At 68.5% G+C, this 56,106-nt stretch carries 51 protein-coding genes and 1 tRNA gene (2 of these 52 only partly in view); 26 read left to right on the forward strand and 26 right to left on the reverse strand.

The genetic code is table 11. The features are described from left to right. Positions 1–191 carry the 3' end of a DUF427 domain-containing protein gene (locus BLQ49_RS00510; protein ID WP_091712424.1) on the forward strand. 319 nt of this gene lie to the left of the window's left edge, so the window shows 191 of its 510 coding nt (coding positions 320–510); its start codon lies off the left edge, out of view; its stop codon occupies positions 189–191. A gap of 64 nt (positions 192–255) precedes the next feature. Beyond that, on the forward strand, positions 256–1,479 hold the full coding sequence (locus tag BLQ49_RS00515) for a serine hydrolase domain-containing protein (RefSeq protein WP_091712426.1): 1,224 nt from the start codon (positions 256–258) through the stop codon (positions 1,477–1,479). A gap of 7 nt (positions 1,480–1,486) precedes the next feature. Here BLQ49_RS00515 and BLQ49_RS00520 read toward each other — a convergent pair whose 3' ends face one another. From BLQ49_RS00520 to BLQ49_RS00540, 5 genes are all read right to left on the reverse strand, one after another. After that, the gene (locus BLQ49_RS00520; protein ID WP_091712428.1) at positions 1,487–2,104 is read right to left on the reverse strand and encodes a DUF2147 domain-containing protein; all 618 of its coding nucleotides are present in this window, start codon (positions 2,102–2,104) and stop codon (positions 1,487–1,489) included. A 198-nt stretch (positions 2,105–2,302) separates the two neighbouring features. Next, positions 2,303–2,833, reverse strand: a complete 531-nt coding sequence (locus tag BLQ49_RS00525) for a GNAT family N-acetyltransferase (RefSeq protein ID WP_091712429.1) — start codon at positions 2,831–2,833, stop codon at positions 2,303–2,305. A 229-nt stretch (positions 2,834–3,062) separates the two neighbouring features. Next, positions 3,063–3,263, reverse strand: coding sequence for a hypothetical protein (locus BLQ49_RS00530; protein WP_091712431.1), 201 nt, complete (start codon positions 3,261–3,263; stop codon positions 3,063–3,065). A 99-nt stretch (positions 3,264–3,362) separates the two neighbouring features. Beyond that, positions 3,363–4,466, reverse strand: a complete 1,104-nt coding sequence (locus tag BLQ49_RS00535) for a helix-turn-helix transcriptional regulator (protein WP_091712433.1) — start codon at positions 4,464–4,466, stop codon at positions 3,363–3,365. Between the two features lie 400 nt (positions 4,467–4,866). Beyond that, positions 4,867–6,180: an MFS transporter gene (locus BLQ49_RS00540; RefSeq protein ID WP_091712435.1), complete on the reverse strand. Its 1,314-nt coding sequence runs from the start codon at positions 6,178–6,180 to the stop codon at positions 4,867–4,869. 179 nt (positions 6,181–6,359) lie between these two features. On the opposite strand from BLQ49_RS00540, the gene BLQ49_RS00545 reads away from it, so the two are divergent. Continuing rightward, the gene (locus BLQ49_RS00545; protein ID WP_091712437.1) at positions 6,360–7,511 is read left to right on the forward strand and encodes a dimethylmenaquinone methyltransferase; all 1,152 of its coding nucleotides are present in this window, start codon (positions 6,360–6,362) and stop codon (positions 7,509–7,511) included. A gap of 230 nt (positions 7,512–7,741) precedes the next feature. Continuing rightward, complete coding sequence (locus BLQ49_RS00550; protein ID WP_091712439.1) at positions 7,742–8,950, forward strand: MFS transporter; 1,209 nt, start codon at positions 7,742–7,744, stop codon at positions 8,948–8,950. Here BLQ49_RS00550 and lptB read toward each other — a convergent pair. The 10 genes from lptB to BLQ49_RS00600 all read right to left on the reverse strand — a co-directional run bounded on the left by lptB (position 8,940) and on the right by BLQ49_RS00600 (position 20,837). Next, the gene (lptB, locus tag BLQ49_RS00555; RefSeq protein WP_244507375.1) at positions 8,940–9,791 is read right to left on the reverse strand and encodes an LPS export ABC transporter ATP-binding protein; all 852 of its coding nucleotides are present in this window, start codon (positions 9,789–9,791) and stop codon (positions 8,940–8,942) included. The two genes, BLQ49_RS00550 and lptB, sit on opposite strands and share 11 nt — an antisense overlap. 8 nt (positions 9,792–9,799) lie before the next feature. Continuing rightward, the gene (locus tag BLQ49_RS00560; protein WP_091712443.1) at positions 9,800–10,465 is read right to left on the reverse strand and encodes an LptA/OstA family protein; all 666 of its coding nucleotides are present in this window, start codon (positions 10,463–10,465) and stop codon (positions 9,800–9,802) included. Then, entirely contained in the window at positions 10,462–11,205 is a 744-nt protein-coding gene (gene lptC / locus BLQ49_RS00565) for an LPS export ABC transporter periplasmic protein LptC (RefSeq protein WP_091712445.1), read from the reverse strand. Before lptC ends, BLQ49_RS00560 begins: the two co-directional genes overlap by 4 nt. A gap of 209 nt (positions 11,206–11,414) precedes the next feature. Further along, on the reverse strand, positions 11,415–13,247 hold the full coding sequence (htpG, locus tag BLQ49_RS00570; protein WP_091712447.1) for a molecular chaperone HtpG: 1,833 nt from the start codon (positions 13,245–13,247) through the stop codon (positions 11,415–11,417). 111 nt (positions 13,248–13,358) lie between these two features. Further along, entirely contained in the window at positions 13,359–15,347 is a 1,989-nt protein-coding gene (locus tag BLQ49_RS00575; RefSeq protein WP_091712449.1) for a potassium transporter Kup, read from the reverse strand. 161 nt (positions 15,348–15,508) lie between these two features. After that, the gene (gene nadC / locus BLQ49_RS00580; RefSeq protein ID WP_091712451.1) at positions 15,509–16,381 is read right to left on the reverse strand and encodes a carboxylating nicotinate-nucleotide diphosphorylase; all 873 of its coding nucleotides are present in this window, start codon (positions 16,379–16,381) and stop codon (positions 15,509–15,511) included. Next, complete coding sequence (locus BLQ49_RS00585; protein ID WP_091712452.1) at positions 16,378–17,901, reverse strand: L-aspartate oxidase; 1,524 nt, start codon at positions 17,899–17,901, stop codon at positions 16,378–16,380. The genes nadC and BLQ49_RS00585 overlap by 4 nt, the downstream gene beginning before the upstream one ends. Next, the gene (gene nadA / locus BLQ49_RS00590) at positions 17,898–18,914 is read right to left on the reverse strand and encodes a quinolinate synthase NadA (protein WP_091713065.1); all 1,017 of its coding nucleotides are present in this window, start codon (positions 18,912–18,914) and stop codon (positions 17,898–17,900) included. Before nadA ends, BLQ49_RS00585 begins: the two co-directional genes overlap by 4 nt. Before the next feature lie 138 nt (positions 18,915–19,052). Continuing rightward, complete coding sequence (locus BLQ49_RS00595) at positions 19,053–19,877, reverse strand: aldo/keto reductase (RefSeq protein ID WP_091712455.1); 825 nt, start codon at positions 19,875–19,877, stop codon at positions 19,053–19,055. Positions 19,878–20,006: 129 nt separating this feature from the next. Further along, on the reverse strand, positions 20,007–20,837 hold the full coding sequence (locus BLQ49_RS00600) for a TolB family protein (protein ID WP_091712457.1): 831 nt from the start codon (positions 20,835–20,837) through the stop codon (positions 20,007–20,009). A 371-nt stretch (positions 20,838–21,208) separates the two neighbouring features. Between BLQ49_RS00600 and paoA the strand changes: the two genes are divergently transcribed. From paoA to BLQ49_RS00620, 4 genes are all read left to right on the forward strand, one after another. After that, complete coding sequence (gene paoA / locus BLQ49_RS00605; RefSeq protein ID WP_091712458.1) at positions 21,209–21,859, forward strand: aldehyde dehydrogenase iron-sulfur subunit PaoA; 651 nt, start codon at positions 21,209–21,211, stop codon at positions 21,857–21,859. Positions 21,860–21,869: 10 nt separating this feature from the next. Further along, positions 21,870–22,844, forward strand: coding sequence for an FAD binding domain-containing protein (locus tag BLQ49_RS00610; protein ID WP_091712460.1), 975 nt, complete (start codon positions 21,870–21,872; stop codon positions 22,842–22,844). Positions 22,845–22,865: 21 nt separating this feature from the next. Continuing rightward, positions 22,866–25,088 (forward strand): xanthine dehydrogenase family protein molybdopterin-binding subunit, encoded by a 2,223-nt coding sequence (locus BLQ49_RS00615; protein ID WP_091712462.1) that lies wholly within the window; start codon positions 22,866–22,868, stop codon positions 25,086–25,088. A gap of 107 nt (positions 25,089–25,195) precedes the next feature. After that, positions 25,196–26,743, forward strand: a complete 1,548-nt coding sequence (locus tag BLQ49_RS00620; protein WP_091712463.1) for a class I adenylate-forming enzyme family protein — start codon at positions 25,196–25,198, stop codon at positions 26,741–26,743. Between the two features lie 15 nt (positions 26,744–26,758). Here BLQ49_RS00620 and BLQ49_RS00625 read toward each other — a convergent pair whose 3' ends face one another. Both BLQ49_RS00625 and mgtE read right to left on the reverse strand, forming a co-directional pair. Further along, entirely contained in the window at positions 26,759–27,979 is a 1,221-nt protein-coding gene (locus BLQ49_RS00625; protein ID WP_167627593.1) for an aspartyl protease family protein, read from the reverse strand. 211 nt (positions 27,980–28,190) lie between these two features. Continuing rightward, positions 28,191–29,603, reverse strand: coding sequence for a magnesium transporter (gene mgtE, locus BLQ49_RS00630; RefSeq protein ID WP_425283957.1), 1,413 nt, complete (start codon positions 29,601–29,603; stop codon positions 28,191–28,193). A 378-nt stretch (positions 29,604–29,981) separates the two neighbouring features. Between mgtE and pqqA (BLQ49_RS00635) the strand changes: the two genes are divergently transcribed. Further along, positions 29,982–30,071, forward strand: a complete 90-nt coding sequence (pqqA, locus tag BLQ49_RS00635; protein WP_091712468.1) for a pyrroloquinoline quinone precursor peptide PqqA — start codon at positions 29,982–29,984, stop codon at positions 30,069–30,071. Between the two features lie 80 nt (positions 30,072–30,151). Further along, positions 30,152–30,241, forward strand: coding sequence for a pyrroloquinoline quinone precursor peptide PqqA (pqqA, locus tag BLQ49_RS00640; RefSeq protein ID WP_091712468.1), 90 nt, complete (start codon positions 30,152–30,154; stop codon positions 30,239–30,241). 206 nt (positions 30,242–30,447) lie between these two features. On the opposite strand, the gene BLQ49_RS00645 is transcribed toward pqqA (BLQ49_RS00640), so the two are convergent. After that, complete coding sequence (locus BLQ49_RS00645) at positions 30,448–31,695, reverse strand: NupC/NupG family nucleoside CNT transporter (protein ID WP_091712470.1); 1,248 nt, start codon at positions 31,693–31,695, stop codon at positions 30,448–30,450. A 57-nt stretch (positions 31,696–31,752) separates the two neighbouring features. Next, complete coding sequence (locus BLQ49_RS00650) at positions 31,753–32,343, reverse strand: TetR/AcrR family transcriptional regulator (RefSeq protein WP_244507376.1); 591 nt, start codon at positions 32,341–32,343, stop codon at positions 31,753–31,755. Positions 32,344–32,531: 188 nt separating this feature from the next. Between BLQ49_RS00650 and BLQ49_RS00655 the strand changes: the two genes are divergently transcribed. Genes BLQ49_RS00655 through BLQ49_RS00665 form a run of 3 tightly spaced genes read left to right on the forward strand, consistent with a single transcriptional unit; the run spans position 32,532 to position 35,783 of the window. Then, entirely contained in the window at positions 32,532–33,398 is an 867-nt protein-coding gene (locus BLQ49_RS00655; protein WP_091712473.1) for an SDR family NAD(P)-dependent oxidoreductase, read from the forward strand. A 1-nt stretch (position 33,399) separates the two neighbouring features. After that, positions 33,400–34,308, forward strand: a complete 909-nt coding sequence (locus BLQ49_RS00660) for an alpha/beta hydrolase (protein ID WP_091712475.1) — start codon at positions 33,400–33,402, stop codon at positions 34,306–34,308. Further along, the gene (locus tag BLQ49_RS00665; protein ID WP_091712476.1) at positions 34,305–35,783 is read left to right on the forward strand and encodes a flavin-containing monooxygenase; all 1,479 of its coding nucleotides are present in this window, start codon (positions 34,305–34,307) and stop codon (positions 35,781–35,783) included. Before BLQ49_RS00660 ends, BLQ49_RS00665 begins: the two co-directional genes overlap by 4 nt. Before the next feature lie 15 nt (positions 35,784–35,798). Here the strand turns inward: BLQ49_RS00665 and BLQ49_RS00670 are convergent, their stop codons facing one another. Further along, positions 35,799–36,452, reverse strand: a complete 654-nt coding sequence (locus tag BLQ49_RS00670; RefSeq protein ID WP_091712478.1) for a protein-L-isoaspartate O-methyltransferase family protein — start codon at positions 36,450–36,452, stop codon at positions 35,799–35,801. Positions 36,453–36,786: 334 nt separating this feature from the next. Between BLQ49_RS00670 and BLQ49_RS00675 the strand changes: the two genes are divergently transcribed. The 5 genes from BLQ49_RS00675 (at position 36,787) to BLQ49_RS00695 (ending at position 41,134) form a co-directional block, all read left to right on the forward strand. Further along, positions 36,787–38,061, forward strand: coding sequence for a PQQ-dependent sugar dehydrogenase (locus tag BLQ49_RS00675; RefSeq protein ID WP_208858988.1), 1,275 nt, complete (start codon positions 36,787–36,789; stop codon positions 38,059–38,061). Further along, the gene (locus tag BLQ49_RS00680) at positions 38,061–38,654 is read left to right on the forward strand and encodes a c-type cytochrome (RefSeq protein ID WP_091712479.1); all 594 of its coding nucleotides are present in this window, start codon (positions 38,061–38,063) and stop codon (positions 38,652–38,654) included. Before BLQ49_RS00675 ends, BLQ49_RS00680 begins: the two co-directional genes overlap by 1 nt. 294 nt (positions 38,655–38,948) lie before the next feature. After that, positions 38,949–39,656 (forward strand): glutathione S-transferase N-terminal domain-containing protein, encoded by a 708-nt coding sequence (locus BLQ49_RS00685; protein WP_091712481.1) that lies wholly within the window; start codon positions 38,949–38,951, stop codon positions 39,654–39,656. Between the two features lie 9 nt (positions 39,657–39,665). Further along, positions 39,666–40,241 (forward strand): NUDIX domain-containing protein, encoded by a 576-nt coding sequence (locus BLQ49_RS00690; protein ID WP_091712483.1) that lies wholly within the window; start codon positions 39,666–39,668, stop codon positions 40,239–40,241. After that, the gene (locus tag BLQ49_RS00695; RefSeq protein WP_091712484.1) at positions 40,238–41,134 is read left to right on the forward strand and encodes an inositol monophosphatase family protein; all 897 of its coding nucleotides are present in this window, start codon (positions 40,238–40,240) and stop codon (positions 41,132–41,134) included. The genes BLQ49_RS00690 and BLQ49_RS00695 overlap by 4 nt, the downstream gene beginning before the upstream one ends. Before the next feature lie 27 nt (positions 41,135–41,161). Here BLQ49_RS00695 and BLQ49_RS00700 read toward each other — a convergent pair whose 3' ends face one another. Beyond that, complete coding sequence (locus BLQ49_RS00700; RefSeq protein WP_091712486.1) at positions 41,162–41,479, reverse strand: ArsR/SmtB family transcription factor; 318 nt, start codon at positions 41,477–41,479, stop codon at positions 41,162–41,164. A 50-nt stretch (positions 41,480–41,529) separates the two neighbouring features. Here BLQ49_RS00700 and BLQ49_RS00705 point away from each other — a divergent pair, with 50 nt between their 5' ends. Both BLQ49_RS00705 and BLQ49_RS00710 read left to right on the forward strand, forming a co-directional pair. Beyond that, complete coding sequence (locus BLQ49_RS00705; RefSeq protein ID WP_091712488.1) at positions 41,530–42,678, forward strand: MFS transporter; 1,149 nt, start codon at positions 41,530–41,532, stop codon at positions 42,676–42,678. Positions 42,679–42,828: 150 nt separating this feature from the next. Beyond that, positions 42,829–43,557, forward strand: coding sequence for an SDR family oxidoreductase (locus BLQ49_RS00710; protein WP_091712490.1), 729 nt, complete (start codon positions 42,829–42,831; stop codon positions 43,555–43,557). 108 nt (positions 43,558–43,665) lie between these two features. Here BLQ49_RS00710 and clpB read toward each other — a convergent pair whose 3' ends face one another. After that, positions 43,666–46,290: an ATP-dependent chaperone ClpB gene (gene clpB / locus BLQ49_RS00715; RefSeq protein ID WP_091712491.1), complete on the reverse strand. Its 2,625-nt coding sequence runs from the start codon at positions 46,288–46,290 to the stop codon at positions 43,666–43,668. Positions 46,291–46,488: 198 nt separating this feature from the next. Between clpB and BLQ49_RS00720 the strand changes: the two genes are divergently transcribed. Together BLQ49_RS00720 and BLQ49_RS00725 are read left to right on the forward strand one after the other, a co-directional pair. Beyond that, positions 46,489–47,259, forward strand: a complete 771-nt coding sequence (locus tag BLQ49_RS00720) for an MOSC domain-containing protein (protein ID WP_091712492.1) — start codon at positions 46,489–46,491, stop codon at positions 47,257–47,259. An 84-nt stretch (positions 47,260–47,343) separates the two neighbouring features. Then, positions 47,344–48,354 (forward strand): NAD-dependent epimerase, encoded by a 1,011-nt coding sequence (locus BLQ49_RS00725; protein WP_091712494.1) that lies wholly within the window; start codon positions 47,344–47,346, stop codon positions 48,352–48,354. A 45-nt stretch (positions 48,355–48,399) separates the two neighbouring features. On the opposite strand, the gene BLQ49_RS00730 is transcribed toward BLQ49_RS00725, so the two are convergent. Beyond that, positions 48,400–49,167 carry a collagen-like protein gene (locus BLQ49_RS00730; RefSeq protein ID WP_244507377.1) on the reverse strand — a complete coding sequence of 256 codons (768 nt, stop codon included), beginning with the start codon at positions 49,165–49,167 and terminating at the stop codon, positions 48,400–48,402. 282 nt (positions 49,168–49,449) lie between these two features. Further along, positions 49,450–51,363 carry a putative bifunctional diguanylate cyclase/phosphodiesterase gene (locus BLQ49_RS00735; protein WP_091713070.1) on the reverse strand — a complete coding sequence of 638 codons (1,914 nt, stop codon included), beginning with the start codon at positions 51,361–51,363 and terminating at the stop codon, positions 49,450–49,452. 304 nt (positions 51,364–51,667) lie between these two features. Here BLQ49_RS00735 and BLQ49_RS00740 point away from each other — a divergent pair, with 304 nt between their 5' ends. Beyond that, the gene (locus tag BLQ49_RS00740; protein WP_091712496.1) at positions 51,668–52,735 is read left to right on the forward strand and encodes a spore photoproduct lyase family protein; all 1,068 of its coding nucleotides are present in this window, start codon (positions 51,668–51,670) and stop codon (positions 52,733–52,735) included. Positions 52,736–52,781: 46 nt separating this feature from the next. Beyond that, positions 52,782–53,240 (forward strand): nucleoside deaminase, encoded by a 459-nt coding sequence (locus BLQ49_RS00745; protein WP_091712497.1) that lies wholly within the window; start codon positions 52,782–52,784, stop codon positions 53,238–53,240. A 4-nt stretch (positions 53,241–53,244) separates the two neighbouring features. Here the strand turns inward: BLQ49_RS00745 and BLQ49_RS00750 are convergent, their stop codons facing one another. Together BLQ49_RS00750 and BLQ49_RS00755 are read right to left on the reverse strand one after the other, a co-directional pair. Further along, entirely contained in the window at positions 53,245–53,556 is a 312-nt protein-coding gene (locus BLQ49_RS00750; RefSeq protein ID WP_167627595.1) for an ETC complex I subunit, read from the reverse strand. A gap of 25 nt (positions 53,557–53,581) precedes the next feature. Next, positions 53,582–53,658 (reverse strand) — tRNA-Pro (locus BLQ49_RS00755). A 482-nt stretch (positions 53,659–54,140) separates the two neighbouring features. Here BLQ49_RS00755 and BLQ49_RS00760 point away from each other — a divergent pair. Together BLQ49_RS00760 and BLQ49_RS00765 are read left to right on the forward strand one after the other, a co-directional pair. Then, on the forward strand, positions 54,141–55,034 hold the full coding sequence (locus BLQ49_RS00760; protein WP_244507378.1) for a glycosyltransferase family 2 protein: 894 nt from the start codon (positions 54,141–54,143) through the stop codon (positions 55,032–55,034). 841 nt (positions 55,035–55,875) lie between these two features. Further along, on the forward strand, positions 55,876–56,106 hold the 5' portion of the coding sequence (locus BLQ49_RS00765; RefSeq protein ID WP_091712503.1) for an FkbM family methyltransferase. The gene runs 489 nt beyond the window's last position; 231 of the gene's 720 nt are visible here — the first part of the coding sequence; it begins with the start codon at positions 55,876–55,878; its stop codon lies off the right edge, out of view.

The raw sequence follows: 56,106 nt of genomic DNA on the forward strand, positions 1-56,106 counted from the left end.
GGGCCTATCCCGATCCGACGCCGGATTTCCGGGCGATCGCGGATTACGTCGCTGTCTACGCGGGGCCGATGGAGGCCTGCTTCGTCGGACCGGATCGGGTCACACCGCAGCCGGGCACCTTCTACGGCGGCTGGATCACGCCGGGCATCGTCGGCCCCTTCAAAGGCGGTCCGGGCACGATGGGCTGGTGATTTTCTCCGCCCCTCCCCTTACGGTTCCGGACCAACGGGTCTTGGGGCGACTTCTGGAGACGGCATGGGCGCGCTGACCGACACCGATCCGAAGGCTGCGGGATTCGATCCGGCGCAGCTCGCCCGGATCGAACCGTGGATGGACCGCCTCGTGGCGGATGGGAAACTCGCCGGCCTTTCGGTCACGGTGGCGCGCCGGGGCCATATCGCCTTCGCGCGCGCCTGCGGTCAGGCCGACCTCGCCAAGGGGACGCCGTTTACCCTCGACACGGTGACGCGCATCTACTCGATGACCAAGCCGCTCACCTCGACGGCGGTCCTCCAGCTCTACGAGCAGGGCCTGTTCCAGCTCGACGACCCGATCGCGCGGGTGCTGCCGGACTTCTCCGAGATGCGCGTCGCGGTGGGCGGCAACCGAGCGAAGATCGAGACCGAACCGGCGCGCCGGCCGATCACCGTGCGCGACCTCCTCACCCATACCGCCGGCCTAACCTACGGGTTCATGGAGGCGACGCTGGTCGACGCGCAGTACCGCGAGCACGGGATCGATTTCCTGGCGCGGGAGGGCACGCTCGCCGGGATGACCGCCCGGGTGGCGAAGCTGCCGCTCCTGGCCCAGCCCGGCAGCGCCTGGAACTACAGCGTCGCGACCGACGTGCTCGGCCAGTACGTGGCGGCCGTCAGCGGCCGGCCCTTCGCGGATTATCTGCGGGACTGCGTGATCGGGCCGCTGGGCATGGTCGATACCGACTTCCACGTCCGGCCCGCGCTGATGCCGCGCTTCTGCGCCACCTACGCGTATGACCGCGAGCGCCGGCTGCGCCTGTTCGACGATTCCGTCGAAACGGCCTTCGCGCAGCCGCCCGCCATCGCCTCGGGGGGGGGCGGCTTGGTCTCGACGGCCGCCGACTACCAGCGCTTCTGTCGCATGATCCTCAACCGCGGAACCCTCGACGGCACGCGGCTGCTCGGCCGAAAGACGGTCGAGCTGATGCTGGCCAATCACCTGCCGGGCGATCTCGCCGCCATGGGCACGCCGCGCTTCGCCGAGACCTCCTATACGGGGATCGGCTTCGGCCTGGGCTTCTCGGTGATGCTCGACCCGGCCCGGGCCCAGATCCTCGGCAGCCCCGGCGAGGTCGCCTGGGGCGGCCTCGCCTCCACGGCGTTCTGGATCGACCCCGCTGAGGATCTGTCCGTGGTGCTGATGACGCAGCTCGTGCCGTCCTCGGCGCTGCCGATCCGGCGGGAGCTGCGCGTGCTGACCTACGCGGCCCTGGCAGCGTAGGCGCCGCTCACTCCTGAGCGGGCGCTGCGGTCGCAGGCTTCGCGGCCGGCTTCGGCGCCGCTTTCGCGGTCGGCCTCGGGCCGGTGGCGGAACCAGCGAATTCCGGATCGCTGCGCGGGCCGTTCGGAGCATTGGTCGGCCCGGCGAGCTGACCCGGGGCGAGATCGGTCACCTTGTTCCAGGTCTGCGACTTGCACAGGAACGCGATCAGGCAGCCGCGGACGGTCAATTCGCCCGGCGCATCCGTCCAGATGGTGACGTCGTACGATTTGCCATCCTCGGAATTGTAGATCTTGCCCTCGTAATGGGCGTCGGCATTCGGCTTCAGGCCCATGATCAGCTGATGGCCCAGGGAGGGGCGCGCCTGCTTCTTCGGATCAGGGTTCTTGAAGTCGATCCGCGGCTCGCCCTTGTCGTTGAGCGGGACCTTCAGCCAGACCACATAGCCGCACAGGCGGTCGCCCGCCGTGCCGCACTTCTCCAAACGCACGCGGGCCCGGCCGTCCTCAGTGAGATACGTGCCGCTCGGATCAGCCGGCGTCGCCGCCTGCGCCGAGCTGGCCAGCGCCGAGAGTGCCAGGATCGCGAGCGGCGCCATCCGGCGACCGAACGATGAAAACCGCATACCCGAACTCCTAATACGCGCGGGCCGTGGTGGGGCCGGACCGCTCGCGCGAGAGAGACCCCTCCCCGCCCGTCATCGCGCTCGCACCGGGCCGAGCCCTCAGTGGCACGCGCTTCCTACCCGCCCTCTCCCGCGCGAAGTTGTCCGCATCATGACAGGGCTACCGAGAGCTGATGGCGCATGCCGGTCCGGCACGCCTCACGTGCGCGTGGGCGGCGTGGCGCTGGCGGGCCCGAGCGGGCGTTGCATCAGGGTGACGTCGAGCCAGCGCCCGTGCTTGTACCCGACTGCCGCCAGGGTGCCGACGGGGCGGAAGCCGAGCCGGGCATGCAGCGCGGCGGAAGCGGGCGAGCCGCTCTCGGCGATGATCGCGACCATCGTCCGGCAATCGATCCGCTCGCTTTCGGCGATGAGGCCCTCGAGAAGGCGACGGCCGATGCCGCCGCCCCGGGCCGCCTGCGCCACGTAGATCGAGTCCTCGAGTGTCGAGCGATAGGCTGCGCGCTGGTGGTAGGGGCCGGCATAGGCGTAGCCGATCACCGTCCCGTCGCGAACGGCCACGAGATACGGGAAGCCGTCGCCGCGCAGGCGAGCGAAGCGCCGGGTCATTTCGTCCAGTCCGGGCGGGTCCGTCTCGAAGCTGACCGTGCTGGTGCTGACGGCGTCGCCGTAGATCGCGGTGATAGCCGGGAGGTCGACCTCCGTGGCCGCCCGTATCGTGTCCATCATGCGGTATCCGATCGAGACATGCGCCGACGCCGCCGTTGATCGCCGAGGCGCTTTCCGCCGAAGGGGACACCGGTTCGGCGGAAAGCGCGGCTCAAGCCCAAGCGTCACCAGCACGGCGCCAGATGCAAGGAAGCCGGATCCCTGTCGAGGACCCGGCTTCGAACAGGTGCAAAACGCATTCCGGGCTCGCCCGAGGGCGACCGCGCCGGAGAGCTGCGTCGAAGCCGTGTCAGCCCTGCTTGGCCTTCTTGTTGGCGTTGTGGTGGCCGACGGCGCAGCCCGCGGCGGCCCCCATCTTGCCGTGGCCGGCCATGTGCCCGGCGACACCGCCGACCACAGCCCCCTTGAGACAACCCTTCGCCTCGGCCGGCGCGCCGGCAAGGATGGCGCCGATGGCGAGGGCAGAAATCAGTGCGATCCGCTTGGTCATCGATATTTCTCCTATCGTCCCCGTCCAAACGGCTAAGCGAGCCGGGCCGTTCCGTCCGCGAATGCGGGGCGGATACGCAGGCCCCCGCGGCCGCGGCCTTCAGCGCACCAGCCCAGCCACGAGTCGGACCAGGTCCGACTGGCGGGTCGCGCCGGTCTTGGCGAAGATTGCCTTCAACTGTGACCGCGCCGTCGCGGCGGTGATGGCGAACCGGGCGGCTGCCTCGGCGAGCGACGCGCCGCCCGACAGGGCCTGGGCGAGGCGCGTCTCCGCGGGCGTCAGCCTGTAGGCGGCCTGGAGAAGCGCCGCAGCCGGCACGGGCGTCGTCCCCACTACGCGGCACAGGAGCAGCGTGCATCCGCCTGCGAAGAGGCCGCGGCTCGGTCCGACCAGGGGGACGACATGGATCGCGAGGGGGGCTGCGTCCCGCCGTGCCACCACCACGGCCGAGAGCGGGGCCCGGCCGGATGGGCGTGCCAAGGCCTCAAGCTGTCGCGCCGCCTCCGGATCCTCGGCGACGAGACGACCGCCCACGAGCTTCAAGTCCGGACTCAGCAGGGCCGCGAAGGCCGGGTTCCAGCAGATCGCCCGACCCTCGGAATCGAGGATCAAGGCCGCGCGCTCGATCACGTCGAACGCCTGGGTCAGCCCGGCCATCCGCGCCTTCTCGACCAGGGTGGTGAGCAAGGCCGCCCGCCGGAGAAGCGGTGACAAGGTCGCCAGACGCTCCTGTTCGTGCGCCTCATAGGGTCCCTGCGCCACCGTCCGCTGCAGCGAGAGACACCAGAGCCGGCCCTTCACCTCGAAGCCGACGCCCGCAAACCACCGCAGGTTACGGGAGGCGAGCAGATCCTGATAATAGGGCAGCCGCGCGATCTCATCCGGCGAGGTGAAATCGAGATCCACCGTGACGCCGCGTGCGCGCAGCGCCGGCAGGCCGCGCAGGCGGTGGTCCTCCTTGTGCCAACCCTCATCGAAGTATCGCCGCGCCGCGTCGGCCAGCGATGGCGTACACAGCGCATCGAGGCCCGTCCGATCCGTCCGCAGGAGGAGTGCCCCCTCACTGCCGGAATAGCGGCTCGCCCGCTCGATCAGGTCCGGCCAACGGCTCGTATCGATGACCGCGTCCTCGAGATCCTCACGGAAGCTGGACTCCAAGTCATCCCGCAAACGAGTCACGTGATCGTTGTACAGGCCGGGCATCGGACCCGCCTCCAGTCAGAACTCATCACCGAGCCATGCACCCCGTCTTGCGATTACCACAACATGCCCGAAGCTCTAGCACGCCACGGGCGTGTTTATTGATTTCGCCCTCAAAATCACGGCGAAAAGGCCAAATATAAATTTTAGGTAGCGTTTATAATCTCAAGGTCTCCAGGCCGACGCCCTTCGTTTTGATGCGGCGCGAGCGGATATCCCGAAGGATAACAGCCCTGCGCCAGCCGCGCGGATCACCCTGCCTCCGTGCCCGGCAGGGAAACCGTGCCACGGACCGCGCGGCAGATGCAGGGAGCGGGACGCGCGTGGAAGCCGACCGCGATCACGGCCAGCCCCTGCGCCGCCGCAGCCGGGCGCAGGGGCGCTTGAGGCTTGTGGGCGCGGCCTATTCCGCGGGGTGCAGGCCGGCCACGAAGCCACCCACCGGCGCCTCGTCGGCAATCGGCTCCTGGATCAGCGTCCAGTATCCGAGGGCGGCCACCAGGGCGATCACCGCGCCGGTGATGAAGGCCAACGAGAAATGGCCGGTCCCGCCGACGATGAAGCCGGTTACGGTCGGAGCCAGGGCGCCGCCGATATAGCCGCCGAAATTCTGCATCGCGCCGAGGGAGGCGGTGCAGCTGGCCGGTGCCGCAACCGAGGCCATCGCCCAGGCGGCTGACGAGCTCATGTAGACCAGGAACAGCGAGGCCGAGATGCAGGCGATGGCAAGCGTGTCGCTCGGGGTCAGGGCCGCCACAACGGTGAAGAACGCCGTCGCCACCAGGGAGGCGGCCATCGGGATCTTGCGGCTGCGGATCGGGTCCACGCCGCGGCGGACCAGCATGTCGACGACCCGGCCGCCCAGGATGCCGCCCGCCACACCGAACGCGAAGGGGATCGAGCCGACCAGGCCGGTCTTCTGCAGGGTGAAGTGCCGCTCGATCTCAAGGTAGCTCGGCAGCCACGCGGTGTAGAGCCACGTCATGTAGATGCAGCCGAAATAGCCGACGATCATGCCCCAGCTGGTCCGGAAGCCGAATAGCCGCCGCCACGCGCTCCAGGTGACGGCACGGCTCGCGTTCGGCGCATCGCCTTCCTCTAGGAACGCGCGCTCCGCCGGCGTCAGGGGGGTCTCGCGGGGGTTGCGGAACACGAGGTAGACAAGTGCGGCGAGCCCCAGCCCAGTCACCCCCATGATCACGAACATGGCTCGCCAGCCGAAGCTCACCATCAGGAAGGTGAGCAGCGGTAGCGCCAGGAAGGTGCCGAGCGAGGAGGCGCAGTTCCAGATCCCCGTAGCGGTGCCGCGCTGGCGGATGTTGAACCAGTCGCGCGAGACCCGGGCGCAGGTCGGGAAATGCGGGGCCTCGCCGATCCCGAGTACGATCCGCGCGCTGACGAACTGCCAGAACGAGGTCACGGCGCCGCCCAGCATCTGGCCGAGTGACCAGCAGGTCAGGCCCAGCGTCAATGTCAGGCGCGGCCCCAGCCGGTCCGCCAGGGCGCCGGCCGGAAGCTGCGCAAAGGCGTAGGCCCACAGGAAAGCCGAGAGCAGCAGCCCCATATCGGGGATCGAAAGCCCAAGATCCTCCCGGATCAGGGGGTTGGCCACAGCCAACGTCGCGCGATCGACGTAGTTGACGACGCCCGCCGTCACCAGCAGCGCGAGCGAAATCGTCTGGATGCGCTTCACGCGCGGTGATGCGGCCAGGGCCATGGCGTTCCTCCGGATGACGGCCCCATTCGGGGTCTCGGGGCCGGCCGGTCTTTGCGACTCATGACGGTCCGTTCGTATTCTGCATCAAACGCCCCCGGACGGAAGACCTGCTGCCCCCTCGCGTCCCGGCGCACGGCGTCGTAGACCGGCCGCTCCGTCACCCTGTGAGACAATTCCGCGTGCGCCTGACCCAGATCACCCACCACGACCTCGACGGCTACGGCGCCTCCACGGTGGCGGCCACCTGCGCGACGGTCGAGCGCGTGGTCCACGTGCCGCGCTACAGCGATGTCGGCCCGGTCCTCGAAGACGAGATCAAGCGCCTCGGCCGCGCGGCCGACAGCGAGATCCTGCTGATGACCGACCTCGGCCTGGAAGAGCAGACGATCGCGGGGCTCAAGAAGTTCGCCGCGATGAACAAGCGTCGTGAGGACGGCCGGAAGCACCGCCTCGTCGTCCTCGACCACCACGCCTCATCGCTCGACCAGCTGCAGCGCCTCGGGCTTGAACCGGCCGCCGACGCGAGCCGTCCGGGCCTCAATCGGGTCGATATGGGCGATCCAGAGATTGCGATCCTTATCGAGGAGGACATCTGCGCCACGCGGATGACCTTCGAGCACCGGGCCCTGTTCGCGACGCACGAGCCCGGGACCGACCTGTCCAACCTGCTCAGTGCGATCGATGCCCTCGACCTCTGGCGCAAGGAGAGCCCGGCCTTCCGGGGCGGCCTGGCGCTGGACGAGATGTTCTGGGAGGCGGTGTCGAGCTTCGTGCCGGTCGGGCATCCCTGGCACGACCGGTTCGTGTCCGACATCCTGCTCGCAGCGGCCGAGATCCTGCGGACCGGGGCGAGCCCGGCCGAGCTGGAGCAGCGCGCCACCGCGATCCGCACCGGGGTGGTCGATGCGCTGCTGCGCGAGGCGCCGGACGACGATGCCGCGCTCACGACGCGCATGCGCCTGGCCCGGGCGCTGGCCCGCTCGGACGCCCTGTTCCGCCCGCTCAAGGACGGCACGCTCCTGTCCTTCGCCCTCGATTCCGGGACGTTTCAGCGGGTCTCCGACCTGATCATGGATGCGGGCCGGGCGACGCGCGTGGTCAACGTCCAGCGGATGGGCACGCTGTCGTTCCGCTCGAATAACGGCACGGCACTCGACGGCGCCCGCCTGTTCCGCGGCGGCGGCCACCGCGACGCCGCCGGTGGCCGGCTTCAGAGCGGCTCGGCCTTCTCCATGACGGACGCGATCGCGCAGGTGGAGCCGGTGCTGAACCCGGAGAAGCCCGCGGGCTCGGACAGTCCGTTCGCGGCGCTGAAGAACTGGAAGGGGTGAGGCTCAGGCATCGGGGGTTCGGACCCGCGTCGTTGCAAGCACAACGAAGCAACACAGTGGCGCCACGCTTCGTCGCCTCGCGCTGCCCTGGGTCGCTTCGCTACGCTCGCGATGACCGGTGAGGCGCGCTGATACGACGATCCGATTTGGAGCCGGGCGATGGTGGTCCGACGTCGGACTGTCACCAGCCGGAACGAAAGTCTTCGGTCAGCAGCCCATCGACGCATCAAATGTCGCTCTCGCCCCCGCGCTCAACCCGCGCGAGCCTCCGCGTCCTCATCGTCCTCGCGGTTGCACAGATCATCGGCTGGGGCAGCGTCGGCCTCACCGCGGTCGTCGCTCCCCTGGTCGCGACGGATCTCGGGATGGACCTAGCCGCGGTGTTCGCCGGCAATTCGATCCTGTACGCGACCATGGGCCTGTCGGCGCCGATCCTCGGGCGCGCCTTCGTCCTGTACGGCGCGCGGACCGTAATGATCGCCGGCAGCGCGCTGGCCGGACCGGGTTTCGTCGGGCTGGCCCTGGCAGCCGGATCGGTGTCGTATTGTGCGGCCTGGATCGTCCTCGGCGTGGCCGGCAGCGCGACGCTGACCAATGCGGCCAACATCCTGCTGAACGAGATCGCCGGGCGCGGCGCCCGGCGGGCCATTGCGGCCTTGATGCTGGTCACCGGCCTGTCGAGCAGCCTGTTCTGGCCGACTACGGCCTTCCTGACCGGTCTCGGCGGCTGGCGGGCGACTTGTCTCGTCTATGCCGGGGCGATGTGGGTGCTCTGCCTGCCCCTGTACCGCTGGGGAATACCGCCACGCGCGCGATACGCCGACGGGTCGGAGCCGGCACCGGAGCCGCCTCAGTCGCCGCCACGTTCAAGCACGTTCTGGTTGATCGCCTGCGGGCTCACCCTCAACGCCTTCGTCACATTCGGCCTCAACGCCACCCTGATCGCGTTGCTGGTCGCCGAGGGATTGAGCCGGCCGGACGCGGTCGGCTACGGAGCGATGCTCGGCATCGTCCAGGTCGGCGCGCGGGGGATCGACTTCCTGGGCGGCGGCCGGTGGGACGGGCTGACCAGCGGCCTGTTCGCCGGGATCCTCGTGGTGACGGCTCTGCTCCTGCTCGCCGCGGGCGGCGAGACACCGGGCGCGGTGATGATCTTCATCCTGATCTACGGTCTCGGAAGCGGCGTCCTGGCGGTCGTGCGCGCGACCCTGCCACTGGCCTTCTACGACCGCGCCGCCTATGCGTGCGCCGCCTCGCGCATAGCGCTCCCACTCAACCTCGTGACGGCGGCCGCACCGCCGGTCCTGGCGATCGTCCTGACGACGTTCGGCCGGGAGGCCGTCCTCCTGCTGACGGCCGGATGCGTCTCGGTGGCGACGGCGTTGTTCCTGGCCCTGACGCGACGCCGACCCGCGGCGCCGCAGCCCCTCACAGCCTGAAATCCTCGCCGAGATACAGCCGCCGCGCCTCGGGGTTGGCCACGATCTCCTCGGGCGTGCCTTCGGTGAGAATGCGGCCGGAATGGGCGATGTAGGCGCGGTCGATCAGGCCCAGCGTCTCGCGCACATTGTGATCGGTGATCAGCACGCCGATCCCGCGCTGCTTCAGGTGCTTCACCAGATCCTGGATGTCGCCCACCGCGATCGGATCGATGCCGGCAAAAGGCTCGTCGAGCAGCATGAAGGTCGGCGAGGAGGCGAGCGCCCGCGCGATCTCGCAGCGCCGCCGCTCGCCGCCCGAAAGCGCGATCGAGGGCGACTTGCGCAAGCGGGCGATGTCGAACTCCTCCAGCAGGGAATCGAGCTTGCGCGCGCGCTCCTTGCGGTTAGGCTCGGCCACCTCCAGCACGGCGCGGATGTTGTCCTCCACGCTCAGGCCGCGGAAGATCGAGGCCTCCTGCGGCAGGTAGCCGATGCCGAGCCGCGCCCGCTGATACATGGGCAGATGGGTGATCGGCAGGCCGTCGAGGGTGATGTCGCCGCGATCGGCCGCCACCAGCCCGGTGATCATGTAGAAGATCGTGGTCTTGCCAGCGCCGTTCGGGCCGAGCAGTCCCACGGCCTCGCCGGTGCGGACCGTTAAGCCGGCCTCATGCACCACGGTGCGGGCGCCGTAGCTCTTGCGCAGGCCGCGCACGCTGAGGATGCCGGGGCCGCCCATGTCGGATGCGGGCTCGTCCTCGGGCGCGGCCCCCTCCGGCTGGCGCGCGCGTCGGCCGAGCAGGCGCCCAAGCCAGCCGGCACGGGTCGCCGGCCCGTGCGGACCGGCCTGAAACGCCACGGCGCCGCTCAATCGACCTGCGCCTTGGGCTTGGGCGGCGGCTGCGTGCAGCCCTTCGCCTTGCCGTCCTTGGCGTCGGCCTTCTCGCCCGGCACGAACAGGGCCGAGACCCGGCCGCCCGCCACCGGGTCCATGTTGGCCCGGCCGGTATTCATGTCGTAGACCAGCCGCTGGCCGCGGGTGACGTTCTGGCACTGGCTCAGCACGACGTTGCCGGTGAGCACGATGCGCTTGGCATCCTGATCGAACACCGCGTGATCGCCGGTGGCGACCTGATCCTTCTGCACCACCGTCACCGGGCCGGCGCAATCGACCTTCTGGATGCCGTTCTCGGCCGGGTTGCGCGGGGCTGCAGCCTCGGTGCCCTCGTCCTTGACCGCGCCCTTGGCATCCTTCCCAGGCGAGTCCTTTCCGCGCTTGTAATAGACCGTCATCGTCGAGCACCGAATGGTGCTGTCGCCCTGAACCGCCACCACGTTGCCGGCGAAGATCGCCTTGTTCTCCCGGTCGAACACGTCGAGCCGGTCAGCGTCGATCTTGATCGGATCTTTGCCGCTGCCGCCGATATTGCCGAAGGGCGAATCCTTCCGGGCCGCCGGCTTCTCGGCGCGGGCGGGGGCTGCGAGCAGCAGGCAGGCCGCCAGGGCAGTGGCTGCAATGCGGGCAGCACTCATCGCGAACCGTCCGAAGGCTGCGCGTCCGAGGTCTGGATGCGCAGGGCCGATGTTTCGGCGGGACCGTCGTGCGGCCTGTCGCCATGATCCTCGTTGACGATGACCACGTGGACGTTGCCGACGAAGGAGATGCGCTTGCCGCTTTCGACCACGTCGAGGGTATCGGCGTTCACGGTCGCGCGGGGGCTCGTGACCGCTACGGGCTCCTGCGACGTGATCGCGCCGGTCTTGAAGGTCACGGCCGCCGAGCGCAGCCGCGCCTCCTCGCCCTTGTCGGTCCAGATCCGGATGTCCGTCTTGAGGTCGAGGGCCTCTCGGGCGGTGTCGAACAGGCCCGACGCCGCCGACAAGCGGGCGATGCCGCCCTGATCATCGGTAGCGATGTGACCGCGCATCTGCTGCAGCTCGATCAGGCTCGGCTTACGCACGTCCTGCAAGGCGGCATCGGCCGTCACCTCGTAGCCGCGGGTGCCCTGGCGGAAGCCGGCAAGCCGCGGGTTCTCCATGCGGACCTTGGACCCCGCCAGCGTCACTTGGCCGACCGAGACACCCGGGAGCTTGGCCGCGAAGGGATTGAACAGGTAGGCGAGCAGAAGTGCGACCGAGCCACCGGCCGCCACCGGAATCAGCCGGCGCATCGTGCGTACGCGGCCACTGTGGCGGTAGGCCCGGGCATGCGCCCGGGTCCGCGCTGCCGCGACCGCCTGTCTGGTGCCCGCTTCCGCCTCGACCGGGTTCATGCAGCGTCCGTGAGGCGCGGCAGGCCGCGCGCGAAAGGGATCGGATCAGACGCCTGCGGCCCCCACCGCGCCCGCGCCAGCGACCGGGCAATGCTCCCGGCCAGTGGCGAAGTTATGGCTTCAGCTTTTCCAAATGATCAACCGGACTGGTAATCGTACCACCGGGATGTGTGTGAAGACACACCTCCCGGTGGTACGTCTTGGGTAGCCTACCCGCTGTGCGCGGCCGCAAGGGCTGCCGCCACTGTCCGGGCGAAGGCTGCCGGGTCCCGCGGGCTGTCGCCGTCCTGGATGCGGGCGAGGTCGAGCAGGGTGCCGGCCGCCTGCGGCACCTCCGATTCGGGCGCCGCGGCGAGCGCGCGAATCAGCGGGTGGCGCGGGTTGATCTCCAGAACCGGCTGCCCGGCGCCGGCCCGTCCGGCCCGGCGCATCAGCCGCTGCATCTGCAGATCGGGTCCGCCGGTGCCGGCCGAGAGCACCACCGCCGAATCGACCAGCCGGTCGGTTGTGCGCACATCCGAAACCTCAGACCCGAGCGCCGTCTTCACGGCGGCGACGAAAGCGTCGATGCCCTCCGGCGCCTCGGGCTGCTCACCTTCCAGCGCGAACTTCGAGAGGTCGAGCCCACCCTTGGTGATCGAGCGGAGCGGCTTCTCCTCGAAGGTGCCGAGCTGATCGGGCCAGAAGGCATCGACGTGATCGGAGAGGAGCAGCACCTCCAGGCCCCGGACCTTGAAGCCTTCGAGCTGCGGCGAGGATTTCAGCGCCTCGGCGTCGTCGGCGACGAGGTAGTAGATCGCCTCCTGGCCGTCCTTCATGCGCGACACGTAATCGGGCAGCGAAGTCCAGCCCTCGACCGCGGAGGAGCGGAAGCGCAGCAGCGGTGCGATCTCACCCCGGCGCTCAAAATCCTCGTAGATGCCTTCCTTCAGGACGGGGCCGAAATTCTCCCAGAACGACTGGTAGGCCTCGGCATCCTTGGCGCGCGTGGCAAGCTCGGAAACGACGCGGCCCGTGACAGCCCGGCGGATCCGCGCCAGCGCCGGGGTCGATTGCAGCATCTCGCGGGAGACGTTGAGCGGCAGGTCCTCGGTATCGACCACACCCTGGACGAAGCGCAGCCACGGCGGCAGCAACTCGGCCTCGTCCGTGATGAACATCCGGCGGACATGCAGGCGGACCTTGCTCTGCCGCTCGTTGTCGAGGGCCTGGAACGGCTTCGAGCCCGGGATGAACAGCAGCGCGGAGAATTCGAGCTGCCCCTCGGCGCGCCAGTGCAGCGTCGCCCAGGGCTTGTCGAAGTTCATGCCGATCGAGCGGTAGAATTCCTCATACTGCTCCTCGGTGACCTCGGACTTCGCCTTGCGCCAAAGCGCGGTGCCCTGGTTGGCCGATTCATCCTTGCCGTCGCGCACGACCGCAATCGGCACGGTGATGAAATCGGCCCATTTCCGCACGAGGTGATCGAGGCGATAGGGCTCCAGATACTCGTCGGCATCCTCCTTGAGGTGGAGCACGATGTCGGTGCCGGGCTCGGACCGCGTCGCGGGCTCCAGCGTGTAGCTGCCCTGCCCCTCCGAGGCCCAGGTCCAGGCCTCGTCGCTGCCGGCGCGGCGCGAGGTGACGGTGACCCGGTCGGCCACCATGAAGGCCGAGTAGAAGCCGACGCCGAATTGGCCGATCAGGCTCGGGCGATCCTCGGCCTTGGCGGATTCGAGCGTCTGCGAGAAGGCCCGCGTGCCGGAGCGCGCGATGGTGCCGAGGTTGGTGGCGAGATCCTCCTTGGTCATGCCGATGCCGGCATCCGATACGGTGAGGGTCCGCGCCTCCTTGTCGGGGGCAATGCGGACCTTGGCGTCCGGCGGCAGAGCGCTCGCCGCCGAGGTCAGGGCCTCGAACCGTCGCCGGTCCATGGCGTCGGCGGCGTTGGCGACGAGTTCGCGCAGGAAGATCTCGCGGTCGGAGTAGAGCGCGTGCACGACGAGGTCGAGGAGGCGTCCCACCTCCGCCCCGAATTCGTGCCGCTCGATCGTCTCGCTCACGGGTGATGCCTCCGCTGTGGGGGAAAATTCGCGGTCGCGATATGCTGGCGAACGCGGCGGTTTTCAATGCGGAGGGCGGGTGGTTTCGGCGCCTGCTGTGCCGCCGTTGCTTCAGATCTCGATCTCGGTGCCCACCTCCACGATCTGCCGGGTCGGCAGGCCGAAATGGGCGCCCGTGCGCTCAGCGTTGCGCTTCATGAAGGCGAACAGGCCCTCCCGCCACGGCGCCATGCCGGGATGGGTCGGCGACGGGATCACCACCTCGTGGCCGACGAAGTAGGTCATGTCCTCCAGGTATTCCGGCGGCAGCAGGCCGCTCGCCACCGCGCATTGCAGCCCCTCGGGGATCGAGGCGGTCTGCATGAAGCCGTAGCGCAGGACGACGCGCTCCATGCCGGGTGTGTATTTCGAGATGGCCTTGCGGATCCCCTGTGCCACCAGGGTCACCTGCGCCCGCTCGCTCGCCGGGATGATGGGCTCCTCCTCGTAGAGCACGGTGATCAGCAGGATCCGCTCGTGCAGGCAGCGGCTGCGCTCCAGCAGGCGGCCGAGCGCCATCGGGATGCCCTCGGTGGCGGCGGTCAGGAAGGCTGCGGTGCCAGGCAGCGTCACGGGCGGGTGGGTGGCGAGCTGGCTGAGGAAGGTTGCCTCGGACATCCGCATGGTCTGCCGGACGGATTCGAGGACGTGGTTGCCCTTCATCCAGGTCAGCATCAGGAACGCGACTGCGCCGGCGAGCAGCAGCGGAAACCAGCCGCCTTCGAGCAGCTTCACGCTGTTGGCGGCGAAGAAGACGGCGTCAATGCCGAGGAAGAAGCCGTTCACCGCGAAGACCAGGATCGGGTTATAGCCCCAGCGGAGCGCGATGAGCGCGGCGAGCAGGGTGGTGATGCCCATCAGTGCCGAGACCGCGATACCGTAGGCCCCGGCGAGCGCATCGGAGGAGCCGAACACCACGACCGCGGTGAGCGTCGCGCCGGCGAGCAGCCAGTTCACCGCCGGCACGTAGATCTGGCCGCGCTCATCCTGATCGGTGTGCACCACCCGCATCATCGGCATGAAGCCGAGCTGGATCGATTGCTGGGTCAGCGAATAGACCCCCGAAATGACCGCTTGCGAGGCGATGACGGTGGCCATCGTGGCCAAAGCCACCAGCGGATAATGCGCCCAGTCCGGCGCCAGGAGATAGAACGGGTTCTCGATCGCGGCCGGATTCGCGATGATCAGCGCGCCCTGTCCGCAATAGTGGATGAGGAGTGCCGGCAGCACGAGGGCGAACCACGCGATCCGGATCGCCGGGGCGCCGAAATGGCCGAGATCGGCATACATCGCCTCGCCGCCCGTCACCGCCAGGAACGCCGCCCCGAGCATCAGGAAGCTGACGTGCCAGCCGGCATGGAGCAGGAAATCCACCGCCCGCCAGGGATTGACCGCCGCCAGGATCTCGGGCGTGCGCAGGATGCTGGGGATCGCGAGCAGCACCAGAACCCCGAACCAGACCAGCATCACAGGTCCGAACACGCGGCCGATGGCGGCGACGCCCTTGTGCTGGACGAGGAACAGCCCGACCAGGATCACGATCGTGATCGGCACAACGTACGGCCCGAGCGCGGGCGCATCGACCTTCAGGCCCTCGATCGCCGAGAGCACCGAGATCGCTGGCGTGATCGCCCCGTCGCCGTAGAGCAAGGCTGCGCCCACCAACCCGACCACCAGTAACAGCGCCTTCCACGAGCCGGGCCGTGCCTGCCGTGCGCCGAGCAGCGCCAGCATGGCCACGATGCCGCCCTCGCCGCGGTTGTCGGCCCGCAGGATCAGCACCGCGTATTTGAGCGACACGATTAGGATCAGCGACCACAGGATCAGCGAGACCGCGCCGGTCGCGGCCGCCGGCACCGAGGCGCCACCGCTGGTGGCGGCCTTCACGGCTTCCTTGAACGCGTAGAGCGGGCTCGTGCCGATGTCGCCGTACACCACCCCCAGCGCGCCGAGCATCAGCGCCGCGCCGGGGCCGTGCCGGACCGCCCCGGGCTTGCGCGGCACGCGCGCCACCGGAAGACCGACCGCCGGGGCAGCCGCGGAATGCAGGGCTTGGCTCACGGGCTGGTCCAGTCGATGGCGTCGCGTTTCACGAAACCATAGCGCGTCGGTTGCGCCGCGATAGACGCCGATCAACTCCGCGGCGACCACGCCAAAGACTTGTCACCCGAACGTGATGACACTGGCGTGTCCGCCCCGATCGACCTCCCGAAGGCGGCCGATCAGGCGGCGTCGAGGCCCAAATCGATGATCGCCGCCGAGTGGGTAATCCAGCCGCAGGAGATCAGGTCGACGCCCGAGGCCGCCACCGCCCCCACGGTCTCGCGAGTGATCCGGCCCGAGGCCTCGGAGAGGGCGCGACCGTCGATCATGGCCACCGCGCGGGCGAGCTGGTCGGGGCTCATATTGTCGAGGAGCACGGCATCGACTCCGATCGACAGGGCCTCCTCAAGCTGCTCCAGGCTGTCGACCTCGCACTCGATCTTGACGAGGTGTCCGGCTCGGGCGCGGGCCCGCTCGATTGCCGGCACGATGCCGCCGGCCACCGCCACGTGGTTGTCCTTGATCAGCACGGCGTCGTCGAGGCCAAAGCGGTGGTTCGAGCCGCCGCCGGCGCGGACCGCGTGCTTCTCCAGGGCGCGCAGGCCAGGCGTGGTCTTGCGGGTGCAGACGATCGAGGCCTTGCCGTGCGGACGCGCCGCCTCGACCAGGCCGTGGGTGGCGGTGGCCACGCCCGACATCCGGCAGAGCAGGTTCAGCGCCACACGCTCGGCGGTGAGGATCGCTCGGGCCGGCCCTTCGAGGCGCAGCACCACGTCGCCCGGTGCCACGCGCGCCCCGTCCCCGCGCTCGACCGTGACGGTCACGGTGGGATCGACCAGCGCGAACGCGATGGCCGCGGCATCGGTGCCGGAAATGACGCCGTCCTGGCGCGAGGCGATCACGCCGCGCATCCGCTCGCCCGGGGGCACGATGGCGTCGGTGGTGATGTCGCCCGCCCGGCCGAGATCCTCCAGCAGGGCGGCGCGGACCACCGGCTCCACCAGGAGGTGCGGCAGGGGAAGGATCTCTTCGGAGAGGACCGATCGGGTCATGGCGTCAGCGCTTTCTCGGCGGACGGGATTGCCTGAGGTGAGGCGGTCAGTTCGGCCAGCGTGGTCTCGGTGTGCCTGGACGAGGCAAGGTGGGGGAAGTCGCTGCGCCAGTGGGCGCCGCGGCTCTCGTGGCGGGCGAGCGCGCCGCGGGCGATGAGCAGGGCCACCAGGGCGGCGTCGCAGGTTTCCGCCTTCGGCTCCAGTTCGGCCACGGCCTCGGCGAGCCCGGCGGCGTCGCGCACGACGCCGACCTTGCTCTCCATCAGCGCCCGCAGCGCCGGCAGGTCGCTGCCGGGGCGCAGGGTCACGGCCTCGGGCACGATGGCGGCGGGCGGCGGCGCGTCGAGCCCGTCGGCGATGAAGCGGGCATAGGCCAAGCCCTCCAGCAGGGAGTTGCTGGCCAGCCGGTTCGCGCCATGCAGCCCCGTCGAGGAAACCTCGCCGCACGCGTAAAGGCCCGGCACCGAGGTGGCGCCGTGCCGGTCCACCTTGACGCCGCCCATGTGGTAGTGCGCCGCCGGGCGGACCGGGATCGGCTGCACCGCCGGGTCGATGCCGGCGGCGGCGCAGAGTCCCGCCACCGTCGGGAAGCGCGTCGGCATCGCGGCGCCCAGCGCCCCCCGTACGTCGAGGTAGACTGTGCGGCCGCGCTGAAGCGCCTGGAAGATGCCCCGGGCGACCACGTCGCGCGGCGCGAGATCGCCGCCCGCGATGCCGGCCATCACGGCGGCGCCGGTCTCGTCGATCAGGCGGGCACCCTCCCCGCGCAGGGCCTCGGTGGCGAGCGGCATCGGATCGGCGCCGGCCGCGATGGCGGTCGGGTGGAACTGCACGAACTCCATGTCGCGCATCACCGCGCCGGCCCGGGCGGCGAGGGCCAGCCCGCGGCCGACGGCGCCCGGCGGGTTGGTGGTTGCCGCATAGAGCGCCCCGACGCCGCCGGTGGCGAGCACCGCCGCACGGGCAGGGATGCGGAACAGGGCGCCGTCGCGTTCGGCGACGATGCCGGCCACGGCCCCGTTCGTATCACGCAGCAGATCGCACGCACGTGCCGTGACGATCTCGACGGAGGGCGCCCCCAGCACCGCCCGAACCAGCCCTTCGAGAACGCGGGCGCCGGTCGCGTCACCGCCGGAGCGGACGATGCGGCGGCGGCCATGCGCGGCCTCGAGCCCGAGGGCCAGCGCGCCGTCGTCGGTCCGATCGAACGGCACGCCGATCCGCACCAGCCAGTCGATGAGCGCCGGACCTTCCTGGGCGACGCGGAGCGCGACGTCGGGCTCGGTCAGCCCGGCGCCGGCGGCTTCCGTATCGGCGGCGTGAAATTCCGCCGCGTCGTCGGCGCCCATTGCGGCGGCGATGCCGCCCTGGGCCCAGCCGGTGGCGGTCCCGAGGCCGAGCGCGGAGGCGGTGACCAGCGTCACCGGACGGGGAGCGAGGCGCAGCGCGACGCTCAGGCCCGCGACGCCGCCGCCGACCACGACAACGCGGTCGGCATTGTTGGGGGAGATGGCGTTCATCGCGTGCGCACCTGAAGCATGCGTTCCACCGCCGCCCGGGCGCGGTCGGCGAGCGCCGGATCGACGGTGACCTCGTGGGTCATCGTCTCGAGCGAGCGGCGGATGTTGCGAAGGCTCATCCGCTTCATGTGCGGGCACATGTTGCAGGGCTTGATGAACTCGATATCCGGGTTCTGCGCCGCGATGTTGTCGGCCATCGAGCATTCGGTGACGAGCACCACCTGCTTCGGCCGCTTCTCGACGACGAAGTCCATCATCATGGCAGTGGAGCCGGAGAAATCCGACTCGGCGACCACGTCCGGCGGGCATTCGGGGTGCGCGATGACGGTGACGCCGGGATAGCTGTCTCGGACGTCGCGGATATCGGCCGGGGTGAAGCGCTCGTGCACCTCGCAGTGGCCGGCCCAGGTCAGGATCTCGACCTCCGGTATCTCCGCCTGGACGTTCTGCGCCAGGAACTCGTCCGGGATCATCAGCACCCGGGGGGCGTTCAGCGACTTCACCACCGCGACGGCATTGCCGGAGGTGCAGCACAGGTCGGACTCGGCCTTCACGGCGGCCGAGGTGTTCACGTAGGTGACGATCGGAACGCCGGGGTACTTGGCGCGCAAGCCGCGCACATCCGCGGCGGTGATCGAATCGGCCAGCGAGCAGCCCGCGCCCATGTCGGGGATCAGCACGGTCTTGGCCGGGTTCAGCAGCTTGGCCGTCTCGGCCATGAAGTGGACGCCCGCCAGCACGATCACGTCGGCATCGACGGTTACCGCCTCGCGCGCCAACGCCAAGCTGTCGCCGACGATGTCCGCCACCGTGTGGAAGATCTCCGGCGCTTGGTAGTTGTGCGCCAGGATCACCGCGTTGCGCTCCCGCTTCAGGCGCAGGATCGCCTCGATATCCGGAGCGAGCGCTGGCCACTCGATCGCCGGAACGTGCCGGCTGACGCGGGCGTAGAGATCCGGAAGCGGCAGGCCCGGGATGGGTGCGCGGGAGACGGGTGCAACGGTCGCCGCCATGGCGTCCTCCATTATGCTCAGTTTGAGCATTGTGCCGCCTAACTTATGGGGGCTGGGGACGCCTGTCTAGATATGCTAGCTCTGAGCATAAATGTTTTGCGGCGCGGTGTCATGGTGCGCCGCCGAAGGGGGAATAGGTCAGCAGAAGGTTGCCGGGTCGGGCCCGATGCGGCCATCGGGCCGGTCAAGGGCGGCGATCCGATCCATCTCCTGGGGCGTGAGTTCGAAGTCGAACAGCGCGATATTCTCGACGATGCGCTCGGGCCGCGCTGTCTTCGGGATCGCCACGCAGCCGATCTGCAGCTGCCAGCGTAGGATCACCTGCGCGGCGGTCTTTCTGTGCGTCTTCGCGATCGCGAGAATGGCCGGGTCGTTCAGCTCCTTGCCCTGGCCGAGCGGGCTCCACGCCTCGGTCACGATCCCGTGACGCCTGTCGTCTTCCCGCGGCGCCTTGCGCTGGAAATGCGGGTGCAGCTCGATCTGGTTCACGGCCGGGGTGACGCCGGTCTCCGCCACCAGCGTGGCGATGTGCTCGGGCGTGAAGTTCGAGACGCCGATCGACTTCGCGCGCCCTTCCTTCTGCAGCTCGATCAGGGTCTTCCAAGTCTCGACGAACAGGCGCCGCTGCGGACACGGCCAGTGGATCAGATAGAGATCGACGTAAGGCAGGCCGAGGCGCGTCAGGCTCTCGTCGAAGGCGCGCCGCGCTACGTCCCTGCCCTGGCGGTCATTCCAGAGCTTGGTGGTGAGGAAAATGTCGTCCCGCGAAACCTGCGCGTCGCGGACCGCGCGGCCCACGCCGGCCTCGTTGCCGTAGGCTGCGGCGGTGTCGATCAGGCGGTAGCCGGCTTGGAGCGCTTTGCCGACGAGGTCGGGCGCCTGCGAATCAGAGAGCTGCCAGCAGCCATAGCCAAGCTGCGGGATACGGCGCCCGTCATTGAGGGCGAGAGTCGGGACTGCCATGCGGAAACGCTCCGGGGACAAACATCGACCGCCTCACCATGCGAAGAGCGCAGCCGTCGAACAAGTGCGGACGGCGCACGCCGGATCCCGTCAGCGCGTGAAACGCCGCGTCGCGGGTCGACCGCCTGTTCAGGGCGCCGGAAAATAGCGGACATACGCGAAGGCCGAACCGTCCGGCGCCCAGTTGGGCGAGTTCATTGTGCCCTGGCCGCCGAACAGCGCGAACAGGGTTTCGACATGGCGCCCGTCCGGATCCATCAGCCGGACGCGGACAGGGTGATCCCGCGGATGGTCGATCACGGTGGCATCGTAGGACAGGAAGATCACCGCCCGTCCATTGGGTGAGGGATGCGGAAACCAGTCGCTGTCTCCAGTTGCTGTCACGCGCTCGGCTGCGCCACCCTCGGCCGGAACGCGCCAGATCTGCATCTGCCCACTGCGACTGGAGTTGAAATAGATCCACCGTCCATCGGCCGAATAATCCGGCCCATCGTTTCGGCCTTCCCCCTGCGTGAGTCGCGTCTCAATGCCGCCCTCCACGCCGATCGTATAGATGTCGAACACGTCGTTGCGGATGCCGCAATAAGTGAGCTGACCGCCGTCGGGTGACCAGCCGTGCCAGTAGCTTGGCAGCTTGTCGGTGACGCGCCGGGGTGTCCCGCCCGCGACCGGAAGCACGTAGATCGCCGTCTTGCCGAACTCGACCTTGTCGGAGATCGCCATGAGGGTTCCGTCGGGCGAGAACCCATGATCATTGTTGCAGCGCGTAGCGAAACCGGTCTCGATCGGCACGGGCAGCGGTTCGCCCATCAGATCGAGTCGATACATCCGCCCCTCGCTGTTCAAAACGAGGAACTGACCGCATGGAGACCAGTTCGGTGCCTCGAACAGTGCTGTACTCTGCCAGACTACGCGCACTGTGCGACTGTTGAGGTTATAGGTCTCGATCGAACTGCGCATGGTCACTCCTGAGCTCTGCTTCTCTACATCCTTTCCGGAAGCGTCACGCCTGCTTCGACCATCACGGCTTGATAAAAAATTCTTACGGTCTCGTCGGCCATCGGGGTTTGATCTGCCAGAACGGCGGCCCGAACTTCTGCCCGCCTGCGTCTGATCCGGAAGCTGGGTGACGGCCCGCGAAGATCGGCTGCACGTAACAGGCGCAACGCCGAGCCCTTCGCTATGCCCCCGGGGCGGCACAGCGCGATCAAGCCGACCCGCGCCCAACGGGCGCAGTCTGGACCGGATCTAATCCGCCGAGCCCGGCGTTGGCACGCTGGATACCAGGCTGCGCCGCGCCGTGTCGCGCTGCGCCCCGGCGGGATAGCAGCATGACCGACGAGACCTCGAATTCGCCGTTCGCCCTGACGCGGCGGGCCATCGTGGAAGGCGCCGCCGCGGCCGGCGCGATGGGCGTCCTGGGCTTGCGGCCCGCAGCCGCCTCAGCGGCGCCGGGCGATCCCGCCCCGCAGACAATGCCGGTGCGGCTCACGATCAATGGCCAGCCGCACGACCTCGTCCTCGACACCCGCACCACGCTGCTCGATGCGCTCCGCGAGCACTTGGCCCTCACCGGCACCAAGAAGGGCTGCGATCACGGCCAGTGCGGTGCCTGCACGGTGCTGGTCGATGGCCGTCGCATCAATTCCTGCCTGACGCTGGCGGCGATGCATGAGGGCGATCAAGTCACGACCATTGAGGGCCTGGCCGACGGCGACAAGCTGCACCCGATGCAGGCCGCCTTCCTCGAGCATGACGGCTTCCAGTGCGGCTACTGCACGCCGGGCCAGATCTGCTCGTCGGTCGGCATGCTGAGCGAGGCCAAGGCCGGCTGGCCGAGCCACGTCACCGAGGATGTCGCTGCAACGCCGCCGCTCAGCGATGCCGAGATCCGCGAGCGGATGAGCGGCAACATCTGCCGCTGCAGTGCCTATCCCAACATCGTCGCGGCGATCCGCGACACCGCCGCCAGCAACCTCTGAGGGGCCGGACATGAAGGCCTTCACGTACGAGCGTCCCACAACCGTGCAGGACGCCGCCAAGCTCGCGGCCGAGCGGCCTAACGCCAAGTTCATCGCCGGCGGCACGAATCTGCTCGACCTGATGAAGCTTCAGATCGAGACGCCGACGACCCTGATCGACGTCAACCGGCTGCCGCTGGACAAGATCGAGGCCACGCTGGACGAGGGACTGCGCATCGGCGCCCTGGTGCGCAATTCCGACCTCGCCGCCGATCCGCGGGTCCGGAAGGATTACGCCGTGCTGGCCAAGGCGCTGCTCGCCGGCGCCTCAGGGCAACTCCGCAACAAGGCGACCACCGCCGGCAACCTGCTCCAGCGGACACGCTGTTACTACTTCTATGACACAGCCATGCCCTGCAATAAGCGCGAGCCCGGCTCCGGCTGCTCGGCGATCGGCGGGTTCAACCGCATCATGGCGGTGGTCGGGGCGAGCGAGGCTTGCATCGCCACCAACCCGTCCGACATGGCAGTCGCCATGCGGGCCCTCGACGCCACGGTCGAGACCATGAACCCGGATGGCCAAGCGCGAACGATCCCGATCGCCGATTTCCACAAGCTGCCCGGCGACACGCCGCAGATCGAAACCGCGTTGCGTAAGGGCGAGATCATCACTGCGGTGACGCTGCCGAAGCCCGTGGCTGGCACGCACATCTACCGCAAGGTCCGCGACCGCGCCTCCTACGCCTTCGCGACGGTATCGGTCGCCGCCGTGATCGCCGGCGCGGAGGGTGGCAAACCGCAGGCCGCGCGCCTCGCCTTCGGCGGGCTGGCGCACAAGCCGTGGCGGGTGGCCGAGGCCGAGACGGCTCTGGTCCAGACCGGCTCGGCGGATGCCGCCGCCGACGCGGTGCTCAAGGGCGCCCGCGGCTACGGCAGCAACGACTTCAAGATCCCGCTGACCCGACGGACCCTCCGCGCCGTCGTGGCGCAGGCAACCCGCGCTTAAATTCCGGCAAGGACCGTTCCCATGGAGATGAACCAGCCGATTGGCCGGACGCCCCTCGACGACCGTCCCGACGGCCTCGTCGGAAAGCCGCTCAGCCGGGTCGAGGGCAAGCTCAAGGTCACGGGCCACGCGCCCTACGCCTACGAGACCCATGCCCTGAAGAACCCGGCCTACGGCTTCATCGTACCGGCGACGATCGCCGCCGGTACGATCCGGTCGATCGACGCGGAGGCTGCCCGCAAGGCGCCGGGCACGATCCTGGTCCTGACCCATGAGAACGTGCCCGAGCAGGGCGAGAAGAAGGAGCAGGTCTGGCCGCAACTCCAGGGTACGGAGGTGAAGTTCTACGGGCAGCCCGTCGCCTTCGTGGTCGCCGAGACCTTCGAGGAGGCCCGCGCCGCCGCCATGCTGGTGAAGGTCCGGTACGACGCGGCCAAGCCCAAGGGGCTGCTCAAGGGCAACGTCGCGGCAGCCTACGAGCCGAAGCCGGTCAACTCGCCGCCCGATTCCAAACTCGGCAACTTTGATGCCGCCTTCGCGGCCGCTCCCGTGAAGCTCGATGTGGAATACGTCACCCCGAACCAGATCCACGCCCAGATGGAGCCGCACGCCACCATCGCGACCTGGGAAAACGACGGGCCGGTGCTCTACACCGCCAACCAGATGCCGAACCGCGGCCAGAAGGCCCTGGGTTCCGTGCTCAAGCTGGCGCCCGAGAAGGTGCGGCTCGTCAGCGCCTATATCGGCGGCGGCTTCGGCTCGAAGCTTCAGGTCCAGCCGGAGGCGACGCTCGCCGTGCTGGCTTCCAAGCTGATCCAGCGGCCCGTGAAGGTCGCTCTGACCCGCCAGCAGGAATTCCACGTCGCGACCCACCGCACCGATACGATCCAGAAGATTCGCCTCGGCGCCGATCAGGATGGGCGGCTCTCGGCGATCAGCCACGAATCGTGGTCGGATACCGCTGAGGGCGACGGCTTCTTCGAGACCTCCGCCAACGTCACGCGTTCGCTCTACGCGGCGCCAAACCGGATCACGCGGCACCGGCTCGTGAACCTGAACATGCCGATCGCCTCCTCGATGCGCGCGCCCGGCGAGGCAGTGGGCCAGCTCGCCTTCGAATGCGCCATGGACGAGCTCGCCGAGCAGCTGAAGATCGATCCGATCGAATTGCGGGTGCGCAACGAGCCTGCCGAAGACCCCGAGAAGAAGGTGCCGTTCTCCACGCGCCAGCTCGTGCCCTGCATGCGTGAAGGTGCGCGCCTGTTCGGATGGGACAAGCGGCAGGCGACGGCGAGCCGCCGCGAGGGCAACTGGCTCGTCGGCATGGGCATGTCGGCGGCTGCCCGCCTCAACCCACTGATGCCATCCTCCGCCAAGGTCAGGCTCGGGCCGGACGGCATCTTGGTCGTGAAGATGGCCATGACCGATCCCGGCACCGGCACCTACACGATCCTCACCCAGATCGCCGGCGAGATGATGGGCCTGCCGCCCGAGCGCGTGCGGGTCGAGATGGGCGACACCGACTTCCCGTTCGCCTCGGGCTCGGGCGGCTCCTTCGGCGCCGCATCGGCGGGCTCGGCGCTCTACGTGGCCTGCGACAACCTCAGGCAGGCCCTGCTGAAGGCCGGCGACCTCAATCCGGACGGCGCCACGTTCCGCGATGGCGCGGTCACCTCGGGTAACCGCACAGAGTCGCTGACCGATCTCGCCAGATCGGGGCTGGAGGCTTCGGGCGAGATCAAGCCGGGCGAGATGAAGCAGAAATATTCGCAATACTCCTACGGCGCCCACTTCGCCGAGGTCGGCGTCGATGTGGATACCGGCGAGATTCGGCTGCGGCGGATGCTCGGCGTCTTCACCGGCGGCCGGATCCTCAACGCCAAGACGGCCCGCAGCCAGGCGATCGGCGGCATGACCTTCGGAGTCGGTGCGGCGCTGATGGAGGATGCCGTGGTCGATCCGCGCTACAGCTACTTCGTCAACCACGATCTCGCCGAGTACCACGTGCCGGTCCACGCCGACATTCCGGAGATCGATGCGGTGTTCCTGCCGGAACTCGACGACAAGACGAACCCGCTGAAGAGCAAGGGCCTCGGCGAGCTCGGCATCTGCGGCGCGGGGGCGTCGCTGGCGAACGCGATCTACAACGCCACCGGGATCCGCGTGCGCGAATACCCGCTGACCCTCGACAAGATGCTCAAGGGTTTCGAGGAGCAGGAGGGACAGGCGCAGCGTCGGACCTGAGCGCGATGCCGCTGCGCACTGCGGTGCGCAGGGATCTCCATGCCAGGTTGACGCAGCCGCGCGCAGACGGGACACCGGGCGAAAAGTCCGAATGCGGGGAGCGCCCGGTGCCCGATAACCTGTCCGACGACCGCCACCCGCCCGCGCGCTTTAACGCCGCCCGATATTGTCTCGCCGAGAACGCGCGCCTTCGCCCCGACAAGATCGCCCTGGTGATGGTCGGGGATGGAGCCGCCACGCGCCTCACCTTCGGTGCAGTCGAGCGGGCGGTGCGCGGTATCGGGGCGGGCCTGCTCGGCCTCGGCCTGAAGGCCGGTGACCGGGTGATGATCCGGATGGGCAACGAGGCCGACTACGTCCTCGTCTATTTCGGCGCCCTGGCAGCCGGCCTCGTCGCCCTGCCCTCCTCGCCGCAATTGACCGAGGGCGAGGCGGCGTTCCTCATGGAAAATTCCGGCGCCGCGGCGGTGGTCGTCGGCAGCGGATGTGTGGTCGCGCCTGAGGCCCTTGGCGCCCGCTTACTCCTCGACGCGGCTTCCATCGCCGGGATGAAGGCGGGACCACCCCTGGCCGATTACGCCGACACCGCCGCCGACGACCCGGCGATGCTGATCTACACCTCCGGCACGACAAGCCGGCCGAAGGGCGTGCTCCACGCCCACCGTGCCGCCTATGGCCGCCGGCCCATGCTCGCCCATTGGCTCGGGCTCACCGAGTCCGACGTGATGCTGCATGCCGGCACCATGAACTGGACCTACACGCTGGGCGTGGGTCTGAGCGACCCATGGTCGGTGGGCGCCACCGCGGTGCTCTATAACGGGCCGCGCGATCCCGCCGTGTGGCCGCGCCTGATCGCGGCGTACGGCGCCACGCTCTTCGCAGCCGTCCCGACGCTGTATCGACAGATCCTGAAATACGGCGACCTCACCGCCCACAACCTGTCGAGCCTGCGCCACGGCTGCACGGCGGGCGAACCGCTCCCGATCGCGTTGCTCGACGCCTGGACCCGGGCCACCGGCAAGCCCCTCTACGAGGCGCTCGGGATGAGCGAGATCTCCACCTACGTCTCCAGCGGGCCCACGATCCCGGTGCGCCCCGGCTCGCCCGGCAAGCCGCAGCCGGGCCGCCGCGTAGCGATCCTGCCGGTCGAGGGTGAGGCGGTCCCCCTGCCGGCGGGCGCGGCGGGCCTCCTGGCCGTCCACCGCTCCGAGCCCGCACTGATGCTCGGCTACTGGAACCGGCCGGGGGAGGAGGCCGAGGTGATGCGCGGCGACTGGTTCGTCGGCGGCGACCTCGCCCGGCTCGATGCGGACGGCTATCTCTGGTTCGAGGGCCGCAACAACGACCTGATGAAGGCCATGGGCTACCGGGTCTCGCCCAACGAGGTCGAGGTGGTGCTGGCCGCCCACCCCTCCGTGGCGGAGGTCGGCGTCGCGGAGCTGCCCGTGCGCGCCGACGTGTCGGTCATCTGCGGCTTCGTGGTGCTCCAGCCCGGCGCCGAACCCGACGCGCAAGCGCTGCTCGCGTGGTGTGGCGACCGGCTCGCCGCCTACAAGCGCCCCCGGGAGATCCGCTTCCTCGACGCCCTGCCGCGGACCGCCAACGGCAAGGTGCAGCGGAAGCGGCTGGCCGAAGCGGTGGAGTCCTGCGGCTGAGGCCGCCACCGGACCTCAGTAGAAATCCTGCGCGACGAGCACGCGTTCGGTACCGTCGCAGAGCCGGAAGGTCAGCTTCGTTCCGGGGGGCTTGCTACTCCACGGATAGGCGGAGCTGCCCGCCGCCCGTTCCGTCACGGCTGCGCCGTCGACGGCGCAGATACGGTCACCGGCCTGCCATCCGGCGGAAGCGGCCGGACTGTTGGCCATCACATGGTGGACCACGACGCCACGGCCGTCCCAGAGCATCTGCAACCCGATGGTGGAGCGCACCAGGGGCGTTGGGGCGCGGTCGGCCCCGGCATAGAGGAGGGCGCCGGCCGGGACGTCCAGGACGGCGTGAAGCCGCCGCAGGAGCCCGAGACCGATCATGCCGTCGAACCCCTCCGGCGGCACGTCGCCCGGGCCGCTGATCTGCACCGGAACCTCCGACACCTCGACCGCGCCGAATTTCAGCCGGCTCGGGATGACGAGGGTCGCCACCGCCACACCATTGACCCCCTGTGTCGCCAGCGACGTGCGCCGCCCTTGCTTCAGGGGCTCGATCGTCTCCGCGGCGGCCACCGTGAGCCACAGCCCATCCATCAAGCCGGTGTCGATCCCCAATCGGAGCGGTCGAGTCCCGATCGGGATCGTGACGACGGCGTAGGCCCCGCTCTCGGACCGGTGCAGGGGCGCCGTCGCCGCCTTCGGCCACTGGATCCCGCTCGGCCACATCCGCCAGCCGTGATCGGCGAGGTCGAGCTCAAGGGCGCCGCTGCCGAGGACATCGAGGCCGAGCACCATATCGATCGGGTGTTCGCCCGCGGTCTGCAGCCGCGCGAGGTCAACGATGGCCGTCGGCAGCCGCTTGATCGCGTAGGACGGGAACGTGAGATCGATCGTCGGACCCGGGTAGGCCGAGGCTGGACCGCCGACCCCGACCACCGGGATGGCTTGTGCATTCGCTTCCACCTTGGCGCCCAGCGTCTCGGCGAACCGGCGATCGAGCGCCGTGAAGGTCGCACCGGTATCCGCCATGGCGTCGATGGTCCGGCCGGCCACCACGGCCTTGAAGCGCAGGACGCGATCGCTGTCGGCCGTCCAGGCGATCCAGGCGGGCTGCCCCGTCTCCGGCGCAGGGTGATAGGAGACCTGCCCGTCCGGCGGCGGATCCTCCGCCAGGGCGGCACCGATCGGGATCAGTCCGGCCCAGACGGCCCATGCCAAGCTCAGCTTGCGAACGCGGCGTTGCATCGACGGATCTCTACGGCTTTCGTCGCGTCCTCCGCGAGACATCGCGGACAACGCGGGATCCGCCTAATCAGACTTGCAGTCGCAAGCCAATGCCGCGGGCGGCAAGATCGCTGGAGGAGAGTCGGTTTCAACCGAGAAACCTGCGGCCATCCTTGCCAAATCCGCTCCGAACCTCGCTCCCTGCTTGCGTCGTATCCAGGGGCGCGGCGTTCTACAGCAGCGTCCCGCGCAGGATCAGCAGCGCCACCGAGAAGTAGATGACGAGCCCGGTGACATCGACCAGCGTCGCCACGAACGGGGCCGAGGCGGTCGCCGGATCGAAGCCGATCCGCTGGAGCAGGAACGGCAGCATCGAGCCCGACAAGGAGCCGAACGTGACGATCCCGACCAGCGCCGCACCCACGGTGGCGGCGACCAGCGGCCAGTGCTCGCCGTAATCGTAGAAGCCGAGCTTCTGCCAGACGACGATGCGGATCACAGCGATCACCCCGAGGATCGTGCCGAGCACGATGCCGGTGGGCAATTCCCGCAACGCCACCCGCCACCAGTCGCGTAGGCGGATTTGGTGCAGGGCGAGCGCCCGGATCAGCAGCGAGGTCGCCTGGGATCCGGAATTGCCCCCCGAGCTCATGATCAGCGGGATGAACAGCGTCAGGACGATCGCCTTCTCCAGCTCGCCCTCGAAACCCTGCATGGCCGAGGCAGTGAGCATCTCCGAGAGGAACAGCGCGCAGAGCCAGCCGGCCCGCTTCCGGATCATCGTGAAGAAGCCGATATCCATGTAGGGCTCGGGCAGCGCCTCCATGCCGCCGAAGCGCTGCACGTCCTGCGTCTGCTTCTCGATCATCGCGTCGATCATGTCGTCGACGGTGACGATGCCGATCACGTGCCCCACCGCATCGACTACCGGAAGGGCCAGCAGGTCGTACTTGGAGATCAGCCGGGCCGCCTCCTCGCGGCTCGCCGTCGGCGAGACGGCGAGCGGGCGCCGCCCGGGCGCCACGCTCAGCACGTTGTCGTTCGGATCCCCCGAGATCAGCCGGCGCAGGGGCACCGCCTTGGTGAGCGCCCGGGTGCGCGGATCGAGCACGAAGATCGCGTAAATCGTCTCGCGGGTCTTCTCGACGTGGCGGATGTGCTCCAGCGTCTGGCCCACCGTCCAGGTGCCCGGCACGGTCACGAATTCGGTGGTCATCAGCGAGCCGACCGTCTCCTCGCCGTAGGCCGACAGCCGATCGACGGCGCCGCGGGTCTCGGCGTCGAGGCGGGAGCGCAGGTCAGAGCGGCCGGGCTCCTCGATCTCACGAAAGATGTCGGTAACCCGGTCGGCCGACATGCCGGAGAGGTAGGCGGCCACTCGGTCGCGGGGCAGCATCTCGATGATGTCAGCGGCGCAGTCGAGTTCGGGCTGATCCAAGACCTCCACGGCCCGCTCCACCGGCAGGCCGAGCAAGATCGCGGCGGCGACCTCGGGGGCCTCGTCGTTGAGCTTCTCCACGATGTCGGGCGCGCGTTCGTCCGAGAGCCGCGCGGCCAGCACGGAGGGGTCGACGCGGGTGTCGAAGGGGGCGATCTCGTTCATGGCCTCGCCTCGTCGGTTACGAGGCGACGCGGCGCCGGTCATCCTGGGTCAGGGCCGTGACCGGGCGTCGCGCCGGTCGCCCCGCGGCCAGGCCTCTCAGCGGCTCAGGCGGGATGACGGCACGGGGCCGGGCACGGCAAGCACGATCGGTCGGGCACGTCGCTTCGCGGGTCGCTGCTGAAGGGGAGCGCGGCGCCGCCGGAACGATGTCGCGCGGCTGCGTCGTGCGCCCGCGCGAAAAGTCCGTCAAGCCGTAACCGTTCCAGACCGGCATGCTTTCAGGCGGGCGGCGAACCGGGCGACCACCGGTGTCACCCCGGCGCACCAGGGGACCCTATGAGAAATATAAGTGTTGTGCTCGCTTGTATTGCGTCCAAGATATTGCCTATATACGTCTCACCAACAACGAGGAGAAACGCCATGGCCTGGACTGCCCCGATCGTGTCTGAGATCTGCGTCGGCATGGAAGTTACCAGCTACGAGTCGGCTGAGATCGACACCTTCAACTAAGACGACCCGGACCGGCGCGCCTGCGCTCCGGTCGTTGAGACCGAATCACTCGACCACCCGAAGTTCTTTAGGAGGATCACATGGCCTGGACTGCTCCGATCGTGTCCGAGATCTGCGTCGGCATGGAAGTCACCAGCTACGAGTCGGCTGAGATCGACACCTTCAACTAAGACGACGATATCTCGTTTTGGGCGCCGCTTCATCCGAAGCGGCGCTTTTCGTTTGTGTGCTGCCTATACCTGCGGAGTGGAAGCCCCAGCTTCGCGAAAGCTGACCGAGCCGACGACAAGCGTTGCATGTGCTGCAGCGGCGTTCGCTGATCCACCCACGGTATCGCGCGCCGATGAGGCGTTCCAAGAAGCCCGACCCTGCAGGTTCAGGCGACGAACAATCCTGCAATCGCCGCGCTCGTGAGGTTTGAGAGCGTGCCAGCCAGGATTGCCCGCAGCCCATAGCGCGCAACCTCTGAGCGCCGCTCTGGCGCGAGACTGCCAAAACTTGCGAGCTGAATCGCGATCGAGGCGAAGTTGGCGAAGCCGCACAATGCGAAGCAGACGATTGCCTGCGAGCGGGTGTCCAGCGTCCCGGCCTTCAGGGTCGGCGACAGGTTGGCGTAGGCCAGGAACTCGTTGAAAGCGAGCTTCTGGCCGATCGCGCCGCCCACCAGCGTGGCCTGCTCCCACGGAACGCCGAGGAGCCACGCCAAGGGGCTGAGCGCCAAGCCGAGCACACCCTCGAACGACGCGCCGGGATAGCCGATCCAGCCCCCGAGCGTGCCGAACAGGCCGTCCGCCAGGGCGATCAGCCCCACGAAGGCGATCAGCATGGCGCCGACCGAGACGGCCACCGCCAGCCCCTTCTGGGTCCCCTCGGCCGCCGCTTCGATGATGTTGACCGCCCGGGTCTCGCCGAACTCCACCCGGGTGGTTGTGATCCGGGTTGGCTCGGTCGAGGGCACGAGGATCTTCGCGTAGAGCAGACCGCCCGGAATCGCCATGACGGAGGCGGCCAGCAGATAGGTCATCGGGACGCCGAGCGCCGCGTAGCCGGCCAGGATCGAACCAGCGGTCGATGACGCCCCGCTCGACATCACGGCGAACAGTTCGGCTCCAGTCAGGATCGGCAGGAAGGGGCGCAGGGCCACCGCAATCTCACTCTGACCGATGGCGATGGTGATCACCGCGGCGAAGGACTCGATCGGCGCGGTGCCGAGGATCCGGCGCAGCCCCGCACCGAGGCTGCGGGCGAGCACCTGCATCAGTCCGAGATGGTAGAGCACCGCGATCAGCGCCGAGACGTACAGGATCTGCGGCAGCACCCGCAGCGCCAGGATAAAGCCCGAGCCGCCGAACAGCTCGAACATCTTCGGTTCGACGAGCCCTCCGAACAGAAAGGCGGTGCCGCGGTCGCCGTAGGCGAGCACGCGCACCACGACGTCGGCGGCCGCGTTCAGGGCCGCCTGTCCGGCGGGCAGGAACAGGATGAGCGCGCCGAGACCCAGCTGCAGCGCCAGCCCGGTGAGCACGACCCGTGGGCGGATCGCCTGGCGGTTGGTCGAGAACAGGATCGCGACGGCAAGCAGCAGCAGGAGGCTTAGGCCGGCGTGAGTCAGGCGATCGAGCATCGGATCCTTCGGCTTCGAGCTTGACCGAAGCCTATGGAAGGTTCGGGCCAGTACGCTTTAAGCCGGAGAGAAATCGGCCAAATACGGGATGAAGAGGTCGCGAACCTGCGCGAAGCCCCAATCGAGATCGGCTTCCGACAGCTCGGTGCCGCCCTGCAGCCGATGACTCATCCAGTGGCTCGACACGATCCAGGCATTGTCGATCAGCCGCTCGAGGGCGTCCGGGTCGATCCGGAGGCGCCCCGCCCGCATGGCTGCCTCGAACACGCCCCGGGCAAGATCCCGGGTCTGCGCCCGCAACGCGTGGACCCGCGGGCGTATCGCCGGGGCGATCTCCACCATGGTGATGCCGTCCCGATAGACGCATCGATAGCGCCAGATCAGGTCGAACCACGCCCGCTGGTAAGCAAGCAGCGCCTCCGGTGCGGCGGGATCGGCCGGCATCCGTCCGGCCACCGCGACGGCCTCCACCTCGAAACCCGCGAACATCGCTTCCACCAAGCCGCTCTTGCGCGGGAAATGGTATTGCAGATTCCCCTCCCGGATCCCCACAGCGGCGGCGATCTCCGCGGTGGTGACCCGTCCGAGGCCACGGGCATTGAACAGCGCGAGACTCACCGCGAGGATCCGCTCGCGCGTGTTCGGCACCTGCCTGACAGCCTCACCCGCCTCCTCCGGTGACCGGCGTCTTCGACTGCGTGCCATCGTTCCGCACCTTGCCTGAACCATCGTACCGGTCGGGCCGTCGCTCTAGGGTGTTCACCCTAGACAATCTGGGGGCTGGGGGCTATCCCTCGGTCAATGCCCGGACCAACCGGCGAAACGGGAGGCGCAGCTTGGCTCAGAAGTTTCAGCTCGCGGGCGCGGTCGTACTCATCACCGGCGCCGCGAGTGGCATCGGAGCCGCCCTCGCGACGGGTCTCGCCGCGAAGGGATGCAAGCTGCTGTTGGTGGACCGGGACCCGGTCGGCCTCGACGGGATCGCCCGTCGCATTCGCGACCGCGGCGCCGCGGTGGAGACCCGTGTCGTCGATCTGGTTGACCCAGAGGCGATCCGCGCGCTGCCGGACTGGGCCGCGGGGTGCTTCGGCCAAGCCGGCATCGGCCCTGTCGACATCCTGATCAACAACGCCGGCGTGGCTCTGGGCGGCCGGTTCGACGAGACGCATCTCGAAGACTTCGAGTGGCTGATGGACATCAACCTGCGCGCGGTCGTGCGGATGTGCCACGCCTTCCTGCCGATGCTGCGCGCCCGGCCGGCGGCGCAGATCGTCAACCTGTCGAGCCTGTTCGGGCTGATCGCCCCTCCGGGGCAGGTCGCCTACTGCACCAGCAAGTTCGGGGTCCGCGGATTTTCGGAGGCCCTGCGGCACGAATATGCCGGCACCGGGCTCGGCGTGACGGTGGTCCATCCGGGCGGCGTCGCCACCGCCATCTCCCGCAACGCCCGCGGCCGGCGCCCACCGAGCGACCCGGAGGCAGCCAAGCGCGCGGCAGTCGAAGACGAGGAGGCCCGCGAGGCCTTCGGCAAGTTCCTGACGCTCGCCCCCACGGAGGCCGCTGCCGCGATCATCCGCGGCATCGAAGCCCGGGCGCCCCGCATCGTCATCGGCAAGGATGCCCGCAACGCGGCGCTGATCCAGCGGCTGATGCCGGTGGGCTACTGGAAGATGATGGTCCGATTGTCCGGCGGGAAACTCTGAGATGGCGAGCCTGCGCGCCTATATCGGCGCCTACATGATCCGCAGCCGGGTCCGCGGCCCCCTCGCCCGGGCGCGGAGCGCGGCCGACTTCCGCCGCATCTTCGAGACGCCGGCCTTCCCGGACCCGAAGGGCGTGACCTACGAGGCCGGCACCGTGGGCGGTGTGCGGGGCGAGTGGGTCCGGCCGAAGGCGGGGCCCGGGCGGCGGATGCTCTACATCCACGGCGGCGGCTTCATCGCCTGCTCGCCACGCACGCACCGCCCGGTAACCGGCGCCCTGGCGAGTCGCGGCTTCACGATCTTCGCGCCGGATTATCGCCTCGCCCCCGAGCATCCATTCCCGGCTGCCCTCGAGGATGTCGTGGCGGTCTGGCGGGCGTTCAGCGCCGAGGGCGCGGCCTGCGTGGCGGGCGAATCCGCCGGCGGCAACCTCGCCCTCGTGCTGATGGGCGAGGCCAAGGCGCGCAACCTGCCGATGCCCTGGGCCGCCGCGCTGTTCTCCCCGGCAACCGATTTCGTCTCTGAGACCGGCTCCCGGGTGACGAACGCGTGGCGCGACGCGATGTTCGACCCGAAGGCGCTGGCGGCGATCCGCACGATGTATCTCGGCAATGCCGACCCGGCCGATCCGCACATCTCTCCGATCAACGGCGACCCGGCCGGCTTCCCGCCCCTGCTGTTCCATGTGGGCGGCCGGGAGGTGCTGCGCGACGATTCCGTGCGCATGGCCGAACGGGCTCGGGCGGCCGGAGTCGAGGCGGAGCTGAAGATTTTTCCCGTTGTCGCCCATGCCTGGCAGTTCGCCGCCAGCATGCTGCCGGAAGCGCGCGCCTCCCTCGACGAGGCCGCCGCTTTCCTCAAGGCGCATGCCCCGAAGCCCGATGCCGCTCCCGGGAGTTCCACGCGATGACCGAGCCCCTGCGCAACGTCGGCCCGGAGCCGCTGGCGGTCCTGATCGTCGGCGCCGGCTTCTCCGGCCTCGCCATGGCGATCCGCTGCAAGCAGGCCGGGATTGGGCCGCTGCGGGTGATCGAGAAGGCCGACAGCATCGGCGGCACGTGGTATGACAACACCTATCCGGGGGCGGCCTGCGATATCCCCTCTCACCTCTACTCACTCTCCTTCGCCCCCAAGGCGGACTGGAGCCGGATGTATGCGCCGCAGGCCGAGATCCTGGCCTACCTGCGCGAGACCGCCGCGGGCCACGGTCTGACGCCCCTGATCCAGCTCGGCACAACCTTCCACGGTGCGACCTGGGATGAGGCGGGGGCCGTCTGGCACGTGGAGACCGATCGCGGGCCGATCGCCGCGCGGGCGATCGTCTCCGGCATGGGCGGCCTGCACCACCCGGCCTATCCCGACCTGCCCGGCCGCGGCAGCTTCGCGGGCCCGGCCTTCCACACGGCTACCTGGGACCACTCGGTCGATCTCACCGGCAAGCGGATCGGGGTGATCGGCACGGGGGCGAGCGCGATTCAGGTGGTGCCGGAACTCGCGAAGATCGCCGGCCATCTCACCCTGTTCCAGCGCACGCCGCCCTGGATCATGCCCAAGAACGATCACACCATCGCGGAGCGCGCCAAGGCCCGCTACCGGCGCCTGCCGCTGGCCCGGCGCCTCGAACGGGCCCGGCTGTTCTGGCTGCACGAGGTGCGCGCCTTCCTGGGCTTCACCAAGGTCTCGAAACTCACCGGCCAGGCGGAGGGACTGGCGCGGCGCCACCTTGCCAAGGCGGTGCGCGACAACGACCTGCGGGCAAAGCTCACGCCGAATTACCGCCTCGGCTGCAAGCGCGTGCTGATCTCCGACGACTACTACCCGGCCCTGCAGCGCCCGAACGTCACCCTGGAGACCGGCCGCATCGCGCGGATCACCGAGACCGGCGCGGTTACCGAGGACGGCCAGGCGCACGAACTCGACATCATCGTCTATGCCACCGGCTTCGACGTCACCGCGACTTTCACGCGGATGAACCTCGTCGGCCGCGGCGGCCTGACGCTGAGAGAGGCCTGGGCCGGCGGCATGGGCGCGTACCAGGGCATCACCGTCGCGGGCTTCCCGAACTATTTCATGCTGCTCGGGCCGAATACCGGGCTCGGGCACAACTCGGTCGTTTCGATGATCGAGGTGCAGGTGCAGCACGTGCTCGATTGCATGAAGGCGCTACGGCGCGGTACGCGCGCCATCGAGGTCCGCCCGGAGGCGCAGGCGCGCTTTCTCGACCGCATCCGCGGCCGGCTCGCCGACAGCATCTGGCAAGCCGGCGGCTGCCGGAGCTGGTATCTCGACGCGGAGGGGCGCAACGCGACCCTTTGGCCGGATTCGGTGATGGCCTATCGCCGAAGCGCCCGGCGGGCCCGGATGGCGGATTATCGGCTGGGCTGAAACCGGATCGGGCGCTCAGAATGCGAACCCGGCCGCCTCCTGGAAACCGTCAAGGCCGGGCAGCGAGGCATCGAACAGGGGGCGCGCCCCGAAGGCGTCGCCGGCCCGCACGAACAGCGTCACCTTGGCGTTGCGGTGAGGACCCATCACGCAAACGAGCCGGCCATCGTCCTTGAGCTGATCCAACAGCGCCTGCGGCCGGACCTCGATGCGACCATTGATCAGGATCGCGTCGAAGAGCGCCTGCTTAGGCGCGCCCGAATCGATCGGGCCCTCCACGACCCGGGCGGCGGTACCGAGTCGGGCCCGCGCCTCGGCGGCGAGGTCCGGTACCGATTCGAGCGCCGTCACGTCCGCGCCGAGATGCGCCAGCACCGCTGCCGCGTAGCCGTAGCCGGTCGCGACATCGAGAGCGGTCACTCCGGGCCGGATCTTCAGGGCCTGAATCATCCGCGCCAGCACCATCGGTGCCGGCATGCAGCGGGTCGCGCCATGGGCCTCGCCGATATGCAGCGTCTGGTCGATATACGCGAAGGGCTCGCGCCCCTTCGGCACGAAGCTCTCACGCGGCACGTCGTCGAACGCGTCGAGCACCGCGATGTCGTTGACGTCGAAGGTCCGCAACTGGCAGTCGACCATCATCCGCCGCGCCTGCGCGTAATCGATCATCGAACCCTGTCCTCGAACCGGATCGGGACGCCGCGTCGGCTGGGCTCCGGCGAACGACCGGCTGCCCCGGCCAAGCCTAAGCTTCCCGGACGGGGGGCGTTTTCGGAGATCGCTGCCTAAAACGCAAGGCGAGCGCGCGTCTCATCTGCCCGTCGAGGCCGGGACACCCGGGGCGTCCGACCGGATCCGTCGCAGCTGGCATTCGGGAATGGGTTACGTCCGCATCGCGATGTCGCGTTCCGGCTCGGCCGGCGGTCGCCCTCATGATCCAGAAGTTGAATTATGAGTACAGAACAAGCGCTCGACCCCACGGTCGGTCGCACCGGGAGAGATCATGACGCCGACCTGCAAGCCGCTCCACACGCGTGTCCTCATGGCCGCGCTCACCTGCCTTGGCCTGGGCGTCGCGGGCCGGGAAGCCGCGCACGCGCAGGAGACCCCTGCCTCTGCGGCTCCGCCGGCGAGCGTGAAGGTCGAGAAGGGCGACGCCCTCTACGGCCGCCCCGAGGGCGGCGCGGCCGCCAAGCTCGCACCCGTGGCGGGTCCGCCGCTCGCGACGCCGGTCGCCAAGCTGCCGTTGGACAAGCTCAAGGTGCCGGATGGGTTCAAGGTCGAGGTCTATGCCAGCGGTATCGCCAATGCCCGCGAGATGACCCAGGCGCCGGACGGCACGCTGTTCGTCGGCAGCCGGACCGTGGGCAAGGTCTACGCGGTGATGCCGCAGGCGGGGCCGGACGGGAAGCGCGAGATCAAGACCATCGCGTCGGGCCTGCACCGGCCGAACGGCGTCGCCTTCCACGATGGCGCCCTCTACGTCGCCGAGCTGTCCAAGATCTGGCGCTACGACGACATCGAGAAGCATCTCGATGGCTCGGAGAAGCCGACCCTCGTGTACGACGACCTGCCCAAGGACGAGGCGCATGGCTGGAAGTTCATCGCCATCGGCCCGGACAACAAGCTCTATGTGCCGGTCGGCGCACCGGGCAACATCGTGATGCCGCCGGATACCCACGCCCAGATCCGCCGCATCGACCTCGACGGCAAGAACGCTGAGGTCATTGCCCGGGGCGTGCGCAACACGGTTGGCTTCGACTGGAACCCGAAGACCAAGCAGCTCTGGTTCACCGATAACGGCCGCGACTGGGTCTCGGAGGACATCCCGAACGACGAGCTGAACGTGCTCACCGAGCCGGGCAAGCAGCATTTCGGCTATCCGTTCTGCCACCAGGGCACCTTCACAGATCCGGAATACGGCTGGGGCCATTCCTGCGCCGAGTTCACCCCGCCGGCCGGCCTGCTCGGGCCGCACACCGCCTCGCTCGGGATGCGGTTCTACACCGGCACGCAGTTCCCGGAGGCCTATCGCGACGCGATCTTCATCGCGCAGCACGGCTCGTGGAACCGCACCACCAAGCTCGGCGGTGCGGTTGTGGTGGCCAAGCCCGGGGATGACGGCAAGGTTACGGCGGTCGAGCCGTTCCTGACCGGCTTCCTGCAAGACAACAAGTATATCGGCCGTCCGGTCGATGTCATTGTCGCCAAAGATGGCGCGCTGCTCGTCTCGGACGATTACAACGGCGCGATCTACCGGGTCAGCTACGGCAAGTGATGCAGCGTTTGATTGGTTTGCGCACGATCCGAGGGCTGGTTTCGGCCCTCGGCACGCTGCTGGCCGGCGCGGCGCTCGCCGCACCGGATCCGGCGGTGCAGGAGCGTCTCTCCCCCTGTATCGGCTGCCACGGCGCCGGCACCTCCGAGACCGAGGGCGTGCCCTCGCTCGGCGGCCAGATGCCGGACTACGTCGTCACGCAACTGTTCCAGTTCCGCGAGAAGCAGCGCGAGGCGGCGCCGATGAACGACATCGCCGCCGGGTTCTCCGACGACGACCTGCGCGCCTATGCCGACGCGGTGGGCACGCTGCCGCCGCCTTCCCGGGCCGGGGAGCCTGCCGATCCGGCTCTGACGGCGCGGGGGCAGGCGCTGGTCGCCAAGCACCAGTGCACCTCCTGCCACGGCGCCGACCTCGCGGGTCGGGACGCGATCCCGCGGATCCGCGACCAGCGGGAGGAATATCTCGCCAAGGCGCTGGCCGGCTACAAGTCGAACGCCCGGCCGGGCTACGACCCTGCGATGAACGAGGTTGCGCAGGAATTGAGCGAGTCCGACATCAAGGACTTGGCGGCTTACGTGTCGCGGCTCTGAGCGCCGCCTCGTCACGGCCTTCCCCACCCCACCACCTCATCCTGCGGGGCCCGCGTCAGCGGACCTCGAAGGCGGGCTCCATGGATTAGGGCTCCTTCCAGGCCTCCGCTGCGCTCCGGCGCCTCGGGATAAGGGGATTGGGCTGGAGAACTCGCGCTCGGATTCGGGTGCGCCGATCCCGCTGGGATGCTGTCGCGCGCGACGAGGCTGGCGAGCGGTCTCAAGCCAGAGCTTGACCGATGCGCCCCGCGCACCCACTTCCCGTCCGCCGGGGGCATAGCGGGACGCGAGCCGATGATCGATCTCTACTACTGGCCGACACCGAACGGCCACAAGATCACGATGTTACTGGAAGAGGCAGGCCTGCCCTACAAAATTAGTCCGATCAATATTGGCAAAGGCGAGCAATTCAACCCGGAATTTTTGAAGATCGCCCCCAACAACCGCATGCCGGCGATTGTCGACGACGAGCCGGCTGATGGCGGCGCGCCGGTCTCGCTGTTCGAATCGGGCGCGATCCTGCTCTACCTTGCCGAGAAGACCGGGCGCTTCATCGCCAGCGACCTGCGCGGCCGGGCCGAGGTGCTGCAATGGCTCTTTTGGCAGATGGGCGGGCTCGGCCCGATGGCCGGCCAGAACCACCATTTCTCGCAATACGCACCCGAGAAGATCGACTACGCGATCAAGCGCTACGTCAACGAGACCAACCGGCTCTACGGCGTGCTCGACCGGCGCCTCGCTGACCGCGCGTTCGTGGCAGGGTCCGATTACTCCATCGCCGACATGGCCTGTTATCCGTGGATCGTGCCGTGGGAGAAGCAGGCCCAGAACCTCGACGAGCATCCGAACCTGAAGCGCTGGTTCACGGCCATCGCCGAGCGGCCCGCCACCAAGGCGGCGTATGCCCGGGCACCGGAGGTCAATCCAGATTTCGGAAAGACCATGAGCGAGGACGCCAAGAAGGTGATGTTCGGCCAGACGGCCAGCAGCACCAAGCGCTGATCCACGCCGATGAGCGAGACGCCGGCTGCGTTGCCCCTGAAGGTGATCCACCGTGGGTGGAACACCTTCGGGATCGCCATGCTGACCCTGCCCGACGGCAGCACCGTGCCCCGGGCGCTGGAGGACCACGGCGAGGCAGCCTGCGTCCTGCCCTACGATCCCGAGCGGCGCGTCGCGCTGCTCGTCCGGCAGGCGCGGGTCGGACCGGCCTTCTGGGGTGAGCCCGCCGACCTCGACGAGGCCCCGGCGGGCGGCCTCGACGGCGACGAGCCCGAGGCGACGGCGATACGCGAAGCCATGGAGGAGGCTGGCGTGCGCCTCCACCGGTTGGAACGTGTGGCGCATGCCTACAGCATGCCGAGCGTGTCATCGGAGCGCCTCTGGCTCTACCTCGCCGCCTACGGGGAGACCGACAAGGTCGGACCCGGAGGCGGTCTGCACGCGGAGGGCGAGCAGGTTCTGGCACTTGAGGTTCCCCTCGCAGAGCTGGCCGAGGCTGCCCGCTCTGCCCGGCTCCCCGATCTCAAGACGCTGGTGCTCGTCCAGGCGCTGATGCTCCGCAATCCCGAGTTGTTCGCCGTATGACTATTCCGCCCGATACCCCCGCGCAGGATGTCCTCGCCCGGATGCTGGTCTTCGTCGAGGAGGCCGCTCCCCTCGCCCTACGGATGCGGGCGGCCGGACTGGACATGACCAACAAGGGCTCGGATCTCGGCCAGGCCCTCACGGAGGCAGACCTCGCCGTCAGCCGCCTGCTCCACGAAAGATTCGGTCCTGACCTGATCGAGGAGGAGACGGCGGGCGATCTCGGTCACGCCACCGCTTCAGCGCTGCTCGCCCGCGACGCCTGGACCTTCGTGGCCGACCCGATCGACGGGACCCGGCCCTTCGCGGGCGGCCTCCCGGGCTGGGGCGTGATGGTGGCGGCCTGCCGCTCGAGCTGGCCACGCATCGGCGTGATGAGCCTGCCGGTCTGGAACGAAGACCGCGCCGGCCCCGCCCAGATCGGGCCGCCGGAGACGGCGCGCGGCATCCTGCTGGCGGCTTGCGAGGGCCAAGCCCTCTGGGCGCCGACCCAGGGGGGTCCCACGACCGAACCGCTGCGAGTGCTGGAGCGGCCGGCCACGCGCACCGGCCATGTCGGCTGGCTCGCGGTCTCGGCGCAACGGTACACGCTGGATTACGGCCGGGGCTGGTTCCCCTGGAGCGAGGGCGGCTCGATCTCAGACGCTGCCCTCCTGGCGACCGGCCGCCTCGACGCGACGCTGACCAGCAACATGCCGTGGGATCTCGCACCGATCCTGCCCGTGTTGGAAGCGCTGGGCTTCAAGCTCTTCCACTGGCCCGATCTCGCAGAGCCGCCGACCGCTTTTATCGACCTGTACGATGCCGAACTCTCAGGTCACGACGACCTCTGGATGATCTGCCGGGATCGCGATCAGGCGGCCGATCTAGCGCGAGCGATCCGGCGCGCTTAGGGCGCTGCCTTCCGGTGGGCCGGCGGTTTAGCCTGAACGGCCATGCGCCATGATCGCGTCCAGCAGGCCGGGAAAGCGCGCGTCGACATCGTCACGCCGGAGCGAAATCAGGCAGCGCATCCCCTCGGGCCGGGTGCGGGTCACCCCCGCTTCGCGCAGGATCTTGAGGTGATGCGTCATGGTCGAGCGCGGCACGGTCTCGGCGAGGAGATCGCCGGAGGAGTGCTCGGCGCTGTCCATCAGCTCCGAGACCACGGCCAGCCGGGTCGGGTCGCTCAGCGCGAACAGGATCCGGTGGAGCGTCAGCTCGGCGGCATCCGGGTGGAAGAACTTGCGGGGGCCCATCGCCGCAATAATGTACGGTGTTCGTCGTACATCGTAAAGCGGTGCGTGCCATGGAACGAATCGTCGTTCTCGCTTTTGGGATGTTCGCTCTGGGCCTCGATGCCTACGTCGTCGCCGGCCTGCTGCCGGGGATCGGGGCGAGCTTCGGGATCGCACCCGGTGAGGCCGGGCAGACCGTCACCGTCTTCACCCTAACCTACGCCCTGGCCGCGCCAGTCTGCGCCACGCTGCTGGCCGGGCGGCCGGTCCGGAAGATCCTGGCCGTGGCGCTCGTGGTCTTCGCCGTCGCCAACGCGCTGAGCGCCGGGGCGACCGGCCTGTTGTGGCTGCTCCTGGCCCGGGCCTTCGCCGGTCTCGCGGCCGGTCTCTACGCGCCGGTGGCGGTCGCCGCGGCGGCGACATTGGTGGAGCCGCGCCGCAAGGGCCGCGCATTGGCCTTCACGCTCGGCGGCATGAGCACCGGAACGGTGATCGGCGTGCCGGTTGGCCTGTGGATTGCGGATCGGATCGGCTGGCAGGAGACCCTCCTGATGGTTGCGCTGCTCGGCGCCCTGGCGGCGGCCGCCATCGTCCTGCGCCTGCCCGACATTCCCGCCGCGGAGCCGCCATCCTGGCGGGCGCGGGTCGCGCTCCTGGCCGACCCCCGGATTCTCGCCACCGCGGCGGTCTCGTTCCTGACCGCGGTATCCAGCCTCGGCCTCTACACCTACGTGGCGCCGCTCCTCGATCGCGCGGGTCTCGGTGAGGTTGCAACGGGGTATTTCTGGGCCTGGGGAAGCGGCGGCCTCATCGGCAGCTTCGCAATCGGCCCGCTGATCGACTGGACGGGCGCGCCCCGCCGGCTGATGGCGCTGATCCTAGCCGTCCTGGCCCTGACGCTGGCCGCGCTGCCGCCTCTGCTCGGCCTCGGCTCCTTGGGCTACCTGCCGTTCCTGATCTGGGGCGCGATGGGCTGGGCCTCGCAGGCGCCGCAGCAGCACACCCTGCTCGGCCTCAAGCCTGAGCACGGCAGCGTCGCCGTCGCCCTGAATAGCTCGGCGAACTATCTGGGCGGCGCGGTGGGCGCGGCGCTCGGGGGCGTCGCCCTGGCGCTGGCGGGCCTCGCCGCCCTGCCGGTCGCGGCGGCCGGGGTCGCGATGGCGGCCCTGATGCTTCAGCTCGCGATCCTGACGCGCAGGCATTCAGCCGCACCCGCCTGATCGTCGGGGCGCGTGATGGCCGGAGGGGTGTCATCCGCGGCCCTGGTCGATCCGGAATCCGCCGGAACGATGGGCACCCCGGACGTGGTCTGCCACTATGATCCGGGCGACCGTCTCCGCCAAAGAGAGACGCGCGTCAGGGAGCACGGAATGGCTGATCTCTCCGGAAAAACGGTCCTGATCACGGCGGCCGGCCAGGGCATCGGGCGCGCGAGCGCCCTCGCCTTCGCGCGCGCCGGGGCGCGGGTCCACGCCACCGACATCAACGCGGCGGCGCTGGCCGACCTGCGCGCCGACAATCTCCAGACCGCGCGCCTCGACGTGCGGGACGAGGCCGCCGTCAAGGCCCTGGTCGCGGGGATCGGCACCGTCGACATCCTGTTCAACTGCGCCGGGATCGTCCACGGCGGGACCATCCTGGAGATGCCCGACGCCGACCTCGACTTCGCCTTCGACCTCAACGTCAAGGCGATGATCCGCACGATCCGCGCCGTGCTGCCCGGCATGATCGAGCGGCGCGACGGCGCGATCCTCAACATGGCCTCGGTCGCCTCCTCGGTGAAGGGCGTGCCAAACCGCTTCGCCTACGGTGTGACCAAGGCCGCGGTGATCGGGCTGACCAAGGCGGTCGCGGCCGATTACGTCGCCCACAACATCCGCTGCAATGCGATCTGCCCCGGCACGGTCGAGAGCCCGTCCCTGCAGGAGCGCATCCGGGCGCAGGGCGACTACGAGCAGACCCGCGCGGCCTTCATCGCCCGCCAGCCGATCGGGCGCCTCGGCACGCCGGAGGAGATCGCCGATCTCGCCGTGTATCTCGCGGGGGCGACCTACACGACCGGCCAGGCCGTCGCCATCGACGGCGGCTGGACGATCTGACCAGACCGCGAACGGGCGAGGCGCCGCGTCGAAACGGCAATGCCGTCGGACACCCCCGAGTCAAACAGGGGCGGCCCGCCACAGGCGGACCGCCCCGTCAGGGAACGCTCAGTTGAGCGTCGCGTGGACCGGCCGGCGCTCGGCGCCGACCGTGACGTCGCCGATCATCAGCCCCATCGGGCCGAGGCGCACCGGCACCGTCTCGCCGTCGTGAACCTTGCCGGAGAGCACCAGCTCAGCCAGCGGATCCTGAACGTTCTTCTGGATCACCCGCTTCAGCGGACGCGCCCCGTAGGCCGGGTCGTAGCCCTTGTCGGCGAGCCAGTTCTTGGCGTCCTCGTCGACGTCGAGGGTGATCTTGCGGTCCTCCAACAGCTTCTGCAGCCGCCCGAGCTGGATCTCGACGATCGCCCCCATCTCCGACCGCGCGAGGCGGTGGAACAGGATGATCTCGTCGACCCGGTTCAGGAATTCCGGCCGGAAGTGGCTGCGCACCACGCCCATCACCTCGTCACGGACCGCCTCGGTGTCCTGGCCCGCGGGCTGGTTCACCAGATACTCGGCCCCGAGATTCGAGGTCATGATCAAGAGCGTATTGCGAAAGTCCACCGTCCGCCCCTGCCCGTCGGTGAGCCGCCCGTCATCAAGAACCTGCAACAGGACGTTGAACACGTCCGGATGCGCCTTCTCGACCTCGTCGAACAGCACGACCTGATAGGGCCGACGCCGCACGGCTTCGGTCAGCGCACCGCCCTCCTCGTAGCCGACATAGCCCGGAGGCGCGCCGATCAACCGGGCGACCGCGTGCTTCTCCATGTACTCGGACATGTCGATGCGCACGAGTGCCGTGTCGTCGTCGAACAGGAAGCCGGCCAGAGCCTTGGTCAGCTCGGTCTTGCCGACGCCGGTCGGGCCCAGGAACATGAACGAGCCGATCGGCCGGTTCGGGTCCTGCAGCCCGGCGCGGGCCCGGCGGACCGCGGTCGAGACCGCCTCCACCGCCTCGCGCTGGCCGACGACGCGCTTCGACAGCGCCTCCTCCATGGCCAGCAGCTTCTCGCGCTCGCCCTCCAACATCTTGTCGACCGGCACGCCGGTCCAGCGCGAGACGACCCCGGCGACGTGGGCAGGCGTGACCGCCTCCTCCATCATCGCATCGCGTCCGTTCTCGGCCTTCGCCTCGATTTCGGCGAGCTGCTTCTCCAAGCCCGGGATCACCCCGTAAGCGAGCTCACCCGCGCGCTGGTACTGACCCTGGCGCTGGGCCGCAGCCAGCTCGTTGCGGGCTTCGTCCAGCTTCTTCTTGAGGCCAGCGGCCGTGCCGAGCTTGTCCTTCTCGGCCTTCCACCGGGCGGTGATCGCCGCCGAGCGCTCTTCCAGGTCGCCGAGTTCCTTCTCCAACCGGACCAGCCGGTCGCGGGAGGCGGAATCGCTCTCCTTCTTGAGCGCCTCGGCCTCGATCTTCAGCCGGACGATCTCGCGGTCGACGTTGTCGAGTTCCTCCGGCTTCGAATCGACCTGCATGCGCAGGCGCGAGCCGGCCTCGTCGACGAGGTCGATCGCCTTGTCGGGCAGGAAGCGGTCGGTGATGTAGCGGTTCGAGAGCGTCGCGGCGGCCACCAGGGCGGAGTCCTGAATGCGCACGCCGTGGTGCTGCTCGTACTTCTCCTTCAGGCCGCGCAGGATCGAGACGGTATCCTCCACGGTCGGCTCCGACACGAAGACCGGCTGGAAGCGCCGGGCGAGCGCCGCATCCTTCTCGACGTGCTTGCGGTACTCGTCGAGCGTGGTCGCACCGACGCAGTGCAGCTCGCCGCGGGCCAGCGCGGGCTTCAGCAGGTTCGAGGCGTCCATGGCCCCGTCCGCCTTCCCGGCGCCGACCAGCGTGTGCATCTCGTCGATGAACAGGATGATGCCGCCTTCGGCCGCCGTGACCTCGGAGAGCACGCCCTTCAGCCGCTCCTCGAACTCGCCGCGATACTTCGCGCCGGCGATCAGCGCGCCCATGTCGAGGGCGAGCAGGCTCTTGTCCCGCAGGGACTCGGGCACGTCGCCGTTGACGATGCGCAAAGCCAGACCCTCGACGATCGCGGTCTTGCCGACGCCGGGCTCGCCGATCAGCACCGGGTTGTTCTTGGTGCGCCGGGACAGGACCTGGATGGTCCGCCGGATCTCCTCGTCACGGCCGATCACCGGATCGAGCTTGCCGTCCCGGGCAGCCTCGGTGAGGTCGCGGGCATACTTCTTCAGCGCGTCGTAGGCGTTCTCGGCCGAGGCGTTGTCGGCGGTGCGGCCCTTGCGCAGCGCGTTGATCGCTGCGTTGAGCGAAGCGGGGGTGACGCCCGCCGCCTGGAGCGCCCGGCCGGCCTCGGAATCCTTCTCCACCGCGAGGGCAAGGAGCAGCCGCTCCACCGTCACGTAGGAATCGCCTGCCTTCTCGGCGGCCTTCTCGGCGGTGTCGAACAGGCGCATCAGCTCGCGCGTCGCCTGGGGCGGGGACGCGTTGCCGGAGACCTTCGGCTGCTTGGCGAGCCACTGCTCGGTCTGGGCGAGCGCAACACGCGACTGGCCGCCCGCGCGATCGATCAGGCCGGCGCACAGGCCCTCAGGATCGTCGAGCAGCACCTTGAGCAGGTGACCCGGCTGAAGCTGGGGATGTCCCTCGCGCATCGCGAGGTTCTGAGCCGCCTGCACGAAGCCGCGCGCGCGCTCGGTGTATTTTTCAAAGTTCATGCACAACCCTCCCGTACCGGCATCCGCCGCCCGATGTGAGGCGCGGCGCCACCGAAACGTCGCCCTCCGGCTATCCGCCGCGTGAGGGCCCCGGCGCCTTGATGGCCGCCGGTAGTCCGGATGTGGTGTTGCAATTGCGCACCACAAGACCCGGCAAAGCTCTTGCGCGACGGTTCATTTCAGGGCCACGCTGCACGCATGACCGCATCGATTCACATCAGCGCCCTCTATCGCTACCCGGTGAAGGGCCTGAGCCCCGAGCCCGTCGAACGGGTGGAGCTCGAGACCAGCGGCTTCTTCCCCGGCGACCGGCTTTACGCGATCGAGAATGGACCCTCGGGCTTCAACCCCTTGGCGTACCGGCATCAGCCGAAGACCAAGTACCTGATGCTCATGCGCGACGAGGCGCTGGCCCGCCTGCGGACCCGCTACGACGATGCCACGGCGACGCTCAACGTCGAGGGGTGCGGCGAACCGCAAGCCTTCCGGCTCGACACGGAGGCCGGGCGGGACGGCCTCGCCGATCTGATGCGGCGGTTCGTTCCCGAGAGCCTGCGCGGCGAGCCCAAGGTGCTCGCCGCCCCGCCGCAGCACCGCTTCACAGATTCACCGATCGGCTACGTCTCGCTGATCAACCGGGCGAGCGTGGCGGCCGTCGAGGACTACCTCGGAACGCCGGTCGATCCCCTGCGCTTCCGCGGCAACCTGCTGATCGAGGGATTGGCGCCCTTCGCCGAACTGGAGATGGTCGGCCGGGTGATCGAGGCGCCGAGCGGACTGCGGCTCAAGATCACCAAGCGGACGGTGCGCTGCGCGGCCACCAACGTCGATCCGGTGAGCGGCATCCGCGATTGCGACATCCCCTGGACCCTGGATGCGCGGCTTGGACACCGCGATCTGGGCGTCTACGCGGAGGTGATCGTTGGTGGCGCGCTCGCGCGGGGAGATGCGTTGCGGCCCATCGGCTGACCGCGGCAGCTATCTGGCAGGTTCAGTGGAAGGCCGTTAAAGAGCCCCCGCCCGCCGTGGCCCACTGCAGCACCGGATCGCGATATGACGACTGTACTGGTCACCGGGGCGGCGGGGTTCATAGGCTATCACGTCGCCAGGCGCTGTCTCGAAGCAGGCTGCGACGTCCTCGGGATCGACAATCTGAATGACTATTACGAGGTGGCCCTCAAGGAGGGCCGCCTCAAGGAACTCGCGCCCTATCAGGCTTTCACGTTCCGCAGGGTGGATCTGGCCGACCGCGTGGCCACGGAGGAGATCTTCCGGGCAGCGCCCTTCGACGCGGTCATCCATCTGGCCGCGCAGGCGGGCGTGCGCTACTCGATCGAGAACCCGCACGCCTACGCGAAGAGCAATATCGACGGTTTCCTCAACGTTTTGGAAGGGTGCCGGCACAACCACGTGGGCCACCTGCTCTACGCCTCGTCGAGTTCCGTCTATGGCGCGGTAACGCAGATGCCGTTCTCGGTCCACCAGAACGTCGATCATCCGGTCAGCCTCTACGCGGCGACCAAGAAGGCGAACGAACTCTTCGCCCACAGCTACAGCCACCTCTACGGCATTCCCTGCAGCGGGCTGCGGTTCTTCACGGTTTACGGCCCGTGGGGGCGGCCCGACATGGCGCTGTTCCTGTTCACGCGAGCGATCCTGGCGGATGAGCCGATCAAGGTGTTCGCCCACGGGCGGATGCAGCGTGATTTCACCTACATCGACGACGTGGTCGAAGGCATCGTCCGCCTCGCCGGGCTGCCGGCGCAGGCCAACCCGGCCTGGAACTCGGACGCCCCCGACCCCGGAAGCAGCAGCGCTCCCTACCGGCTCTACAACATCGGCACCCACCAGCCGGTGCAGCTCCTACGGCTGATCGAGGTCCTAGAGGATTGCCTGGGCCGCAAGGCGCGCAAGGACCTCCTTCCGATGCAACCGGGTGACGTACCCGCCACCTACGCGGATGTCGCGGATCTCACCGAGGCGGTCGGCTACGCGCCGAGCACCCCCATCGAGGTCGGCGTCGAACGCTTCGTCCGATGGTACCGCGACCACTACCGCGTCTGAGCGGGATCAGCCCGATGCGCGGAGTCCGCCTCGCGCCGGATCGGGTCAGTAGCGATCCTCCGAGGTGACGCCTCCGCCCGGCTGCACTTCGGGCGACGGCTCCGGGCCCGGTGCGTCGCGCTCCGGGCGCGGTCTGGCCACATTCCGCCGGGGCGCCGGTGTCGCTCTTGGGGGGACGTTGACGACCGCGGCCTTCCCCGGCGGCCCAGCCGGGCCCGGAGCCCCCCGGGGACCGGCTGGGCCCGCGGGGCCCGACGGCCCGGGCGGGCCTTTATCGCCGACGCTCCCCGCCTCACCCACCGGACCGCGCGGGCCGGGCTCACCCTGAGTGCCCGGGGGGCCGGACGCGCCCGCTTGCCCGGGTGTCCCGGGCGGACCTGGCGGCCCCATCGCACCCCGTTCGCCGGTGAGGCCGATCTCTCCCCGCGGACCGACCTCACCCCGGGCGCCCTGGGGTCCGGCGGGACCGGTCAATCCAGGGGCCTGCGGCCCCTGCTGGCCGCAGCCGCTGACCACGACATCGCGGGATTGCTTCGGCGTCCGGATGGTCGCGATACAGGTCGCCGGGTGGTACACCACGCGGAACTCGAAATAGCCGCTGCTGTCCGTCCGCTGCGGGAACCGGCCGTCCAGAGTGATCTCGGTGTCCGGATCATCCGCATAGCCGATGATCCAGAGGTCGCCGCCGGTGATCTTGGCCGCCTCGATACGCATCTCGGCGCGCACGGGCGTCGCCCACGCCGCCGCCAGGGCGCCGATCCAGCAGAGGGCGTAGCGCTGACGCAGGGTGCGCATGGCAATATCGATGATCATGTGCGGGCCACCATGCCGGACGGCCTGGGTTAATCAATAACCAAATGAATAGGTCGAATGTGGAAAACACCGGTTTTCCAAGGGCGATTATTTGAGATGTGATTTCCGGTCGTGAATGGCCGTCGATGCCCGCCCGGTCGACGGCATCACCCGGCCGGTTCATCGGCGTCCGCTTCGGTCGGGAACGACCCTTGCTGGGTTACGCCCGTAGCAAGCCCCGCGTCGCCGGAGCGTTCACCGGCGGGCCCTCACAATGCCGTCACCGGGCTACCCTGCCGCCGCTCAGGCCGCCGCGATACGGGCGGGGAACAGGGTGGCTTCAAGGACCGATTCCGGCATGGGACGGCCGAGGTGATAGCCCTGGAGGAACGGGCATCCCATCGTCTGCAGGATCCGCAGCTCTTCGTCCGATTCCACCCCCTCGGCGACAACCTCCAGTCCGAGCAGGCGCCCGAGCCCGAGGACCGCGAGGACCAGCCCACGCTTGTCGTCGCAGGTGCCAAGGCCCGTGACGAAGCTCCGATCGATCTTGATCCGGTCTGCGCGAAGCTGGCGCAGCGACGACAGCGACGAGTAGCCGATGCCGAAATCGTCGAGGGCTACCCGGATGCCCGCCCGCGAAAGGGCCTGAAGCTTGCCCTGGACGGCGCCGATATCGAGTGCCGTCTCCTCGGTGATCTCGATCTCCAGCAGCGCGGGCGGCAGATCGAGGGCCTGCAGCCGCTCGATGACGATCTCGTCCACCGGCACCTGCGCCATCTCCCGGGGCGAGACGTTCATGGCGACGCGGACCGTCCCGAGCCCCCGGCTGCGCAGGATCTGCATCATCGCGCAGACCTGTTCGAGGATGTAGCGCAGCAGCGACTCGGTCAGACCGGCGGTCGCCGCGGTGGCGATCAGATCGGGCGGCGCGATCCAGCCGAGCCGCGGATGCTGCCATCGCACCAGCGCCTCGAGCCCCACCAGCGTCTCCGCATCCATGGCGTAGATCGGCTGGAACCAGACTTCGAGCGCGGCTTCGGCGAGCGCCGTGGAGAGGTCGCGCTCAAGGTCGCGGCGGGTCTCCAGCCGTTCGCGCAGCCCCGCATCGAACATCCGGTAGTGATTCCGGCCGGCGGCTTTCGCGGCGTACAGCGCCACATCGGCGCAGCTGAGCATCTCGGTCAGGCTCGGCTCCGGATCGGCATGAATGCCGATGCTGACCCCCAGACGCCCGGCATCGAAACCGTCGAACGGCTGCGCGACCGCCGCGACGAGGTGTGCAGCCATCGCCTCGCAGGGCACGCCGGAGGCGGCCGGATCGTAGAGCACCGCGAATTCGTCGCCGCCGAGCCGGGCCGCTAGACCGTTCGCAGGCAGCGCGGCGCCGATCCGCCGCGCGACCTCGACCAACACGCGGTCGCCGGCCTTGTGGCCATACACGTCATTGATGACCTTGAAGCCGTCGAGGTCGAGCAAGAGCAGGCTGACCGGGCCCGAACGCAGGCGCATCTCCGCCTGCTGAATGAAACCTGCGCGGTTCAGGAGGCCGGTCAGGTCGTCGTGCGTGGCGCGCCAACGCATTTCGTCGGCCAGGGCGCTCGCGCTCGCATGAGCCTCGGCGCGCGAGCGCGCCAGCGCCGTGGCCTCGTTCTTGATCCGGCTCACCTCGCGGAAGGTCGCTTCGCTGCGGAACGCCGTGTTCATCAGCGCCAAGAGGTAGAGCAGCACGCAGGCCGCGAGGCAGTTCCGGTCGAAACCACCCGCGGCGACCAAGCAGAATGTGACGGCGAGCAGCGGGGGCAGGATGAAGCCCAGCGGAATCCGGGCATAGGCCGTACCATGCGTCACGGCGCCGGCGGTGATGCCACAGGTGATCGCGAGGTAGAACAGGGTCTGCGCGGAGGTATAACCGTCACAAAGCAGGGGCTGGCAGGCCCAGACCAAGCCGGACAGGCACGCTGCAGCAATACACACCCGCAGATGCCGGTCGATCGATTGTGCGGTCCTGGCTGTCAGCTCCGGCGAGGCGTCGGCCGTCAGGGTGAGCCCGAAGCAAGGCATGCGGCAAAGGCAGATCCGCAGGAGGTTGGCGCCCGTCGAGACCGCAAACCAGACGGCACCGGCCTCGCCGTGTCCGCTCCGGCAGGCGACCACGGTGCTGGCCAGGCCGAGCAGCATGTTGACCGGAATCGCCGCGAGGGTGCTGCCGCGCATCGCCTCAAGCTGATCCCGCCGGACCAGCGCGTAAGCGCGTGATTCCTCGGGATCGACCGTGGCATCCGGATCGGGCAGCCGCCAGCCAGATGCTTCCTGCTCACGAACACTCATCGCGCGTCCAATCAGAGGCGTATGATCATCCGCGGAGACTCATAAAATATCGTTGCAGGACGATGCCCGGAAACAATTTGTCGGCGATGCGCAAGCTTCGCGGGGTCGGGACGTCGCGTCGCAAGCCATTCCGACCGTATGAGCCGGCACCATATCGTATCGCAGGCCGGTCCCGGGCCCTGGATCCATCATGGCCCTCACGCGCGATCTTCTCGATATCCAGACGATCTACCACGAGGCGGCGGTGCAGGATTTTCCCCTGGGTAAGGAAATCCTGGCGCGCTTTCCCGAAGCCGCCCGGATCATCGTGCCGTCGCATTGGAACATCCCCGCGCTGCACGGGAATGCCGGATCGGTCGAGGATTGGGTGCGGATCAAGCGCTCGACCCTGGTCCTGGGCGTCAAGAAGGGCCTGTCCATGCGTCCGAATGGGCGCAGCGCCCATTTCATCGCGCCCTCGACCTCCATCGGCTGCGCCATGGCTTGCGCCTACTGCTACGTGCCGCGCCGCAAAGGTTTTTCGAACCCGATCTCGCTGTTCGTGAACATCGAACAGGCCTGCGCTGCGATCGCCCGGCATGCCGGGCGCCAGGGGCATCTGCCTGAACCCGACACCATCGATCCCGAATGCTGGGTCTACGATATCGGCGAGAACGGCGACCTCTCGGTGGATGCCGCCGTCAGCAGCGGGGTCGGGAGCATGATCGCGCTGTTTCGCAACCTGCCTAATGCCAAGGCGTCCTTCGCCACCAAGGCCGTGAACCGTACCCTGCTGGACTACGACCCGCAGGGCAAGACGCGGATCCGTTTCTCGCTCATGCCCGCCCGCATCGCCAAGGTCGTCGATGTCCGGACCACGCCGATCCCGGAGCGGATCGCCGCCATCGACGACTTCGTGGCGGCTGGCTACGAGGTTCACGTCAATTTCTCCCCGGTGATCCTCTACGAGGGCTGGGAGGAGGATTGGCGCGCGCTTTTCGCCGAGATCGACGGCACGCTCACGGACGCCGCCAAGGCGCAGCTCAAGTGCGAAATCATCATGCTGACCCACAACGCGGATCTGCACGCGGTCAATCTGGGCTGGCACCCGCGCGCCGAGGACCTGCTCTGGCGGCCCGACATCCAGGAGGTCAAAGTCTCGGAGGGAGGGGGAGTCAATCTGCGCTACCGGACCGGTTGGAAGGGCCAGTGGCTCGCCCGCTTCAAGGCACTGCTCGCCGAAGCCCTGCCGTATTGCGCCGTGCGCTATGCGTTCTGAACCTCCGGCCCATGCGGGCGTTGAGACGCGAGCACGGGGCACAGCCATGTCGACACACGAGGCCTTCATCGGTGCGGCCGTCACCCTCGCCGCGGAGAACGTCGCGGCCGGCGGAGCACCCTACGGGGCGGTGATCGTGCGCGACGGCGCCGTCCTCGTACGGGCGGCCAACACCGTCCACACGACGAACGATCCGAGCGCCCATGCCGAGATGGAGGCATTGCGGGAGGCGAGTCGGATCCTGGGCCGCCGTGACCTCTCCGATTGCGTGATGTACGCAAGCGGACGCCCCTGCCCCATGTGCCATGCTGCGATGCGGCTCGCGGGCTTCAAGCGCGGGTACTTCGCCTTCTCGGCCGAGGAAGCCGAGCAGTATGGGGCCGGCAGCGCGACGATCTACGCCGAACTGTGCCAATCCCTCGATTCGCAGCCGATGCAGCTCAGCCAGATCCGGCCGGACGGCGAAGCGCCCTACGCCGCGTGGCGCGCGCGCCGGCGAGCCTGACGCGTCAGTGCGTCCAGGGCGCGGTCCGGTTGAACTTGAAATTATCGGAGTAGGACAAGCCCTTGCGGGCGGCAGGTTTCGCAGGCTGCTCGACACGATAGGCGATGCCCTCGCGCTTGGCGTAGGCCACAGCCTCGTCCTCGGTCTCGAATTCGAGGCGGACCTGCTGCATCATGTCGGAGGAACCGTTCCAGCCCATCAGCGGATCAATCTCGCGCGGGCTAGTCCGGTCGAACTCCAGAACCCACTGCTTCGTCCGGGCAAGGCCCGACTGCGTGGCATCCCGAGACGGACGGAAGATGCGGGCGCTCGGCATCTGAGACGACATGCTCCTGATCGAATGGTCGGGGCGATAGGATTCGAACCTACGACCCCCTGGTCCCAAACCAGGTGCGCTACCAGACTGCGCCACACCCCGACACCCCATTACGGGCTCAGATCCCTACCGTTTCGGCCGCCAGCCCGCAAGGCGAACATGGGTCTCTCACTGCGCAATGCGCGCATTTGGCCGCCCTGGGCGCCCGGGGTACCCGCAACCCTTGCGAGATTGGGGCGAGCGGACGGCGCGATAGTTCGTACGGAAGATGTCCCGTGACGGGGCGGGACCGGCGTCGCGAACCCGGTGAAGGATTGGTCCCGTCGCCCAGCCATGCGCCCCGCGTCACCGGTCGACCACGTCCTCCCTTGGAGCGTCCAGCGCCAAGAAGCAGCCATCGGCATCTCATCCGAGATGAGAGGATGCATGGGACGAAGCCCCCTCTCAGGCACGCAGGATACGAGAGCGGGATCCAGACCTGTGAGACGTTCGACCTGTCGCGGGCACAGGTAGCTCTGGACCTTAAACGTTGCTCGGGATAAACTTGATAACAACGTATCGGACTACTGAGTTAAGTATATATGTTGGCAAATCCGCTGAAAATCGCCGTCGTGATTGCCAGCAAGGGCAGGCCCCTCGAGCTCGCGCAACGAACAGGGCTGCTCGCCGAGCAAACCCGCCCACCGGTCACGGTTGTGTATTCGGTGACCGGTGAGTCGGATCTGCCCAAGAGGAGCGATCTGTATCCGACGCACACGGTCGTCATGGGGCCTGCGGGCGCCGCCCGTCAGCGCAACAGGGGCATGGAGGTTGTTCTCGACGCCTGCGACCTGATTGCCTTCCTGGACGACGACTACGTCCCTGCGCCGTGGTGCCTTGAGGCCATGGCGGACTTCATGGCGAGGTTCCCGACCGTGGTCGGTGCGAACGGCACATTACTTGCCGACGGCATCATGACGGCCGGCATCGAACTGGACGAGGCCATCGGGATGGTTCGGAGCTCGACGCCGAACGGCAGTGCGGATCCCAGGATCGAGTGGGATCTGACCGGCCTGTACGGCTGCAATATGGTCTTTCGTGCGTCGTCCCTCAGCGATATCAGATTCGATGAGAAATTACCTCTCTACTCCTGGCAGGAGGATATCGATTTCGCCGCACAGGCCGCCAAGCATGGTCGGCTCGTCAAAACCAGCGCCTTCGTGGGCGTCCATCAGGGTGTCAAGAGATCACGATCGTCGGGCCTGCCGTTCGGGTACTCCCAGATCGCGAACCCGATCTACCTAATGAAAAAAGGTACGATGCCTTGGTCCTTCGGGCTCAAACTGATCGCGAAGAATATCGCCAGCAATCACCTTAAATCGCTACGGCCTGAGCCGTGGGTCGATCGTACGGGTCGGGTTCGCGGCAACTGGCTCGCATTTCGCGATTTGCTTTCAGGCCGGCTCGATCCCGAGAACATCTTGCGGATCAAGCCGTGACGAATTGCTGAAAACCTTATCCCGTTCCCTGGGTCAGCTTGCCCGCGTCGTTCCGGCGGGCGGGCGCGATGCCGCCGGTAATCCGACGGGATGTAGCGCGTCGTCATCGAACTGCCTTCCGAGGCAAGGTCCCGCCGCGGATCCGCCGTTTGGCGACGACGAACCGGAAACGACAGACGATCATCCGCGGATCGCCAGCGTCCGAAGGTCTCACCGCAACGAATGCGCTTACTGAATCGCGCCATGCAGTGCGATGAACGTGGTCCGCCGAAATCGATCGATCCAGACATCGCAAGCACGGCACCTGCGGAGCGATGTCGGATCATTCCACCGATATCGGGCGAAGTACGAGCCGATTGGGTTCCGTCGTCTAAAGGAGCCAACCTGCACCATCGAGACAGATTCCGCGCCGCAGCGAAACGAAAGCCGGGTGTCGGCCCCGCTTATTTCAACCGCGCATGAGCGAGCGGCAGGATAGTCTTCGCAGCGCCATACGTTCCAGCGAGCCCAGCTCGCCCAAACTCTCATCCACCGCGATCACCATGACGCGCCAATTCATCACCCGACAGGTGGCATCCAAGCGCGTCCAAGGTTCGGCTAGGCCGAACCATCATTTGATCCACCCGACGCAGACCCAAACCTTGCTTCCCTGACCGTGCCTCCCCGACTGCAGCAAGCCTCTCAGACTGACACGGCAATTCCGGCATGAAAAAAGCATGGCGATTCCCCGCAGACTGATATATGCAGCCGGTATATGCACCACCTTCGCCCGAAGACTTAATTAATCGCTTACAAATTGCAATTCGAGATGGATGCCGCCTAGCAACTCACGGAGTGATAGATGGGAAGGCTCTCCACTATAGCAAATCGGCGTGTAAAAAATTTGTTTCGCAGATTGGGCTATGATTTATACCGCAGGCGACCCAACATCTACGACTTCCTCCGGGCTCGGGAAGTCGATCTTTTCCTCGACGTCGGGGCCAATAGCGGCCAAACAGGTCTTCGGTTACGGCAATTAGGCTACGAAGGGAAAATCGTCTCCTTCGAGCCCGTGGGTGATGCTTTCCGACAC

It is taken from the genome of Methylobacterium phyllostachyos (assembly GCF_900103445.1).
In the GTDB taxonomy this organism is placed as follows: domain Bacteria; phylum Pseudomonadota; class Alphaproteobacteria; order Rhizobiales; family Beijerinckiaceae; genus Methylobacterium; species Methylobacterium phyllostachyos.

Excerpts from the sequence above, each read along its gene's own strand:
- nadA (WP_091713065.1), bottom strand. The coding sequence starts at position 18,914 with ATGGCGGCGACCGTTGCACCCGTCTCCCGCGCACCCATCCCGGGCCTG.
- BLQ49_RS00740 (WP_091712496.1), top strand. The coding sequence starts at position 51,668 with ATGGCCCTCACGCGCGATCTTCTCGATATCCAGACGATCTACCACGAG.
- BLQ49_RS00550 (WP_091712439.1), top strand. The coding sequence starts at position 7,742 with ATGTCGCTCTCGCCCCCGCGCTCAACCCGCGCGAGCCTCCGCGTCCTC.
- BLQ49_RS00690 (WP_091712483.1), top strand. The coding sequence starts at position 39,666 with ATGAGCGAGACGCCGGCTGCGTTGCCCCTGAAGGTGATCCACCGTGGG.
- BLQ49_RS00730 (WP_244507377.1), bottom strand. The coding sequence starts at position 49,167 with ATGATCATCGATATTGCCATGCGCACCCTGCGTCAGCGCTACGCCCTC.
- pqqA (WP_091712468.1), top strand. The coding sequence starts at position 29,982 with ATGGCCTGGACTGCCCCGATCGTGTCTGAGATCTGCGTCGGCATGGAA.
- BLQ49_RS00680 (WP_091712479.1), top strand. The coding sequence starts at position 38,061 with ATGCAGCGTTTGATTGGTTTGCGCACGATCCGAGGGCTGGTTTCGGCC.
- BLQ49_RS00745 (WP_091712497.1), top strand. The coding sequence starts at position 52,782 with ATGTCGACACACGAGGCCTTCATCGGTGCGGCCGTCACCCTCGCCGCG.
- BLQ49_RS00720 (WP_091712492.1), top strand. The coding sequence starts at position 46,489 with ATGACCGCATCGATTCACATCAGCGCCCTCTATCGCTACCCGGTGAAG.
- BLQ49_RS00515 (WP_091712426.1), top strand. The coding sequence starts at position 256 with ATGGGCGCGCTGACCGACACCGATCCGAAGGCTGCGGGATTCGATCCG.
- BLQ49_RS00535 (WP_091712433.1), bottom strand. The coding sequence starts at position 4,466 with ATGCCCGGCCTGTACAACGATCACGTGACTCGTTTGCGGGATGACTTG.
- BLQ49_RS00530 (WP_091712431.1), bottom strand. The coding sequence starts at position 3,263 with ATGACCAAGCGGATCGCACTGATTTCTGCCCTCGCCATCGGCGCCATC.
- BLQ49_RS00685 (WP_091712481.1), top strand. The coding sequence starts at position 38,949 with ATGATCGATCTCTACTACTGGCCGACACCGAACGGCCACAAGATCACG.
- BLQ49_RS00725 (WP_091712494.1), top strand. The coding sequence starts at position 47,344 with ATGACGACTGTACTGGTCACCGGGGCGGCGGGGTTCATAGGCTATCAC.
- BLQ49_RS00520 (WP_091712428.1), bottom strand. The coding sequence starts at position 2,104 with ATGCGGTTTTCATCGTTCGGTCGCCGGATGGCGCCGCTCGCGATCCTG.
- BLQ49_RS00665 (WP_091712476.1), top strand. The coding sequence starts at position 34,305 with ATGACCGAGCCCCTGCGCAACGTCGGCCCGGAGCCGCTGGCGGTCCTG.
- BLQ49_RS00675 (WP_208858988.1), top strand. The coding sequence starts at position 36,787 with ATGACGCCGACCTGCAAGCCGCTCCACACGCGTGTCCTCATGGCCGCG.
- BLQ49_RS00600 (WP_091712457.1), bottom strand. The coding sequence starts at position 20,837 with ATGCGCAGTTCGATCGAGACCTATAACCTCAACAGTCGCACAGTGCGC.
- mgtE (WP_425283957.1), bottom strand. The coding sequence starts at position 29,603 with ATGACCGGCGCCGCGTCGCCTCGTAACCGACGAGGCGAGGCCATGAAC.
- BLQ49_RS00585 (WP_091712452.1), bottom strand. The coding sequence starts at position 17,901 with ATGAACGCCATCTCCCCCAACAATGCCGACCGCGTTGTCGTGGTCGGC.
- nadC (WP_091712451.1), bottom strand. The coding sequence starts at position 16,381 with ATGACCCGATCGGTCCTCTCCGAAGAGATCCTTCCCCTGCCGCACCTC.
- clpB (WP_091712491.1), bottom strand. The coding sequence starts at position 46,290 with ATGAACTTTGAAAAATACACCGAGCGCGCGCGCGGCTTCGTGCAGGCG.
- BLQ49_RS00525 (WP_091712429.1), bottom strand. The coding sequence starts at position 2,833 with ATGATGGACACGATACGGGCGGCCACGGAGGTCGACCTCCCGGCTATC.
- BLQ49_RS00735 (WP_091713070.1), bottom strand. The coding sequence starts at position 51,363 with ATGCGCGGCAGCACCCTCGCGGCGATTCCGGTCAACATGCTGCTCGGC.
- BLQ49_RS00670 (WP_091712478.1), bottom strand. The coding sequence starts at position 36,452 with ATGATCGATTACGCGCAGGCGCGGCGGATGATGGTCGACTGCCAGTTG.
- BLQ49_RS00615 (WP_091712462.1), top strand. The coding sequence starts at position 22,866 with ATGGAGATGAACCAGCCGATTGGCCGGACGCCCCTCGACGACCGTCCC.
- lptC (WP_091712445.1), bottom strand. The coding sequence starts at position 11,205 with ATGAACCCGGTCGAGGCGGAAGCGGGCACCAGACAGGCGGTCGCGGCA.
- BLQ49_RS00750 (WP_167627595.1), bottom strand. The coding sequence starts at position 53,556 with ATGCCGAGCGCCCGCATCTTCCGTCCGTCTCGGGATGCCACGCAGTCG.
- BLQ49_RS00705 (WP_091712488.1), top strand. The coding sequence starts at position 41,530 with ATGGAACGAATCGTCGTTCTCGCTTTTGGGATGTTCGCTCTGGGCCTC.
- BLQ49_RS00625 (WP_167627593.1), bottom strand. The coding sequence starts at position 27,979 with ATGCAACGCCGCGTTCGCAAGCTGAGCTTGGCATGGGCCGTCTGGGCC.
- BLQ49_RS00710 (WP_091712490.1), top strand. The coding sequence starts at position 42,829 with ATGGCTGATCTCTCCGGAAAAACGGTCCTGATCACGGCGGCCGGCCAG.
- BLQ49_RS00660 (WP_091712475.1), top strand. The coding sequence starts at position 33,400 with ATGGCGAGCCTGCGCGCCTATATCGGCGCCTACATGATCCGCAGCCGG.
- BLQ49_RS00540 (WP_091712435.1), bottom strand. The coding sequence starts at position 6,180 with ATGGCCCTGGCCGCATCACCGCGCGTGAAGCGCATCCAGACGATTTCG.
- BLQ49_RS00610 (WP_091712460.1), top strand. The coding sequence starts at position 21,870 with ATGAAGGCCTTCACGTACGAGCGTCCCACAACCGTGCAGGACGCCGCC.
- paoA (WP_091712458.1), top strand. The coding sequence starts at position 21,209 with ATGACCGACGAGACCTCGAATTCGCCGTTCGCCCTGACGCGGCGGGCC.
- BLQ49_RS00700 (WP_091712486.1), bottom strand. The coding sequence starts at position 41,479 with ATGGGCCCCCGCAAGTTCTTCCACCCGGATGCCGCCGAGCTGACGCTC.
- BLQ49_RS00560 (WP_091712443.1), bottom strand. The coding sequence starts at position 10,465 with ATGAGTGCTGCCCGCATTGCAGCCACTGCCCTGGCGGCCTGCCTGCTG.
- BLQ49_RS00595 (WP_091712455.1), bottom strand. The coding sequence starts at position 19,877 with ATGGCAGTCCCGACTCTCGCCCTCAATGACGGGCGCCGTATCCCGCAG.
- BLQ49_RS00645 (WP_091712470.1), bottom strand. The coding sequence starts at position 31,695 with ATGCTCGATCGCCTGACTCACGCCGGCCTAAGCCTCCTGCTGCTGCTT.
- pqqA (WP_091712468.1), top strand. The coding sequence starts at position 30,152 with ATGGCCTGGACTGCTCCGATCGTGTCCGAGATCTGCGTCGGCATGGAA.
- BLQ49_RS00695 (WP_091712484.1), top strand. The coding sequence starts at position 40,238 with ATGACTATTCCGCCCGATACCCCCGCGCAGGATGTCCTCGCCCGGATG.